General features: G+C 31.8%; 46 protein-coding genes, 1 pseudogene, 1 riboswitch and 2 other annotated features (1 of these 50 running past the window's edge). Of the genes and pseudogenes, 42 read left to right on the forward strand and 5 right to left on the reverse strand.

Annotation, left to right across the window (positions count from 1 at the left end):
- Positions 1 to 59: 59 nt before the first annotated feature.
- Complete coding sequence (locus tag HMPREF2576_RS10790; RefSeq protein ID WP_002494483.1) at positions 60 to 560, reverse strand: universal stress protein; 501 nt, start codon at positions 558 to 560, stop codon at positions 60 to 62.
- A gap of 147 nt (positions 561 to 707) precedes the next feature.
- On the opposite strand from HMPREF2576_RS10790, the gene ald reads away from it, so the two are divergent.
- A complete protein-coding gene (gene ald / locus HMPREF2576_RS10795; RefSeq protein ID WP_001830775.1) occupies positions 708 to 1,823 on the forward strand; it encodes an alanine dehydrogenase in 1,116 nt (371 codons plus the stop codon).
- A 63-nt stretch (positions 1,824 to 1,886) separates the two neighbouring features.
- Here the strand turns inward: ald and HMPREF2576_RS10800 are convergent, their stop codons facing one another.
- Entirely contained in the window at positions 1,887 to 2,942 is a 1,056-nt protein-coding gene (locus tag HMPREF2576_RS10800; RefSeq protein WP_001830888.1) for a M24 family metallopeptidase, read from the reverse strand.
- Positions 2,943 to 3,113: 171 nt separating this feature from the next.
- Here HMPREF2576_RS10800 and HMPREF2576_RS10805 point away from each other — a divergent pair, with 171 nt between their 5' ends.
- The gene (locus HMPREF2576_RS10805; RefSeq protein ID WP_070856255.1) at positions 3,114 to 3,803 is read left to right on the forward strand and encodes a metal-dependent hydrolase; all 690 of its coding nucleotides are present in this window, start codon (positions 3,114 to 3,116) and stop codon (positions 3,801 to 3,803) included.
- Between the two features lie 300 nt (positions 3,804 to 4,103).
- Here the strand turns inward: HMPREF2576_RS10805 and HMPREF2576_RS10810 are convergent, their stop codons facing one another.
- Positions 4,104 to 4,517 carry a universal stress protein gene (locus tag HMPREF2576_RS10810; protein ID WP_001830808.1) on the reverse strand — a complete coding sequence of 138 codons (414 nt, stop codon included), beginning with the start codon at positions 4,515 to 4,517 and terminating at the stop codon, positions 4,104 to 4,106.
- Between the two features lie 197 nt (positions 4,518 to 4,714).
- Here HMPREF2576_RS10810 and HMPREF2576_RS10815 point away from each other — a divergent pair, with 197 nt between their 5' ends.
- From HMPREF2576_RS10815 to pyk, 8 genes are all read left to right on the forward strand, one after another.
- Positions 4,715 to 6,013 carry a DRTGG domain-containing protein gene (locus HMPREF2576_RS10815; protein WP_001830890.1) on the forward strand — a complete coding sequence of 433 codons (1,299 nt, stop codon included), beginning with the start codon at positions 4,715 to 4,717 and terminating at the stop codon, positions 6,011 to 6,013.
- A gap of 33 nt (positions 6,014 to 6,046) precedes the next feature.
- Complete coding sequence (locus HMPREF2576_RS10820) at positions 6,047 to 6,985, forward strand: DHH family phosphoesterase (protein WP_002456462.1); 939 nt, start codon at positions 6,047 to 6,049, stop codon at positions 6,983 to 6,985.
- 23 nt (positions 6,986 to 7,008) lie between these two features.
- A complete protein-coding gene (locus HMPREF2576_RS10825) occupies positions 7,009 to 10,206 on the forward strand; it encodes a DNA polymerase III subunit alpha (protein WP_002487902.1) in 3,198 nt (1,065 codons plus the stop codon).
- A gap of 303 nt (positions 10,207 to 10,509) precedes the next feature.
- Positions 10,510 to 11,739, forward strand: coding sequence for an NADP-dependent malic enzyme (locus HMPREF2576_RS10830; protein WP_001830893.1), 1,230 nt, complete (start codon positions 10,510 to 10,512; stop codon positions 11,737 to 11,739).
- A gap of 98 nt (positions 11,740 to 11,837) precedes the next feature.
- On the forward strand, positions 11,838 to 12,695 hold the full coding sequence (gene accD / locus HMPREF2576_RS10835) for an acetyl-CoA carboxylase, carboxyltransferase subunit beta (protein ID WP_001832673.1): 858 nt from the start codon (positions 11,838 to 11,840) through the stop codon (positions 12,693 to 12,695).
- Positions 12,695 to 13,639 (forward strand): acetyl-CoA carboxylase carboxyltransferase subunit alpha, encoded by a 945-nt coding sequence (locus HMPREF2576_RS10840; protein WP_001832707.1) that lies wholly within the window; start codon positions 12,695 to 12,697, stop codon positions 13,637 to 13,639. Before accD ends, HMPREF2576_RS10840 begins: the two co-directional genes overlap by 1 nt.
- A gap of 177 nt (positions 13,640 to 13,816) precedes the next feature.
- Positions 13,817 to 14,785 (forward strand): 6-phosphofructokinase, encoded by a 969-nt coding sequence (pfkA, locus tag HMPREF2576_RS10845; protein WP_002440192.1) that lies wholly within the window; start codon positions 13,817 to 13,819, stop codon positions 14,783 to 14,785.
- 23 nt (positions 14,786 to 14,808) lie between these two features.
- On the forward strand, positions 14,809 to 16,566 hold the full coding sequence (gene pyk / locus HMPREF2576_RS10850) for a pyruvate kinase (protein ID WP_001830831.1): 1,758 nt from the start codon (positions 14,809 to 14,811) through the stop codon (positions 16,564 to 16,566).
- A gap of 380 nt (positions 16,567 to 16,946) precedes the next feature.
- On the opposite strand, the gene HMPREF2576_RS10855 is transcribed toward pyk, so the two are convergent.
- Positions 16,947 to 18,305 carry an amino acid permease gene (locus HMPREF2576_RS10855; protein ID WP_001830761.1) on the reverse strand — a complete coding sequence of 453 codons (1,359 nt, stop codon included), beginning with the start codon at positions 18,303 to 18,305 and terminating at the stop codon, positions 16,947 to 16,949.
- Positions 18,306 to 18,652: 347 nt separating this feature from the next.
- Between HMPREF2576_RS10855 and HMPREF2576_RS10860 the strand changes: the two genes are divergently transcribed.
- From HMPREF2576_RS10860 to HMPREF2576_RS10995, 29 genes and pseudogenes are all read left to right on the forward strand, one after another.
- Positions 18,653 to 19,774: a citrate synthase gene (locus HMPREF2576_RS10860; RefSeq protein ID WP_001830889.1), complete on the forward strand. Its 1,122-nt coding sequence runs from the start codon at positions 18,653 to 18,655 to the stop codon at positions 19,772 to 19,774.
- A 42-nt stretch (positions 19,775 to 19,816) separates the two neighbouring features.
- Positions 19,817 to 21,085: an NADP-dependent isocitrate dehydrogenase gene (gene icd / locus HMPREF2576_RS10865; RefSeq protein WP_001830826.1), complete on the forward strand. Its 1,269-nt coding sequence runs from the start codon at positions 19,817 to 19,819 to the stop codon at positions 21,083 to 21,085.
- Between the two features lie 315 nt (positions 21,086 to 21,400).
- Positions 21,401 to 22,111: a response regulator transcription factor gene (locus tag HMPREF2576_RS10870; protein WP_001830897.1), complete on the forward strand. Its 711-nt coding sequence runs from the start codon at positions 21,401 to 21,403 to the stop codon at positions 22,109 to 22,111.
- A complete protein-coding gene (pnpS, locus tag HMPREF2576_RS10875; RefSeq protein WP_001830867.1) occupies positions 22,111 to 23,808 on the forward strand; it encodes a two-component system histidine kinase PnpS in 1,698 nt (565 codons plus the stop codon). The genes HMPREF2576_RS10870 and pnpS overlap by 1 nt, the downstream gene beginning before the upstream one ends.
- A gap of 294 nt (positions 23,809 to 24,102) precedes the next feature.
- Entirely contained in the window at positions 24,103 to 26,733 is a 2,631-nt protein-coding gene (gene polA, locus HMPREF2576_RS10880; protein ID WP_070856253.1) for a DNA polymerase I, read from the forward strand.
- A 15-nt stretch (positions 26,734 to 26,748) separates the two neighbouring features.
- Positions 26,749 to 27,621, forward strand: a complete 873-nt coding sequence (mutM, locus tag HMPREF2576_RS10885; RefSeq protein WP_001830823.1) for a bifunctional DNA-formamidopyrimidine glycosylase/DNA-(apurinic or apyrimidinic site) lyase — start codon at positions 26,749 to 26,751, stop codon at positions 27,619 to 27,621.
- Positions 27,622 to 27,636: 15 nt separating this feature from the next.
- Complete coding sequence (gene coaE, locus HMPREF2576_RS10890) at positions 27,637 to 28,248, forward strand: dephospho-CoA kinase (RefSeq protein WP_001830774.1); 612 nt, start codon at positions 27,637 to 27,639, stop codon at positions 28,246 to 28,248.
- A 354-nt stretch (positions 28,249 to 28,602) separates the two neighbouring features.
- A pseudogene (locus HMPREF2576_RS12265) lies at positions 28,603 to 28,986 on the forward strand (transposase); the annotation flags it as partial.
- A 105-nt stretch (positions 28,987 to 29,091) separates the two neighbouring features.
- A complete protein-coding gene (gene gap / locus HMPREF2576_RS10895; RefSeq protein WP_002440179.1) occupies positions 29,092 to 30,117 on the forward strand; it encodes a type I glyceraldehyde-3-phosphate dehydrogenase in 1,026 nt (341 codons plus the stop codon).
- Positions 30,118 to 30,636: 519 nt separating this feature from the next.
- Positions 30,637 to 31,107, forward strand: coding sequence for a transcriptional regulator NrdR (gene nrdR, locus HMPREF2576_RS10900; protein WP_001830825.1), 471 nt, complete (start codon positions 30,637 to 30,639; stop codon positions 31,105 to 31,107).
- The gene (locus HMPREF2576_RS10905; protein ID WP_049376897.1) at positions 31,108 to 32,478 is read left to right on the forward strand and encodes a replication initiation and membrane attachment family protein; all 1,371 of its coding nucleotides are present in this window, start codon (positions 31,108 to 31,110) and stop codon (positions 32,476 to 32,478) included.
- Positions 32,478 to 33,398 (forward strand): primosomal protein DnaI, encoded by a 921-nt coding sequence (gene dnaI / locus HMPREF2576_RS10910; protein ID WP_001830772.1) that lies wholly within the window; start codon positions 32,478 to 32,480, stop codon positions 33,396 to 33,398. The genes HMPREF2576_RS10905 and dnaI overlap by 1 nt, the downstream gene beginning before the upstream one ends.
- A gap of 352 nt (positions 33,399 to 33,750) precedes the next feature.
- The gene (gene thrS, locus HMPREF2576_RS10915; protein ID WP_070856251.1) at positions 33,751 to 35,688 is read left to right on the forward strand and encodes a threonine--tRNA ligase; all 1,938 of its coding nucleotides are present in this window, start codon (positions 33,751 to 33,753) and stop codon (positions 35,686 to 35,688) included.
- A 47-nt stretch (positions 35,689 to 35,735) separates the two neighbouring features.
- A riboswitch (Lysine riboswitch) is annotated at positions 35,736 to 35,911 on the forward strand.
- Positions 35,912 to 36,116: 205 nt separating this feature from the next.
- Positions 36,117 to 37,619 (forward strand): amino acid permease, encoded by a 1,503-nt coding sequence (locus tag HMPREF2576_RS10920; RefSeq protein WP_070856249.1) that lies wholly within the window; start codon positions 36,117 to 36,119, stop codon positions 37,617 to 37,619.
- A 57-nt stretch (positions 37,620 to 37,676) separates the two neighbouring features.
- Positions 37,677 to 37,800, forward strand: a sequence feature (ribosomal protein L20 leader region).
- Positions 37,801 to 37,826: 26 nt separating this feature from the next.
- Complete coding sequence (infC, locus tag HMPREF2576_RS10925) at positions 37,827 to 38,354, forward strand: translation initiation factor IF-3 (protein ID WP_001830789.1); 528 nt, start codon at positions 37,827 to 37,829, stop codon at positions 38,352 to 38,354.
- A 27-nt stretch (positions 38,355 to 38,381) separates the two neighbouring features.
- On the forward strand, positions 38,382 to 38,582 hold the full coding sequence (gene rpmI, locus HMPREF2576_RS10930; protein WP_001830767.1) for a 50S ribosomal protein L35: 201 nt from the start codon (positions 38,382 to 38,384) through the stop codon (positions 38,580 to 38,582).
- Positions 38,583 to 38,633: 51 nt separating this feature from the next.
- Positions 38,634 to 38,990, forward strand: coding sequence for a 50S ribosomal protein L20 (gene rplT / locus HMPREF2576_RS10935; RefSeq protein ID WP_001830839.1), 357 nt, complete (start codon positions 38,634 to 38,636; stop codon positions 38,988 to 38,990).
- Positions 38,991 to 39,407: 417 nt separating this feature from the next.
- A complete protein-coding gene (locus HMPREF2576_RS10940) occupies positions 39,408 to 40,019 on the forward strand; it encodes an NUDIX domain-containing protein (RefSeq protein ID WP_001830874.1) in 612 nt (203 codons plus the stop codon).
- Between the two features lie 16 nt (positions 40,020 to 40,035).
- Positions 40,036 to 40,959, forward strand: coding sequence for a pseudouridine synthase family protein (locus tag HMPREF2576_RS10945; RefSeq protein WP_001830807.1), 924 nt, complete (start codon positions 40,036 to 40,038; stop codon positions 40,957 to 40,959).
- Between the two features lie 160 nt (positions 40,960 to 41,119).
- Positions 41,120 to 42,421, forward strand: a complete 1,302-nt coding sequence (tig, locus tag HMPREF2576_RS10950) for a trigger factor (protein WP_070856247.1) — start codon at positions 41,120 to 41,122, stop codon at positions 42,419 to 42,421.
- A 286-nt stretch (positions 42,422 to 42,707) separates the two neighbouring features.
- Entirely contained in the window at positions 42,708 to 43,970 is a 1,263-nt protein-coding gene (clpX, locus tag HMPREF2576_RS10955; protein WP_001830765.1) for an ATP-dependent Clp protease ATP-binding subunit ClpX, read from the forward strand.
- 111 nt (positions 43,971 to 44,081) lie between these two features.
- Positions 44,082 to 44,669, forward strand: coding sequence for a ribosome biogenesis GTP-binding protein YihA/YsxC (gene yihA, locus HMPREF2576_RS10960; RefSeq protein ID WP_001830838.1), 588 nt, complete (start codon positions 44,082 to 44,084; stop codon positions 44,667 to 44,669).
- A gap of 169 nt (positions 44,670 to 44,838) precedes the next feature.
- Complete coding sequence (gene hemA, locus HMPREF2576_RS10965) at positions 44,839 to 46,185, forward strand: glutamyl-tRNA reductase (protein WP_070856245.1); 1,347 nt, start codon at positions 44,839 to 44,841, stop codon at positions 46,183 to 46,185.
- A 21-nt stretch (positions 46,186 to 46,206) separates the two neighbouring features.
- Positions 46,207 to 47,019: a cytochrome c biogenesis protein gene (ccsA, locus tag HMPREF2576_RS10970; RefSeq protein WP_001832714.1), complete on the forward strand. Its 813-nt coding sequence runs from the start codon at positions 46,207 to 46,209 to the stop codon at positions 47,017 to 47,019.
- 53 nt (positions 47,020 to 47,072) lie between these two features.
- Positions 47,073 to 47,999: a hydroxymethylbilane synthase gene (hemC, locus tag HMPREF2576_RS10975; RefSeq protein ID WP_001830811.1), complete on the forward strand. Its 927-nt coding sequence runs from the start codon at positions 47,073 to 47,075 to the stop codon at positions 47,997 to 47,999.
- A 33-nt stretch (positions 48,000 to 48,032) separates the two neighbouring features.
- The gene (locus HMPREF2576_RS10980; protein ID WP_001832668.1) at positions 48,033 to 48,713 is read left to right on the forward strand and encodes a uroporphyrinogen-III synthase; all 681 of its coding nucleotides are present in this window, start codon (positions 48,033 to 48,035) and stop codon (positions 48,711 to 48,713) included.
- Positions 48,703 to 49,677: a porphobilinogen synthase gene (gene hemB, locus HMPREF2576_RS10985; protein WP_002440176.1), complete on the forward strand. Its 975-nt coding sequence runs from the start codon at positions 48,703 to 48,705 to the stop codon at positions 49,675 to 49,677. The genes HMPREF2576_RS10980 and hemB overlap by 11 nt, the downstream gene beginning before the upstream one ends.
- Positions 49,678 to 49,700: 23 nt before the next feature.
- Positions 49,701 to 50,984, forward strand: coding sequence for a glutamate-1-semialdehyde 2,1-aminomutase (hemL, locus tag HMPREF2576_RS10990; RefSeq protein ID WP_002456470.1), 1,284 nt, complete (start codon positions 49,701 to 49,703; stop codon positions 50,982 to 50,984).
- A gap of 348 nt (positions 50,985 to 51,332) precedes the next feature.
- Entirely contained in the window at positions 51,333 to 52,400 is a 1,068-nt protein-coding gene (locus tag HMPREF2576_RS10995) for an AbrB family transcriptional regulator (protein WP_001830878.1), read from the forward strand.
- A 166-nt stretch (positions 52,401 to 52,566) separates the two neighbouring features.
- Here HMPREF2576_RS10995 and HMPREF2576_RS11000 read toward each other — a convergent pair whose 3' ends face one another.
- Positions 52,567 to 53,127, reverse strand: a complete 561-nt coding sequence (locus HMPREF2576_RS11000) for a DNA-3-methyladenine glycosylase I (RefSeq protein WP_001830783.1) — start codon at positions 53,125 to 53,127, stop codon at positions 52,567 to 52,569.
- Between the two features lie 57 nt (positions 53,128 to 53,184).
- Positions 53,185 to 53,426 (forward strand) — a binding site (T-box leader).
- Positions 53,427 to 53,469: 43 nt separating this feature from the next.
- Between HMPREF2576_RS11000 and HMPREF2576_RS11005 the strand changes: the two genes are divergently transcribed.
- From HMPREF2576_RS11005 to HMPREF2576_RS11015, 3 genes are all read left to right on the forward strand, one after another.
- Entirely contained in the window at positions 53,470 to 56,100 is a 2,631-nt protein-coding gene (locus HMPREF2576_RS11005; RefSeq protein ID WP_001830862.1) for a valine--tRNA ligase, read from the forward strand.
- A 10-nt stretch (positions 56,101 to 56,110) separates the two neighbouring features.
- Complete coding sequence (locus HMPREF2576_RS11010; RefSeq protein WP_002440172.1) at positions 56,111 to 57,376, forward strand: bifunctional folylpolyglutamate synthase/dihydrofolate synthase; 1,266 nt, start codon at positions 56,111 to 56,113, stop codon at positions 57,374 to 57,376.
- 183 nt (positions 57,377 to 57,559) lie between these two features.
- On the forward strand, positions 57,560 to 57,671 hold the 5' end (the start) of the coding sequence (locus tag HMPREF2576_RS11015) for an A24 family peptidase (RefSeq protein ID WP_002440170.1). 599 nt of this gene lie beyond the right edge of the window; the window shows 112 of its 711 coding nt (coding positions 1–112); its start codon is at positions 57,560 to 57,562; its stop codon lies off the right edge, out of view.

The following is a 57,671-nucleotide window of genomic DNA, read 5'->3' on the forward strand; positions in this document are numbered from 1 at the left end:
CTGGCTATTTTGCTAGGAATTATGTCCCAGCCTCATTTTAATTTCATCTATAACAGTGACTAATCTTGATATTTTTCACGTAATTGAGGTGTTGCTACTTGAGGTTGGAAATCTTCAGGCATTTCTTCTGTACGCACAACTAATACGTCACAAGGTGCATGTCGAACAATCGCTTCTGATACAGAGCCAACAATAAAACGTTCTACCGCATTTAAACCTGATGTACCACTCATAATCAAATCAGCACCAACATCACGCGCTAATTTTTTAGGTATAATTGCTTTAGGTGAGCCGAATTCTAAACGTGTGTCCACATTTTTTACACCTGCATTTGTGGCTACTTCTTTATAACCTTTAAGTAATTCTTCGGAGAAATGCTTTGATTTTTCTGTGAATTGAGCATCGTATACTTCATAAGAAGAATACGTACGTGAGTCAATTACATTCACAATAGTTAATTGAGCATCGTTACGTTTAGCAACACCGACAGCTTTGTTAAAAGCCCATTCTGCTTCGTGAGATCCATCGACTGCGATTAATATGTTTTTATAAGAAATCATCATTATTGCCCCCTTTATCTTTCTTAATTCTATTTTAACATAATAAACAGAATATTTAATTAATAATAATTACAAAATTATGTCATTATATGTTATTGTTTGCCGTTTTAATAAGGACACGTTACGATAAGGTTGGAGGTAGATAATATGAAAATTGGGATTCCTAAAGAAATAAAGAATAATGAGAATCGAGTGGGGTTATCCCCAAGTGGTGTACATGCACTTGTAGACCAAGGACATGAAGTTTTAGTAGAAACAAATGCTGGTCTAGGATCTTACTTTGAAGATGGTGATTATCAAGAAGCCGGTGCCAAAATTGTTGATGAGCAGTCAAAAGCTTGGGATGTTGATATGGTCATCAAAGTTAAAGAACCACTTGAATCGGAATACAAATTCTTTAAAGAAGAGTTAATCTTATTTACTTATTTACACCTTGCGAATGAACAGAAATTAACTCAGGCACTTGTGGACAACAAGGTTATATCTATTGCCTATGAAACTGTACAATTACCAGACGGTTCTTTACCGTTATTAACACCAATGAGTGAAGTGGCTGGTAGAATGTCTACACAAGTGGGAGCTGAATTTTTACAAAGATTTAATGGAGGTATGGGTATCTTACTAGGTGGCATACCTGGAGTACCTAAAGGCAAAGTCACTATCATTGGTGGTGGTCAAGCAGGTACAAATGCAGCTAAGATAGCTTTAGGATTGGGAGCTGAAGTGACAATACTAGATGTTAATCCTAAACGTTTAGAAGAATTAGAGGACTTATTTGATGGCAGAGTAAGAACAATTATGTCTAATCCATTAAATATAGAAATGTATGTGAAAGAAAGCGATTTAGTGATTGGAGCAGTCCTTATTCCAGGTGCTAAAGCTCCAAACTTAGTGACTGAAGATATGATAAAAGAAATGAAAGATGGATCAGTGATTGTAGATATTGCGATAGATCAAGGTGGAATTTTTGAAACAACTGATAAGATTACTACTCATGATAATCCGACTTACACTAAACATGGTGTCGTGCATTATGCTGTAGCTAATATGCCAGGTGCCGTTCCACGTACATCTACAATTGGATTGAACAATGCAACATTACCTTATGCGCAATTATTGGCTAATAAAGGTTATCGTGAAGCATTTAAAGTAAATCATCCATTATCTCTAGGTCTGAATACATTTAATGGACATGTGACTAATAAGAATGTAGCTGATACATTTAATTTTGAATACACTTCAATTGAAGATGCATTGAAATAATGCGTGAAATTTACCCCAAGACTTCATTCATGTGAATGGAGCTTGGGGTTTTTTGTTGTTTTGTTATTTTTCGTATTGAGTTAATATTTCATAACCATTTTCAGTTACTAAAATATCATCTTCAATTCTAACACCAGCCACATGAGGGACATATATGCCAGGCTCTATAGTAATCACCATGCCTGCTTCAAGTTGATTATTATTTACACTTGATATATCTTGATATTCGTGTTCTTCAAGACCTAATCCATGACCTAGTCTATGTGGGAAGTAATCACCATAACCTGCTTCTTCGATGATATCTCTAGCAATTTTATCAATATCTTTGATGGTAACTCCTGGTTTAATAGATTTAATTGCTTCTGTTTCTGCTTTTAAAACAATGTTATATATATTTTGTGCTTCCTTATTAGGTGTGCCAAAATGAATTGTGCGTGTCATATCACTGCAATAATGATGGTATACAACACCTAAATCAAATAGTACAAACTCATTTTGCTGTAATTTTCTGTCACCGGGTGTTCCATGTGGTGAAGCAGCATGGTCACCGAAGAGTACCATCGTGTCGAAACTCATTTCATTAACACCATATTTTTTTATTTCGTTTTCGATATGGTTGACAACTTCTCTTTCTTCAACACCTTCTTTAAGAAAGGATTTACCAATTTCAATACATTTATCAGCTAACGCAGCTGCTTTTTTTATATTGATAATTTCATCTTCTGATTTGATATTGCGTAAGTCCTTGATTGATTGATCAACATCTTGATAGTGTTCTATATTAAAGGCTTTTGTTAGTTCTCTTTGACGTTTAACTGTAAGATGTTCACTTTCAATGAGCATTTTAGAGAAAGTTTTAGAGTATTTGTCGAATGGGTTTTCAGTATCTAAATAACCGATGATTTTACCTTTAAACGGTGATTGTTTTACTTCTTCAACTTCCATTTTTGGACAAAATAAAACAGGCTCTTCATTTGATGGAATAAGCAAAGCGAAGAGTCTTTCATGTGGCTCACTTCGATACCCAGTAAAGTAAAAGATGTTTAAGGGTGTCGTAATCCATGCTGCATCAGCATCTTCTTGTTGTAAAACTTTTTTGATTTCTTTTATTTTAGTCATATAATGAACCTCCATCATGTGATGATATATTAATTCTATGCTAATAAGATATAGTTTTCAAAAAGTAAGAGTTATTGATTGAACTTAACAAGCTAAATAGCTCACTAGTGTTATAAATGTGACTGGTAGGGTATACTATTAAAAGATATTACTTTTAGGAGGGTAACTCTTATGAAACTTTCATTTCATGGTCAATCAACAATTTATTTTGAAGGTAACAGCAAGAAAGTTATAGTTGATCCATTTATCTCTGGCAACGATAAATGTGACCTAGATGAACAAACGTTAGAGGTAGATTACATTATCTTAACACATGGTCACGCTGACCATTTTGGTGATGTAGTTGAATTGGCTAATCGTAATCATGCAACTGTGATTGGTTCGGCAGAATTACAAGGATATTTATCTACTTATCACGGAGTCGAAAATGTTCATGGCATGAACATTGGTGGGAAGGCTAAATTTGATTTTGGAACAGTCAAATTTGTTCAAGCATTCCATAGTTCTAGCTTTACACATGACAATGGTGTGCCTGTATATTTAGGTATGCCTATGGGAATTATTGTCGAAGCTGAAGGCAAGACTATCTATCATACTGGGGATACAGGATTATTTAGTGATATGAAACTGATAGCAGATAGACACCCAGTTGATGTATGTTTTGTTCCTATTGGAGATAACTTTACTATGGGAATAGAAGATGCTAGTTACGCTATTAATGAATTTATTAAGCCTACAATCAGTGTTCCTATTCATTACAATACATTCCCGTTAATTGAACAAGATCCAGAGCAATTTAAGGATGCAGTTCAGGTAGGGGAAGTACAAATTCTTAAACCGGGTGAATCAGTGGAATTTTAATTGTTTGTCTAAATGACAAATAGCTTTTGATTTTTAAGTCATTTTCTAAAAGTACAACGATAATTAAAATTTAACAGTAGTAAGTTGTTATTTTGAATTTATGAAATATAAATAAGAGCCTGAGACACACTTAATGTCTCAGGCTTCCTAATGTTGTGGCAAGTCGATTGCTGAATAAAAAATTGAAATTATATCAAGCTTTTTAATACAAATGCCAGGTATTTAATTAGGAACAAGAATTCATTACAAATTCTAGCTCATTTATTATAGTTTTGGTATTTTAGGTTACTAGTATGTCGTTTATTTAACAATTAAAACAGGAATAGTAGCACGTTTAGCTACTTTATGACTTACGCTACCTAAAACAAATTTCTTATTGTCTTCAGCTTTTCGGTTACTTAGAACAATAATTTCATATTTACCACTATTTGCAAATTTTAATAGCTCATCCTTAGCATTGCCTCTTACAATAACTTCATCATAATCAATGCCGTAGTCTTCTAGAGTTTTAAGTGTACTTTCTAAACCTTTAGAACGCTTTTCGGTTAGCTTATCTAAATGTACGCCAGCTCTGATTGACGCTTGAGCATCTTGCTCATTAATGGCATTTAAAACTGTGACGATAGTTCCTTCACCAGCTAAACGAGACACCTCTTTAAGAGCTTTCTCATTTTTAATTTGAGTGTCTACCCCAAGTAGAATATGTTTATACATAAATCATCCCTCCTCAACTTTATTTTAGTAAAGTTTTAGTGTAATTTCCATTAATATTTAAATATTTTGAATATAAACTTTAACGGTAATTTATATTGATTAATATTTAGTATTTTACAATGATTGAACAATGATTTTTTGTACATTAAAAGTTATAATGATAAAAAGACTGTTATAAAGAAATAAGAGGTAACGGGATGACAAAGAATGAACAAATAATTAAACATATCGAATCTTTATCAATTGGCTCTAAAATCTCTGTACGAAAGATTGCTAAAGATCTTAATGTGTCTGAAGGTACTGCGTATAGAGCAATTAAAGATGCGAGTCAACTTGGAATTGTAGCAACTATTGACAGAGTTGGTACTGTTAGAATCGAGAAACGAAGTAGGGAAAATTTAGATAACTTAACGTTTAATGAAATTGCAAATATTGTCGAGGGCCAAATACTTGCCGGTAGAGCTGGACTTAATAAATCAGTTTCAAAATTTGCGATAGGAGCAATGCAATTTGATGATATTCTGAAATATATAGGCAAACACACATTATTAATTGTTGGAAATAGAGAAAATGTACAGATTGAAGCTTTAAAACGTGAAACTTCAATACTCATCACAGGTGGTTTTCGTCCAAGTGCTGAAATTATACGTTATGCAGATGAGCATGAATTACCAATTATTTCTTCAAGTTATGATACATTCTTAGTTGCTAATATCATCAATAAAGCAATGTTTAATCAAAAAATACGCAAAGAAATACTTGTGGTTGAGGATATAGTTAAACCAATCAATGAACTATCAGTGTTATTTGATTCAATGACAATACATGATTACAAAAAAATAGCGAATGAAACCGGCCATACAAGGTTTCCTATAGTAAACGAAGAATTTAAATTAGTAGGTATAGTAACTAGTAGAGAAATCATTAATATGAACGAAGAAGACCTATTAGGTAAAGTTATGACTAAAAATCCATTGAGTGTTAAATTAACAAATACGGTTGCTAGTTGTGCCCATTTATTAATTTGGGAAGGGATTGAATTATTACCAGTAACTGATAATAATAAAAAAGCTGTCGGTGTGATTAACAGACAGGATGTTTTAAAATCAATGCAATTATTAGGTAGACAACCTCAAATTGGTGAAACAGTCAATGATCAAATTGCCAAACATATTTCAATACATCAACAAGGAATAAATGTCGACGTATCTCCACTCATTACAAATCATTACGGTACACTAAGTAAAGCAGTATTTGTTGGAATTATTGAGGAAACGATTCGGCACGAAATGAGAAAGTATAAAAAAGGTAATGTCATGATAGAAAGTATGAGTATTATCTATATTAAGACTGTACCAATTGAATCTACTATTGAAGTACATTATGAAATGTTAGATGTTGGCCGATATTTTGCTAAATTAGAAGTTACTATGATTAATAATGGTGAAAAAGTTGCTAATGCATTAGTAATTTGTCAAATGTTTGATGGATTTTAAATAATATTTAGAAGTTTAAAGGGAGTAATTAATATGGAAGTAAAAATGAATGAAATAATGGAAGCATTAGAACAAAGTGAATTAATTATTATTCACAGACATCTAAGACCCGATCCAGACGCATATGGTTCGCAATTAGGTTTGAAATATTACTTACAAAAGAAGTTTCCAAACAAACAAATTTATGCAGTAGGAGCTAATGAAGATTCTTTGAAATTCATAGGTTTGATGGACGAAATTGACGATGATATGTACAAGAAAGCGACTGTAGTTGTATGTGATACGGCAAATGCGCCAAGAATAGATGACCAACGTTATGATACAGGTACCAAACTTTTAAAAATTGATCATCATCCTGCTACTGATCAGTATGGAGATATTAACTATGTTAATACCAAAGCTTCTTCCACTAGTGAAATAATTTACGAATTCATTTTACATTTCAACGATGAACATATCATTGATGAACAAGTTGCTAGAGTATTATATCTTGGCATCGTCGGTGATACTGGACGTTTTTTATTTAATAATACAACGCCACGAACAATGCAAATTGCTGGAAAATTACTTACATATCCTTTTGATCACAACCAAGAATTAAACAAAATGTCTGAAAAGGATCCAAAACTATTACCATTTCAAGGATATATATTGCAAAATTTTGATTTAAATGATAAAGGATTTTGCAAAGTTAAAATAACTAAAGACATACTTGAAAAATTTCAAATACAACCTAATGAAGCGTCTTTATTTGTAAATACAATCGCAGATATTCGAGGATTAAAAATATGGATGTTTGGCGTTGATGAAGGAGATCAAATTAGATGTCGGTTGCGTTCTAAAGGTCATATTATTATTAATGATGTCGCTAATACATTTGGTGGTGGTGGACATCCAAATGCATCTGGAGTTTCAGTAAATAGTTGGGAGCAATTCGAGCAACTCGCCGAAGCTTTAAACGACAAGTTATAATTTTTAAAAGGAGGTAAGAGACCATGGTAGCACATTTAAATATTCATACTTCTTTTGACCTGTTAGATTCTAGTTTAAGAATTGATGCATTAATAGATAAAGCTAAAAAAGAAGGATATCGTGCGCTTGCAATAACCGATACAAATGTATTGTACGGTTATCCAAAGTTTTATGATGCTTGTATTGCAGCTCACATACATCCAATCTTTGGTATGACTATATATTTAACGGATGGTCTCTATATTATTGAAACGGTTGTTTTAGCAAAAAATAATCAAGGACTCAAGTCATTATATCAAATTTCTTCTGCTATAATGATGAGAAATAAAGAAGAAGTGCCAATTGAATGGCTAAAAAGATACGAAGAACATTTAATTATCATATTTAAAGAGGCTGAGTTGTCTCATAAGCAAATTATTGATGCTTTTGAAGGTAAGAAAGAATTATATTTAAATCACAATAGTAATAATACATTGACTGGCAAACGTGTATGGATGCAATCTGCAAGATACTTAAATGAAGATGATGCTGAAACCATTCCAGCGTTACATGCCATAAGAGATAATACTAAGTTAGATTTAATACATGAGAAAGAAACACTTGATGAACATTTTCCTAGTATAGAAGAACTTCAAACACTAAATCTTAGTGAAGATATGATTACTAACGCGAATGAAATTGAAGAATTATGCCAAGCAGAAATTGCATACCATCAATCCCTGTTGCCACAATTTGTGACACCTAATGGTGAAACTTCGAAAGATTATCTTTGGACGATACTTATACATAGGTTACGAGAATGGGAACTTAATGATAAAACTTATTTCAATCGGTTGAAACATGAATATAAAATTATTACTGATATGGGTTTCGAGGATTATTTTCTTATTGTAAGTGATTTGATTCATTTTGCTAAAACACATGAAGTGATGGTTGGGCCAGGTCGTGGTTCATCAGCAGGGTCATTAGTAAGTTATTTATTAGGTATTACTACTATAGACCCGTTAAAATATAATCTTTTATTTGAAAGATTTCTTAATCCTGAACGCGTAACTATGCCAGATATTGATATTGATTTTGAAGACACGAGACGTGAAAAAGTAATTAAGTATGTACAAGATAAATATGGTGAACATCATGTATCAGGTATTGTGACATTTGGGCATCTGTTAGCTCGTGCTGTTGCTAGAGATGTAGGAAGAATAATGGGATTTGATGAAACGAGTTTAAATGAGATTTCAAAACTTATTCCACATAAATTAGGTATAACTCTTGAAGAAGCATACCAAAAGCCAGAGTTTAAAGCATTTGTTCATCGTAATCATAGAAATGAACGTTGGTTTGAAGTGAGTAAAAAGTTAGAGGGATTACCAAGACATACGTCTACGCATGCTGCAGGTATCATTATCAATGATCAACCATTATTCAAATTTGCCCCATTAACAACTGGTGATACAGGATTATTAACGCAGTGGACTATGACAGAAGCGGAACGTATAGGATTATTAAAAATTGATTTCTTGGGATTACGCAATCTATCAATTATTCATCAAATTATTTTACAAGTTAAAAAGGATTTAAATATAAATATTGATATAGAAGCTATACCTTATGATGATAAAAAAGTTTTTGATTTATTATCAAACGGTGACACTACAGGTATATTTCAATTGGAATCAGACGGTGTTAGAAGCGTATTAAAAAGATTGCAACCCGAACATTTTGAAGATATCGTAGCTGTCACATCATTATATAGACCAGGACCAATGGAAGAAATACCAACTTATATAACCCGTAGACATAATCCTAACCAAGTTACTTATTTACATCCAGATTTAGAACCAATCTTAAAAAACACATATGGTGTTATCATTTATCAAGAACAAATAATGCTAATAGCAAGTCAAGTTGCTGGTTTTAGTTATGGTGAAGCAGATATTTTAAGAAGGGCAATGAGTAAAAAGAATCGTGCAATCTTAGAAAGTGAGCGTCAACATTTCATTGATGGTGCAAAAAATAACGGTTACGGTGAACAGATAAGTAAGCAAATTTTTGATTTAATACTTAAGTTTGCAGATTATGGGTTCCCACGTGCCCATGCTGTTAGTTACTCAAAAATTGCATACATTATGAGCTATTTAAAAGTGCACTATCCTCATTATTTTTATGCAAATATCTTGAGTAATGTAATAGGAAGTGAAAAAAAGACTGCAGCTATGATTGACGAAGCTAAGCATCAAAGAATTAGCATCTTGCCTCCCAATATTAATCAAAGTCATTGGTATTATAAGGCAAGTAATAAAGGAATATATCTGTCTTTAGGTACAATTAAAGGAATTGGATATCAAAGCGTTAAATTAATTATTGATGAACGTCAGCAGAATGGACCTTATAGAGATTTCTTTGATTTTTCAAGACGTATACCAAAAAGGGTGAAAAATAGAAAATTACTTGAGTCTCTTATCTTAGTAGGCGCATTCGACACTTTTGGCAAAACTAGAGCGACATTATTACAAGCAATTGATCAAGTATTAGATTTGAATTCTGATGTTGAGCAAGATGAAATGCTTTTCGATCTTTTAACTCCTAAACAATCGTATGAAGAAAAAGAGGAACTACCTGATCAATTATTAAGTGATTATGAAAAAGAATACCTAGGATTCTATATTAGTAAACATCCAGTTGAAAAGAAATTTGAAAAGAAACAATATTTAGGCATATTTCAATTGTCTAATGGAAGTCACTACCAACCTATACTTGTTCAATTTGACCATATCAAACAAATAAGAACGAAGAATGGTCAAAATATGGCATTTGTAACGATGAATGATGGAAGAACGATGATGGATGGAGTGATTTTCCCAGATAAGTTTAAAAAATTCGAAACTTCTATTTCAAAGGAACAGATGTATATCGTATTAGGTAAATTTGAAAAGCGTAACCAACAAATGCAACTTATCATCAATCAACTTTTTGAAGTTGAAGCGTATGAGCAAACAAAATTGTCTAATTCGAAAAAAGTTATTTTACGTAATGTAACACATCTAGAACCACAATTTGAACATTCAAAAGTAGAATCTAATGAACAACATGCATTAAATATTTATGGTTTTGACGAAAGTGCAAATAAGATGACAATGTTGGGACAAATTGAACGTCAACGTCAAAATTTTGATCTATTAATACAAACTTATTCGCCAGCTGATATTAGATTTATTTAACTTTTAACGATTTTTAAATTATGATATAGTTAACTGATGATTATTTCTTAATCATCAGTTTTTCTTTTATAATTATTTTTTGTTCTGATTTAACACACTAAATCTGTTTTATCAGCAGAAGAAATAATTTGAATTGCAACATCTAAAAATTAATTTACTTTCAATGATTGTACTATTGTTCTACATATTTACTAGTAAATCGTGTATATTTAAAATGATTCAGTTTTCTTTTCATGGATTGACTTATGTATTGAATATATATAGTTCAATGACTTCTCACAAAATAAAATAGGGGTTGATTAAATGTCTTTAAGAGATGACGCTTTAGAAATGCATAGAGAGAACCAAGGTAAACTAGAAATTACACCAAATGTTAAAGTGACAAATAAGCAACAATTAAGCCTAGCATACTCACCTGGCGTTGCAGAACCTTGTAAAGAAATCCATGAAGATTCAAGAAAAGTATATGAGTACACTATTAAAGGAAATACAGTTGCTGTTGTAACGGATGGAACAGCTGTTCTCGGTTTAGGGAATATTGGAGCAGAAGCAAGTATTCCAGTAATGGAAGGAAAGGCAGCACTGTTCAAAAGTTTTGCGGGTATTAATGGTGTGCCAATAGCTCTAGATACAACTGACACTCAAGAAATCATAAAAACAGTAAAACTTATTGCACCAAACTATGGTGGAATTAATCTTGAAGATATATCAGCTCCCCGCTGTTTTGAAATTGAAGAAACCTTAAAGAAAGAGACCAATATACCTATTTTCCACGACGATCAACATGGTACAGCTATTGTTACTATGGCTGGGTTAATCAACGCTTTAAAAATTGTAGATAAAGAGTTAACGAATATAAAAGTTGTATTAAATGGTTCAGGTGCAGCAGGTATCGCTATAGTGAAGTTACTTCATGCTTATGGTGTGAATAATATGATTATGTGCGATTCAAAAGGTGCTATTTATTCTGGCAGAAATTTTGGTATGAATGATACAAAAACATATGTAGCTAAGTGGACGAATAAAGATAAAGTTGAAGGTTCACTTGAAGAAGTGATTAAAGATGCAGATGTTTTTCTAGGTGTATCTGTAGCGGATATATTAACTCAAGATATGGTGAAGACAATGGCTGATGATCCAATTATTTTTGCTATGGCTAATCCTAATCCTGAAATCAATCCCAATGAAGCCAAACAGGCAGGTGCAAAGGTTGTGGGTACAGGTCGATCTGATTTTCCAAACCAAATTAATAATGTATTAGCATTTCCAGGTCTTTTTAGAGGTGCATTGGATGTTGAAGCCACTCATATTAACGAAGATATGAAAAAGGCAGCTGTAGAAGCTATCGTTCATTTAATAGACGAAAATGAGTTACATCCTGATTACTGTATACCAGGACCGTTTGATAAAAGAGTAGCTCCATCAGTAGCCAAAAATGTAGCTAAAGCTGCTATGGAATCCGGTGTAGCAAGAATTAAAATTGATACACAAGAAATATTTGATAAAACTATGAAACTTACTGACTTAAAATAGATTAAACGAATAGCTATATTGTTAGTACTATTATGATTTATACAAAATATATAAAGTCTTTTTAAATGAAGTAACAGAGGATATTTGGAGGTTTACCAATGTTTAAAGATTTTTTTAATCGAAGTAAGAAAAAGAAATATTTAACAGTTCAAGATTCTAAACAAAATGATGTACCTGCTGGTATAATGACAAAATGTCCTAAATGCAAAAAAATAATGTATACAAAAGAATTGAATGAAAATTTAAATGTATGCTTTAATTGTGATCATCATATAGCTTTAACCGCATATAAAAGAATAGAAGCAATTTCAGACGAAGGATCATTTATAGAATTTGATAGAGGTATGACATCTGCTAACCCATTAGACTTTCCTGGGTATGAAGAAAAAATTGAAAAAGATCAGCAGAAGACTGGACTTAATGAAGCGTTAGTGTCTGGTACTGCGAAATTAGACGGAATACAATATGGTGTCGCAGTTATGGATGCTCGTTTTAGAATGGGAAGCATGGGCTCTGTAGTTGGTGAAAAAATATGTAGAATTATTGATTATTGTACAGAACATCGTTTGCCATTTATTCTGTTTTCTGCGAGTGGTGGAGCTAGAATGCAAGAGGGAATTATTTCTTTAATGCAAATGGGGAAAACAAGTGTTTCTTTAAAAAGACATTCTGATGCAGGACTATTATATATTTCTTACATAACTAATCCCACTACTGGAGGGGTTTCTGCAAGTTTTGCTTCGGTTGGAGATATTAATTTAAGTGAACCTAAAGCACTAATCGGATTTGCTGGTAGACGTGTTATAGAACAAACAATTAATGAAAAGTTACCTGATGATTTCCAAACTGCTGAGTTTTTATTAGAGCATGGTCAACTTGATAAAGTCATTCATCGAAAAGATATGCGTGAGACTTTATCAAATATTTTAAAAATCCATCAAGAGGTGAGTAACTAATGTTAGATTTTGAAAAACCACTTTTTGAAATTAGAAATAAAATTGATTCTTTAAAAGAATCCCAAGAAAAAAACGAAGTTGATCTTCAAGATGAAATAGATATGCTGGAAGCATCATTAAAAAGAGAAACTACAAAAGTGTACACTAATCTAAAACCTTGGGATCGTGTTCAAATCGCTCGTTTACCAGAAAGACCAACCACATTAGATTATATTCCCTATATTTTTGATTCATTTATTGAGTTACATGGCGATAGAAGTTTTAGGGATGATCCAGCAATGATTGGTGGAATTGGTTACTTAGATGGTAAGTCAGTAACAGTTATAGGCCAACAACGTGGTAAAGACACGAAAGATAATATTTATCGTAATTTTGGTATGGCTCACCCAGAAGGGTATAGAAAAGCTTTGCGTTTAATGAAACAAGCAGAGAAATTTAATCGTCCAATATTTACTTTTATAGATACTAAAGGTGCTTATCCGGGTAAAGCAGCTGAAGAAAGAGGTCAAAGTGAATCAATTGCAAAAAATTTGATGGAAATGGCTTCATTAACGGTACCAGTTATTGCTGTTGTTATTGGTGAAGGCGGAAGTGGCGGCGCTTTAGGAATTGGAATCTCAAATCGTGTTCTGATGCTTGAAAATAGTACTTATTCAGTTATTTCACCTGAAGGAGCAGCTGCACTTTTATGGAAAGATAGTAACTTAGCTCAAATTGCCGCTGAAACTATGAAAATCACTGCGCTTGATTTACTAGATTTAGGTATTATAGATGAAGTGATTAATGAGCCACTTGGTGGTGCACAAAAAGATGAAGAAGTACAAGCTTTATCAATTAAGAAAATGTTCCTTAAACATTTAAATGAATTAAAGCAACTCACACCTGAAGAATTAGCAAATGATCGTTTTGAAAAATTTAGAAAAATTGGTTCAGTTGTGGAGTAATTTTGTATAGCTATTAGTCTAATTGTTAGGCTTTTAGCTCTTTTTTTTATGTTGTAATAAAAATTACATTTTTAAAACGTTTACATCTATGAATTGTCTTTCTTTTAATGGAACGTTAAAAAAATTTATGGTAATTTAGAGTTGAAGATAAATCTAGTTAAGGAAAGGTATGTCGTCATGAAGAAGATTGCAGTTTTAACTAGCGGAGGAGATTCTCCGGGTATGAACGCTGCTGTTCGTGCAGTGACTCGGACAGCAATTTACAATAATATTGAAGTTTATGGTGTTTATCAAGGTTACCAAGGTTTACTTGATGATGATATTCATAAGCTTGAATTGGGTTCAGTAGGGGATACAATTCAACGAGGAGGAACTTTCCTTTTTTCCGCAAGGTGCCCTCAGTTCAAAGAAGAGGATGTACGTAAGAAAGCTATTGAGAATTTACGTAAACGTGGTATCGAAGGTTTAGTTGTTATTGGAGGAGATGGCAGCTATAGAGGGGCACAACGAATTAGTGAGGAATGTAAAGAAATTCAAACAATTGGTATTCCTGGTACAATTGATAATGATATTAATGGTACAGATTTTACAATTGGTTTTGATACTGCATTAAACACTATTATTGAATCAGTCGATAAGATTAGAGATACGGCATCAAGTCACGCAAGAACGTTTATTGTTGAAGTTATGGGGCGTGATTGTGGAGATTTAGCTTTATGGGCTGGATTATCTGTAGGTGCTGAAACGATTGTTTTACCAGAAGTCAATACAGATATTAAGGATGTAGCTGAAAAGATTGAACAGGGTATTAAAAGAGGAAAAAAACATTCTATCGTTATGGTTGCAGAAGGTTGTATGAGCGGCCAAGAATGTGCAGATGAGTTAACGAAGTATATTAACATTGATACACGAGTATCAGTGTTAGGTCACATTCAACGTGGCGGTAGCCCATCTGGTGCTGATCGAGTATTAGCTTCTCGACTTGGTGGATATGCTGTTGAACTATTAAAACAAGGCGAGACAGCTAAAGGTGTTGGCATTAGAAATAATCAATTAACTTCTACGCCGTTTGATGAAATTTTTGCTGAAAGTGATCGCAAATTTAATAGTCAAATGTATGAATTAGCAAAAGAATTATCAATTTAAATTTATTTGGGAGGATTATAAAAATGAGAAAGACTAAAATTGTATGTACAATAGGACCAGCTTCAGAATCAGAGGAAATGCTCGAAAAACTAATGAATGCAGGAATGAACGTTGCGCGTTTAAATTTCTCACATGGTAGTCATGAAGAACATAAAGCAAGAATTGATACAATTCGTAAAGTTGCTAAACGTTTAAATAAAACAATTGGCTTGTTATTGGATACTAAAGGGCCAGAAATTCGTACTCACAATATGAAAGATGGACTTATTGTTTTAGAAAAAGGCAAAGAAGTCATTGTAAGCATGAATGAAGTTGAAGGAACACCTGAAAAATTCTCTGTAACATATGAAAATCTAATCAATGATGTCAATATTGGATCATATATACTATTAGATGATGGTTTAGTTGAACTTCAAGTCAAAGAAATTAACAAAGATAAAGGCGAAGTTAAATGTGATATCTTAAATACTGGTGAATTAAAAAATAAAAAAGGTGTTAACTTACCTGGTGTTAAAGTTAATTTACCTGGTATCACTGATAAAGATGCCGATGATATCAGATTTGGTATAAAGGAAAATGTAGACTTTATAGCTGCAAGTTTTGTAAGACGTCCAAGTGATGTTTTAGATATCCGTCAAATTCTTGAAGAAGAAAAAGCAGAAATAACAATTTTCCCTAAAATTGAAAACCAAGAAGGTATCGATAATATTGAAGAAATTCTTGAAGTATCTGATGGATTAATGGTAGCACGTGGTGATATGGGTGTTGAAATTCCGCCAGAAAGCGTACCAATGGTTCAAAAAGATTTAATTAGAAAATGTAATAAATTAGGAAAACCTGTAATTACTGCGACTCAAATGCTTGATTCTATGCAACGTAATCCACGTGCGACACGTGCAGAAGCAAGTGACGTAGCTAATGCAATATACGATGGTACTGACGCGGTAATGTTATCAGGTGAAACTGCAGCAGGTCAATATCCTGAAGAAGCTGTTAAAACTATGCGTAATATTGCAGTTTCTGCTGAAGCAGCGCAAGACTATAAAAAATTATTAAGTGATCGTACTAAATTAGTTGAAACTTCATTAGTAAATGCAATTGGTGTTTCTGTTGCACATACTGCCTTAAACTTAAATGTAAAAGCTATTGTAGCAGCAACTGAAAGTGGTTCAACAGCACGTACGATTTCTAAATATCGTCCACATTCAGATATCATTGCTGTAACACCTAGCGAAAAAACTGCTAGACAATGTGCAATTGTATGGGGAGTAAATCCGGTCGTTAAAGAAGGACGTAAAACAACTGATGCTTTACTAAATAATGCTGTAGCAACAGCAGTAGAAACTGGTAGAGTTTCAAACGGAGATTTAATTATTATTACTGCTGGTGTACCTACTGGAGAAAAAGGAACTACAAATATGATGAAAATCCACTTAGTAGGTGATGAGATTGCTAAAGGTCAAGGTGTTGGTAGAGGATCTGTTGTAGGCCATGCAATTGTCGCAGATAGTGCTAGTGATTTAGAAGGTAAAGATTTATCTGATAAAGTTATTATTACAAATTCTGTTGATGAAACATTAGTACCATATGTTGAAAAAGCTATAGGTCTAATTACAGAAGAAAATGGTATTACTTCACCAAGCGCAATTATAGGTTTAGAAAAAGGCATACCTACTGTTGTTGGTGTAGAACAAGCAACCAAAGAAATTAAAAATGATATGTTAGTGACTTTAGATGCGTCACAAGGTAAAGTGTTTGAAGGTTATGCTAACGTCCTTTAATTTAACAAATGATAAATTAAAAAAGAAGATTTGATAATCACAAAGCTTTAAAGCTATTCATAAGAGAGCCTGGAACATTGATTTATGTTCCAGGCTCTTATTATTTAGGGGAGTTGATTATTGAAATTAAAAATGATTAAATCAACCTTTTATAACACTAATTATTGATTTTAAAGTAGAACACCAAATGTCATCTTTATTTGAATAATAAAAGTAATAAAAGAATGATTGATTGAAAGATAATGATTGTAGAAATTGACATGATAAGGTTAGAGGCTTCTAGATGACGTTAATCAGTAGAAAGTAAGGAAAGTATATCACTCAGATGAATTAAAAAATCGACACTAGTAATGAGAAATTACTAAGTGTCGATGTAAATTTTATCGTGATTCTTTATCAGCTTTTTTGTATCTTAAGTACATTAAACCTAATAAAATAAACCAAATAGGCGTGCAGTAAATCGCTCTTCTTGTATCAACATTTATAAATAACAAGGCAAATACAAAAACAAAGAAAATAAGTATAAGGTATCCCATGTATTGACCGCCTGGTAGTTTATATGTCGCTTTCTTATGAAGTTCTGGATTTTTACGACTATAGTTAATATAAGCAATAATAATTAATGCCCAAACCACAACAAATAATACTGTAGAAATCGTAGTAACATAAGTAAATACAAGTGTTGCATCAGGGAATATGTAATTCAGTAGTGCTGCAATTAACAATAAAGCTGATGATGCAATGATTGCTTTATGTGGCACACCATGTTTATTAGTACTAGCAAATGTTGGTGGTGCTTGATTTTGGTTTGAAAGTCCATAAAGCATTCTGCTGTTTGAGAAAATACCGCTGTTACATGAAGAGGCAGCAGCTGTTAAAACAACGAAATTAATTATTCCTGCTGCAAACGGTATACCAATTAATGCAAACAATCTAACGAATGGACTATTATCTGGATCTACTTTATCCCATGGAATAATGGACATGATGACTGCTAATGCACCAACATAAAAGATTAAAATTCTAATAGGTACACTATTGATAGCTTTAGGTATAGTTTTTTCTGGATCTTTTGTCTCTCCTGCAGTAACACCAATCATTTCAATACCAACAAATGAGAACAATGCCATTTGGAATGACATAAAGAATCCAGAAGCTCCTTTTGGAAAAATTCCATGTTGATACAAATGAGTTAAACTTGTGTTACCAAATGGTGTCTTGAATGCGAATAAAATCATGATTACACCTATAACGATTAAAGCAATGATTGTAACTATTTTAATGATTGCGAACCAGAATTCAAGCTCACCAAACAACTTTGCACTTAATAAATTGAAAGACATTAGAATAAGTACACAGAATAAAGCACTAATCCAATTAGGTATGTCTGGGAACCAAAAACTTATATATTTGGCAACTGCAGTCACTTCAGCCATACCAGTAATAATCCAACATAGCCAGTAAGTCCAACCCGTTACAAATCCTGCGAACGGTCCTATATATGTGTTGGTCACGTCAGCAAAAGATTTGAAATTCGTATTTTGAATAATAATTTCTCCCAATCCACGCATGAACATAAATAACATGAACCCTATAATAATATAAGTAAGTAATATTGAGGGACCAGTCATTGCGATAGTTTGTCCGGCACCTAGGAACAGACCAGTTCCTATAGCACCTCCGATGGCAATTAATTGAACATGTCTATTGCTCAATTCTCTTTGTAAATTCTCAGCCATAAGACAACTCCCTTACTATAAGATATATATATTATGCACTTATAATGCAATTTATACAATTCTTTTCGAAAAAAAGTGTGAAAATTCACCATAATCATTATTAATATTTATTAATCATTCTTGATAACTAAACGAAAAGACATAAAGAATTGTGATTTCTTAGACGAGATAAGTATTGTAAAACCAGAGTTGTTAAGGGTTTTAGAAGGAAAATATTATAAGTAGCGACTAGACATTTTTCTCGTACTGATATGAGAATGTTTTTAATGTTTCACAAATTGTTTGAATTTAGCTATAATATTTATTGAAAGCCATTTCATAAAGAAACAGTAAAGGGGAAATTTATCATGGCAGAATTAAAAAGAGGTTTAGAAGGGGTTATTGCAGCTGAAACTAAAATTAGCTCGATAATTGACAGTCAGTTAACATATGCGGGCTATGATATTGACGATCTCGCAGAAAACGCGCAATTTGAAGAAATAATTTTTTTACTATGGAATTATAGACTTCCTAATGAAAATGAGTTAAGTGAATTAAAAGAAAAATTATTTGATTATATGACTCTTAATAATAGAGTATACAAGCACTTTGAGGAGTATGTGACGGATCATGTACATCCAATGACTGCTCTACGTACATCAGTATCATATGTAGCTCATTTTGATCCAGAAGCGGAAAATGAATCTGATGAGAATAAATATGATAGAGCTATTCGTATTCAAGCTAAAATCGCTTCTTTAGTAACGGCTTTCGCTAGAGTTAGAGACGGTAAAGAACCTGTCAAACCTAATTCTGAACTTAGTTATGCAGCAAATTTCTTATATATGTTAAGGGGAGAACTACCAACAGAAGTTGAAGTTGAAGCATTTAATAAGGCATTAATTTTACATGCTGATCATGAACTTAACGCATCTGCATTTACGGCACGTTGCGCAGTATCTTCATTATCAGATATGTATTCAGGTGTTGTTGCAGCTATTGGTTCATTAAAAGGACCATTACATGGTGGTGCAAATGAACGAGTGATGTCAATGCTTAAAGAAATAGGAAGCATTGATAATGTAGATCACTATTTAGATGAAAGATTTGCAAATAAAGATAAAATTATGGGCTTTGGTCATCGTGTTTATAAAGATGGTGATCCAAGAGCTAAATATTTAAGAGAAATGAGCCGTAAAATCACTGAAGAAACAGGGCAAAGTGAACTGTTTGAAATGTCATTAGCCATTGAGAAGAGAATGAAAGAAGAAAAAGGACTTATTCCTAATGTCGATTTCTTTAGTGCTACAGTCTATCATAGTATGAATATTCCACATGACTTATTCACACCAATATTTGCAGTAAGTCGTACTTCTGGCTGGATTGCTCATATTTTAGAGCAATATCGAGACAATAGAATTATGCGACCAAGAGCTAAATATATAGGTGAACAAAATCGTAAATATGTGCCTATTGAAGAAAGACCATAAAATAAATTAGTATTATAACTTTAAAATATGGAGGTTAATTGTATGTCTGCAGAAAAAATAACACAGAGTAAAGATGGTTTAAATGTACCTAATGAACCTATTATTCCGTTTATTATTGGTGATGGTATTGGACCAGATATTTGGAAAGCAGCTAGCCGAGTAATCGATGCTGCTGTTGAAAAAGCGTATAATGGAGAAAAACGTATAGAATGGAAAGAAGTCTTAGCAGGTCAAAAAGCTTATGATGAAACTGGAGAATGGTTGCCGCAAGAAACGTTAGAAACAATCAAAGAATATTTAATTGCTGTTAAAGGTCCTTTAACAACTCCAATTGGTGGTGGAATTCGTTCATTAAACGTAGCACTGAGACAAGAGTTAGATTTATTCACTTGTTTACGTCCGGTACGTTGGTTCAAAGGCGTTCCTTCACCAGTTAAGCGACCTGAAGATGTTGATATGGTTATTTTCCGTGAAAATACCGAAGATATATATGCAGGGATAGAATTTAAACAAGGTACATCAGAAGTAAAAAAAGTTATAGATTTCTTACAAAATGAAATGGGAGCAACTAATATTCGTTTCCCTGAAACTTCTGGTATTGGTATAAAGCCAGTATCTAAAGAAGGTACAGAACGTCTAGTAAGAGCAGCTATTCAATATGCACTTGATAATAATCGTAAATCAGTAACTTTAGTTCATAAAGGTAATATTATGAAATTTACTGAAGGTTCATTTAAGCAGTGGGGCTATGATTTAGCTCATAATGAATTTGGTGATAAAGTGTTTACATGGCAACAATATGATGAAATTGTTGAACAAAAGGGTAAAGATGCTGCGAATGAAGCACAAAGTAAAGCTGAACAAGAAGGTAAAATTATTATTAAAGACTCTATTGCTGATATCTTCTTACAACAAATATTAACTCGTCCAGCTGAACATGATGTTGTGGCAACTATGAATTTAAATGGTGACTATATCTCTGATGCTCTTGCAGCTCAAGTTGGAGGCATTGGTATTGCGCCTGGTGCTAACATTAACTATGAAACTGGACATGCTATTTTTGAAGCAACACATGGTACTGCACCTAAATATGCTGGTTTAAATAAGGTTAATCCGTCATCAGAAATTTTAAGTTCAGTTTTAATGCTTGAACATTTAGGTTGGCAAGAAGCCGCAGATAAAATCACTGACTCTATTGAAGCAACAATTGCTTCAAAAATCGTAACATATGATTTTGCGCGTCTTATGGATGGTGCAAAAGAAGTTTCAACATCTGATTTTGCTGATGAACTAATTAAGAATATTAGATAATTTTTTAATAACTTTTTATAAAAATTTCAAAGAACCTGAGACATAAAATATTAGTGTCTCAGGTTTTTTTATTAACAATAAATTTAAAATAAACCTATTTCTATCTTATCTTGAACATTCACTCTGCTTAAATTTCATATTTCTTTTATTAAAGTTTCCTTTAAGAAAATATATGTTGAAGTTACTATTTCGTATAATTGTTAAGGGTAAATTTATAACTTTTATTAAGATTATGTAAATTTGATGTGTAGCTATATTATTTCTATTTGAATATCAGTTATAATATAAATGTATAAAAAGATTAGGAGGCACACTATGTCACAAAAAATATTAGTGGTTGATGATGAGCAATCCATCGTGACCTTACTAAAATATAATTTAGAAACAGCAGGGTATATAGTCGAAGTCGCTTATGATGGTGAAGAGGCATTGAAAAAAGTTGAAACAGAACAACCGGAACTAATTGTATTAGACGTTATGTTGCCAAAAAAAGATGGTATAGAAGTATGTAAAACAATCAGGTCTGATAAAAATTTAGTACCGATTTTAATGTTGACAGCAAAGGACGATGAATTTGATCGAGTTTTAGGGCTTGAACTAGGTGCTGATGACTATATGACAAAACCATTTTCACCTAGAGAGGTAGTTGCCAGAGTTAAAGCAATATTAAGACGTTCTCAATTTGTAAATGAAATTGAGAAGGAAGATGTTGATGATGAAGATATTATCATTGGTTCAATTAGAATTCGACCTGAATTCTTTGAAGTCTATAAAGAAGATGAATTATTAGAATTGACGCCAAAAGAATTTGAATTGTTATTATATTTAATTGAAAGACAAGGAAGAGTTATTACTCGAGAACATATGTTGAATTCAGTGTGGAATTATGAATTCGCTGGAGATTCTCGAATTGTTGATGTACATATAAGCCACTTAAGAGATAAATTGGAAGAAAATCCTAAGCAACCTAAATTGATAAAGACTGTACGTGGTTTAGGTTATAAACTGGAGAGACCTAAAGCTTAATGTTGAAGTTCCATTTGCGTTTATTACTATTAATTAGTACTATTACAATCATTAGTTTTATTGGTTTAGGCGCTATCATTCACAACACAATTTATCAAACATTAACTAGTAATCAAATTAAAAGCTTAGATAGTGAAGCCCGTAATTATGTTAATCTCTTTAATAATAATAAAGAGAAAGAAATCACTAATATAGCTCATAATGAAAAAAATATCATATTAATAAAAGAAAAAGATAAAGATAAAATTATTTACTCAAGTGGAAATATTAAAGATATTGACCATAGAATTGATAATGAAGCTAATCCTTCGAAATTAATCAATAAAAACACAAAACTCGGTATGCGTTACACCTATAAGAATACAATAGATGATAAAACAATATACATAAGTGGAATTAATAATGAAATTATTGATTTACAAAAGGATTTATGGAAATACTTGTCTATTGTTGGAGTCATTGTATTATTTACGGTCTATTTAGCAAGTAGAAGTATCAATCGAACATATATTAGACCTATCAATGAAGTAACTTATGCTACATCACTTCTAGCAGATGGATATTACCATGTTCGTGTTCCAGAAAGTAATGTGAAGGAAACTAGGGCATTATTTGTGACTACAAATGACTTAGCACGACGATTGCAAAAATTAAACAATAGTCAAAAAATTCAATCCAATAGATTAAAAACTACCTTAGAAAATATACCGAGTTCAGTACTGATGATTGATAAACATGGAGAAATTGTAGTTGCTAATCATGCTTATTATCAGGTGTTTAACCCTGATCAAATGGTAGAAAATAAAAGTTACATTGGTTTCATAGATGATAGTATTGAAAAATTAATTATTGAAAGTTTTAGAACTGAAAAAGTTATCTATGAACAATTAGAAGTTGCTATTAATAACGTACATACTAAATATTTCGATGTATCTTGTATCCCCATTTTAACTAAATCTAAAAAAAATTTACAAGGTATGGTGGTTGTGCTTCATGACATTACTAATTTGCAGAAATTAGAAAACCTTAGAAGGGAATTTGTTGCAAATGTGTCACATGAACTAAAAACACCGATTACTTCAATCAAAGGTTTTGCAGAAACTCTGATTGAAGGTGCTAAAAATGATGAACAATCGCTTGATATGTTTTTAAATATTATTTTAAAAGAATCTAATAGAATAGAGTCATTGGTTACAGACTTATTAGATTTATCACATATAGAACAGCAAAAAGAACTTGAAATAAATTACATGAATTTATCTGAATTAGCTATTAATATAATAGATAATTTGCAAACACAAGCATACAATAAGAGAATCAAAATACAATCTGAAATTGAAAAAGATGTCATCATTGAGGCACATGAAAATAAAATAGCGCAAGTTATTACTAATTTGCTATCAAATGCTATAAATTATTCTTCAGAAGATAATAAGGTAATAGTAAGAGTATATAGAAATGACAATAAAGTTTATTTAGAGATTCAAGATTATGGTATTGGTATAAGTGAAACAGATCAAAAGCGTATATTTGAACGTTTCTATCGTGTAGATAAAGCGAGAAGTAGAGATTCAGGTGGTACAGGACTTGGTCTGTCTATAACAAAACATATTGTTGAAGCACATAATGGTAGAATAGACGTGAAAAGTGCACCTGGCAAAGGTTCGATATTCAAAGTTCTATTTAATGATAATTAAATTTGAGGGCACTACATTGTCGGTACAGACAATGTGGTGTCCTTTGTTGTAGTGATTATTTAGAAATATAATGTTAAGACTTATGCTATTAATTAAAATCAAAATACATCTTGTCATTGACAGACATAAGATGAGTGGAAATTTTTTAAGAAACATTTAACTTAATATTTCTTTAGCATTTATAAGTTAAATATTAGTAATAGCTAATGCGTAGTGAATACTAAACTCGCTTACTCGTTATGTATTTGTATATATGCTAAAATATATGTAAATCTGTTCTGGAGGTTACGTATTTTGAATAAATTAGTATTAATAGATGGTAATAGTCTAAGCTTTAGAGCGTTTTATGCTCTCCCTTTACTTTCAAACCATGCAGGTATTCATACAAATGCAGTTTACGGCTTTGCTATGCTCTTAGAAAAAATAATTAAAGAAGAAAAACCGAATCATTTTTTAGTTGCATTTGATGCAGGTAAAACGACTTTCAGACATTCTAAGTACAGTGAATATAAAGGTGGTCGTCAAAAGACTCCACCTGAATTAAGTGAGCAATTTCCATATATTCGTCAACTTTTAGATGCGTATCATATTAAAAGATATGAACTTGATAATTATGAAGCTGATGACATTATAGGAACATTAAGTAGACAAGCTGATGAAGAAGATTTTGAAACCATTATCATTACAGGTGATAGAGACTTAACTCAATTAGCCAATGATAATGTTACAATATATTATACAAAAAAAGGTGTTACCGACGTTGATCATTATACACCTAAATTTATAGCAGAGAAATATAATGGTTTAGTGCCGAAACAAATTATCGATATGAAAGGTCTAATGGGGGATACCTCTGACAATATTCCTGGCGTTGCTGGTGTCGGCGAAAAGACGGCTATTAAATTACTTAATCAATTTGAGTCAGTAGAAGGGGTCTATGAACATATTGAGGAGGTCACTGCAAAAAAATTAAAAGAAAAACTCATCAATAGTAAAGATGATGCCTTAATGAGTAAAGATTTAGCAACAATCAATGTTCACAGTCCGATTGAAGTATCATTAGAAGATACAAAATTAACTCTACAAGACGACACTACAGAAAAAATTGAACTATTTAAAAAGCTAGAATTTAAACAACTATTAGCAGATATAGACACATCCTCTACGAATGAAGAAGTCATAGATAAAACTTTTGAAATTGAGCAAGACTTTCAAAATGTAGATTTGAATGATTTAAACGAAGCGGTAATACATTTTGAACTCGAAGGCACTAATTATCTTAAAGACACTATTCTCAAGTTTGGTTTTTATACAAATCATCAACATGTAGTGATAAATGCTGAGGATGTAAAGGATTATAAACATTTAGTTCAATGGCTTGAAGATAAAAATACAACTAAAATTGTCTATGATGCAAAAAAAACTTATGTATCTGCTCATCGATTAGGGATTAATATAGAAAATATTGAATTTGATGTTATGTTAGCAAGCTATATTATTGACCCATCACGTTCTATTGATGACGTTAAATCTGTGGTAAGTTTATATGGACAAAATTATGTAAAAGATAATATTACAATATTTGGGAAAGGTAAGAAACATCATATACCTGAAGAACCAATTCTAAACGAACACATTGCCTCTGTGACAGAAGCTATAGCAGCTGTAACTCCAACCATGAAATCACAGTTAGAAGATTATAATCAAATTGAACTGTTGAAAGATTTAGAATTACCATTAGCAAGAATTTTAAGTGAAATGGAAGAAATTGGTATATATACCGATATCAATGATTTGAAAGAAATGGAATTCGAAATTCAAAAAAAATTGGATGTATTAATATCCAATATTCATGAGTCGGCTGGTGAAGCGTTTAATATCAATTCTCCTAAGCAATTAGGTGTTGTTTTATTTGAAACATTACAATTGCCTGTCATTAAGAAGACCAAAACGGGCTATTCAACAGCTGTAGACGTATTAGAAAAACTACAAGGTGAGCATCCTATTATAGATGATATTTTAGAATATAGACAACTTGCTAAGTTGCAATCTACGTATGTAGAGGGATTACAAAAAGTAATAAGCAAAGATCATAGAATTCACACACGTTTTAATCAAACGCTTGCTCAAACTGGTAGATTATCAAGTATAGATCCTAATTTACAAAATATACCTATACGATTAGAAGAAGGAAGAAAGATTAGAAAGGCCTTTAAACCAACTTCTAAAGATAGTGTGATTTTATCTGCTGATTATTCACAAATTGAGTTACGTGTACTTGCTCATATTACGCAAGATGAAAGTTTAAAACATGCATTTATAAACGGACATGATATTCACACTGCAACAGCAATGAAAGTATTTAATGTTGAATCTGACCAGGTTGATAGTTTAATGAGACGTCAAGCAAAAGCTGTTAACTTTGGTATTGTATATGGTATCAGCGATTATGGATTGAGTCAGAGCTTGGGTATTACTAGAAAACAAGCAAAAGCATTTATTGATGATTATTTAGCTAGTTTTCCAGGTGTAAAACAATATATGTCAGACATTGTTAAAGATGCAAAAGCACAAGGTTATGTGGAAACACTACTTCATCGTCGTCGATACATTCCTGATATAACAAGTAGAAACTTTAATTTAAGAAGTTTTGCAGAAAGAACAGCAATGAATACACCCATACAAGGTAGTGCAGCTGACATAATAAAATTAGCAATGGTTAAATTCAGTGAAAAGATTAAAGAAACTAAATATCATGCTAAGTTATTATTACAAGTTCATGATGAACTCATATTTGAAATACCAAAATCAGAAGTAGAAGATTTTAGTAAATTTGTAGAAGAAATTATGGAACAAGCATTAGTGCTCGATGTACCTTTAAAAGTAGATTCGAATTATGGTGCAACATGGTACGATGCTAAATAAAGAAAGGATAATATCATGCCTGAACTACCTGAAGTTGAACATGTTAAAAGAGGTATTGAGCCATTTATAAAAAGTGCAAAAATAGAGAAAGTAACTTTTGCTAAAAATGTAATTAACGGTAAGAATAATAACCGTGAGACGATTATAAAAGGTATGGAATTAGATACTTTTAAAAAACTTACTGAAGGTTATGTTATAAAAAAAGTTGAAAGAAGAAGTAAGTACATTATTTTTTATATAGCGGATCATGACGATGATAGAATCTTAGTTAGTCATTTAGGTATGGCAGGCGGATTCTTTGTTGTTAATAACCTTGATGAGATAAGTACACCGAATTATCGAAAGCATTGGCAAGTCATTTTCGATTTGGATAATAAACAAAAATTAGTCTATTCTGATATCAGACGGTTTGGAGAAATTAGAAATATAGTCAATTTTGATAGTTATCCATCTTTATTAGAAATCGCTCCAGAACCATTTGAAGAGGTGGCATTTGAACACTATTTAGAATGTTTGACAATGAAAAAATATAAGAATAAACCAATAAAACAAACGATTCTTGATCATCGTGTTATAGCAGGAGCTGGAAATATCTATGCCTGTGAAGCTTTATTCAGAGCTGGTATTACTCCGGATAAAATTACTAATTCACTCACTAAACAAGAAAGAAAATCCCTCTTTTATTATGTTCGAGAAGTTTTAGAAGAGGGTATAAAATATGGAGGTACTAGTATTTCAGATTATAGGCATGCAGATGGTAAAACTGGACAAATGCAATTACATTTAAATGTATATAAACAAAAAAAGTGCAAGGTTTGTGGTCATTCGATTGAAACAAAAGTGATAGCTGGTAGAAATAGTCATTTTTGCCCAAACTGTCAGAGATAAAGGAAGAGTGAAATAATGTCTAAAGTGATTGGGATAACTGGTGGTATTGCCACTGGAAAATCAACAGTTTCAGAATTATTAACAGCATATGGGTTTAAAATCGTAGATGCTGATATTGCTTCACGCGAAGCAGTTAAAAAAGGCTCTAAGGGTCTTGAACAAGTTAAAGAGATTTTTGGGGAAGAAGCAATTGACGAAAATGGTGAGATGAATCGTCAATATGTAGGAGAGATAGTTTTTAATCATCCTGACTTACGCGAGGCTCTTAATGAAATAGTTCATCCTATTGTAAGAGAGATAATGGAACAAGAGAAAAACAATTATCTAGAACATGGATATCATGTAATTATGGATATCCCATTGTTGTACGAAAATGAACTACAAGATACTGTAGATGAAGTTTGGGTGGTTTATACATCTGAAAGTATTCAAATCGATCGTTTAATGGAGAGGAATAATTTATCATTAGAAGATGCTAAAGCACGTGTTTATAGTCAAATATCTATAGATAAAAAAAGTAGGATGGCAGATCATGTGATAGATAATCTAGGTGATAAATTAGAACTTAAACAGAATTTACAAAAATTACTTGAAGAAGAAGGGTATATTCAATCGGAGAGTGAATAGTAAATATAATGAAAATTGTATAGAATGCTTTTATTTTGTTATCACAAAGTGTATGTATTATAAATAATTACATATTAAACGCTAATTAGAGGCAAAAAAGCTGGGACATAATTCCTAGCAAAATAGCCAGTAAATGAGTTTTCTATAAATTCATTTACTGGCTTCTTTATTTATAATACTTCGTATTGTTTTTTCGCTTTCTTAGTTGACAGATTCAGCTTGTAGTCTTCAGCTTATTCTGCGTCTTCAAGAGTCTCGTCATAACACTTTGCCTTTACATTGAAATACTTTTAAAAATAAGGCTTTTTCGTATAATTTAACAAATACCACTAAATTAAATTAACGAGGTACCTTATGCATAAAGATTATAATATGACTCAACTTACTTTACCAAAGGAAACTTCAGTACATATTCCCACACATGATATGTCACAATATGTGAATGATATTGTAAAAAATTCCAGGTACTGAATTCAGACAGCATTGTTGCGCAACATTATAGCATCCCAATATGATGTTGAAAGTAGTGTTATATGCTTACACACAATCAGTATTTTCTGGTAGAAAAAATTTCTTAATGATACTATTCGAATGATGTGGTTTTCACAAATTCTAAACCCTTCTTATAAAATGATTAATCGATATAGAGTAAATCCAAAAGTAGATGTTTTATTAGAATCCTTATTTATTCAATTCCATAGTCAATGTTTGAATCAAAATCTTATAAATGATAAAGCTTAATTTATATTTATAGATAAATTTATCGGTAAACGCTTTCATTTAAAAATTAATATGTTATACTATTTCCATAAAGTATAACATATAAAACAAGGGGTGCTTTGAATGGCAACGAATATTGCAATTAACGGTATGGGTAGAATAGGTAGAATGGTGTTACGAATAGCACTAAATAATAAAAATTTAAATGTTAAAGCGATTAACGCTAGTTATCCACCTGAAACAATTGCACATTTACTTAATTATGATACGACGCATGGAGTTTATGATAAAAAAGTTGAACCGATTGAAAGTGGTATTAAAGTGAATGGACATGAAATTAAATTACTTTCTGATCGCAATCCAGAAAATTTACCATGGAATGAGATGGATATTGATGTTGTTATAGAAGCGACAGGTAAATTTAATCACGGAGATAAAGCAGTTGCTCATATTAATGCAGGTGCTAAAAAGGTATTACTCACTGGACCGTCTAAAGGTGGAGACGTTCAAATGATTGTTAAAGGAGTCAATGATAATCAACTTGATATTGATACATACGATATTTTTAGTAATGCATCTTGTACTACTAATTGTATCGGACCAGTTGCAAAAGTCCTCAATGATAAATTTGGAATCATAAATGGTCTGATGACAACTGTTCATGCAATAACAAATGATCAAAAAAATATTGATAATCCACACAAAGATTTAAGAAGAGCACGTTCTTGTAATGAAAGTATTATTCCAACGTCAACAGGTGCTGCTAAAGCACTTAAAGAAGTATTGCCTGAAGTTGAAGGTAAACTTCATGGAATGGCTTTAAGAGTACCAACAAAAAATGTCTCTCTCGTTGATTTAGTTGTTGATTTAGAACAGAATGTTACAGTTACACAAGTTAATGATGCATTTAAAAATGCCGATTTATCAGGTGTTCTTGATGTTGAAGAAGCTCCTTTAGTTTCTGTAGACTTTAACACAAATCCTCATTCAGCAATTATTGATTCTCAATCTACGATGGTTATGGGACAAAATAAGGTGAAAGTTATCGCTTGGTATGATAATGAATGGGGTTATTCGAATAGAGTTGTTGAAGTAGCTGACAAAATTGGACAATTAATTGATGATAAAGCAATGGTAAAAGCCATTTAATTAAATATTTATACTTACACTAAACCTGAGATAGCCATATTATCTCAGGTTTATTTATATACAAATAGCCCTAAACAAAGTTGAAGCACCATTGATGTTATTATAGATAACCAATTAGCTTTAGACATATTTCTAGATACTTTCTTTATAAAAAAATGATCCATAGTCATTATTTATTAATCAAGTTGAGATGATTTTGAAATGAGGTGATTTTAACGAATCATCTTTCAAATTATAATTTAATAATGGTACTTTTGGTCGTATTTATAAAATTGTGTAGTACATTTAAATGGTTGAAATTCATTTAATATGGTTAATCACGTTAAAATGTATTATTTTTAATAAATAACATAGCATTCTAAAACCTTTATTTATAAGACAATTTTTCCTTTTTTACACATAGTGGTATTAACAATGTATCATTACATTCTTTCGTTTATAGTTGCAATTGACCTTTCTTTTTTACATAGTACTTTTATAGTATAATGTACGGTGATCAAACTTGGGAGGGTGACATATATGAAATGCCCAAAATGTAATTCTACACATTCCAGAGTGGTTGATTCAAGACATGCAGATGAGGCCAATGCGATTAGACGTAGAAGAGAATGTGAAAATTGCGGAACGCGTTTTACAACATTTGAACATATTGAAGTTAGTCCATTAATAGTAGTGAAGAAAGATGGGACTAGAGAACAATTTTTAAGAGAAAAAATATTAAATGGTTTAGTAAGATCTTGCGAGAAACGACCAGTACGTTATCAACAACTTGAAGACATAACTAATAAAGTGGAGTGGCAACTTAGAGATGAGGGACAAACTGAAATTTCTTCTAGAGAAATTGGAGAGCATGTTATGAATTTGTTAATGCATGTTGACCAAGTTTCCTATGTAAGATTTGCATCTGTATATAAAGAATTCAAAGATGTTGATCAACTCTTAGAGTCAATGCAAGGTATCTTGAGTGATAATAAACGGAGTGATAAATAGATGGGGTTACAAACCTATGAATATGGTCTAAAACCACAAGATGGATTTGAGGTGATTACACATTTCGAATTCACCTCACAACATTTAGATATTTTAAATCGACTATTCACCCCTTTAATCGGAGTTGAATCAATTGGACTCTATCATTTTATGAGTCAATTCATAGATGAAAGTCAACAACTCGGGTTAACGCATTATATATTCATGAATGAACTAAAAATTAACTTATTAGATTTCAGGGAGCAAATGGACAATTTAGAGGCTATTGGATTGATTAAAACATTTGTAAGGCATGAAGAAAAGTACTCTCACTTTGTTTATGAGTTAATTCAGCCTCCAACAGCCTATCAATTTTTTAATGATCCTATGTTATCAGTATTTTTATTTAGTGAGGTTGATAAAAAACGTTATCAAGCACTTAAATCTTATTTCGAAAAAGATGAGAAAGATTTAAGCAAATATCAACAGACAACTAGAAAATTTACAGAAGTATTCAACGTACCTAAAAAGGTCAATGTTTCTGATCAAATTAATTTAAAGCAAATCAAACACTATGATGGTATAGATTTATCTAATGAAACTTTTGATTTTGAAATGTTGAGACAGATGTTGAACCATCATTTTATTAGTAATGAAATTATCGATAAAGAAGCTAAGAATTTGATTATACAACTTGCGACACTTTATGGAATTACTGAAGATGGTATGAAAAATGTTATATTAAGTTCCATTACCAGTGCACAACAATTATCTTTTGAAGAAATGCGTAAGAAAGCTAGAACTTATTACCTGATTGAACATGATAATCAATTACCAAAATTAGAGCATCAAACAAATAAAATTAACGATGAAAAAAAAGATCGACAAGCGGAAGATACAACAAATGATTGGTTACAACTGCTAGATGAAACAAGTCCGATTGATATGTTAGCAAGTTGGTCTGATTCAGAACCTACACAGTCGCAAAAAAGTATGATAGAAGAATTGATTAACCGTGAAAAAATGAATTTTGGTGTAATCAATATACTTTTACAGTTTGTTATGTTAAAAGAAGATATGAAGTTGCCAAAATCTTATATTTTTGAAATTGCTTCCAACTGGAAGAAAATTGGTATTTCAAATGCCAAACAAGCATATGAATATGCATTACAAGTTAATCAACCTAAAAATTACGAAACACATTCTAATGATAAACGACAGAACCATCGTGGAAGACAAAATCAATTTTTATCCAAAGAAAAGACACCTAAATGGCTTCAAAATAGGGACGATCAAGAAGAAAATAAAGATATAAATGATGACACTCTCGAAGAAGATCGACAAGCATTTCTTGAAAAGTTAAATCAAAAGTGGAAGGAGGAAGATAACTAATGAAAAGTTTCAGAAATATCATGGGCGATTCTCAAAATCTAGATAAACGTATACAAAAAATAAAACAAAATGTAATCAATGATACTGACGTTAAACATTTTCTTGAGAAAAATCGTAGTAATATAACTAATGAGATGATAGACGAAGATTTAAATGTTCTTCAAGAGTATAAAGATCAACAAAAAGTCTATGATGGACATCGCTATGATGATTGTCCGAATTTTGTAAAAGGACATGTTCCTGAACTATATATTGAAAATGAAAGAATCAAAATTAGATATCTACCTTGCCCGTGTAAAATTAAACATGATGAGGAACGATTTGATTCACAACTTATTACATCTCACCATATGCAAAGAGATACACTTCATGCAAAGCTCAAAGATATTTATATGAATAATCGAGAGAGACTTGATGTAGCAATGGCAGCTGATCAAATCTGTACAGCAATTACTAACGATGAAAAAGTAAAGGGGTTATATTTATATGGTCCTTTTGGTACAGGAAAATCATTCATATTGGGTGCTATTGCAAATCAACTTAAATCGCAAAAGATTTCATCAACAATTGTATATTTACCAGAATTTATTCGCACTTTAAAAGGTGGCTTTAAAGACGGTAGTTTTGAGAAAAAATTACAACGTGTGCGAGAAGCTAATATTTTGATGTTAGATGATATTGGCGCAGAAGAAGTCACACCGTGGGTAAGAGATGAAGTGATTGGTCCTTTATTACATTATAGAATGGTACATGAACTTCCTACATTTTTTAGTTCTAACTTTAATTATAGTGAGCTTGAGCATCATCTTTCAATAACTAGAGATGGCACTGAAAAGACTAAAGCAGCACGAATTATTGAAAGAATTAAGACTTTATCGACACCTTATTATTTGACTGGTAAAAATTTTAGAAACAATTGAATTTTATAGTATGTGGTGTATAATAGAGATAAATCTTAATCGTTGAAACTATTGAAGATACGATAATTTAATCTCTGTTACACAGAAAGTCATTAATTGATGAGAATATGGCTAACACATTAAATTATTACTACTTCGTTAATATTGATATTTGTAATGAATATCCGGCTCAAGACCGTTATCTTATGTAAAGTATAGTATATGACTGGTCACGTATGCTTTTCATATACTTAACTAGGGTGGTACCACGACAAACTCGTCCCTTGCTAGGGACGAGTTTTTTTATGCTCAGTAAAGTTAATTTATTCAATAAGCCAACGATCAGATGTTTTATTAAATAGGAGGAAAAAATATGAATCAAATTAATATTCAATTTCCAGATGGTAATACAAAAGAATTTGATAAAGGGACTACTACAGAAGACATCGCTCAATCAATTAGTCCAGGATTAAGAAAAAAAGCAGTTGCGGGAAAATTCAATGGTCAACTTGTAGATTTAACACGCCCTTTAGAACAAGATGGAGCTATTGAAATTATTACTCCTGGGAGTGAAGAAGCGTTAGAAGTACTTCGTCATTCAACAGCTCATTTAATGGCACAAGCATTAAAACGTTTATACGGAGACGTTAAATTTGGAGTTGGACCTGTAATAGAAGGCGGATTCTATTATGATTTTGATATGGATGATAAGGTTTCATCGGATGATTTTGATAAAATTGAGAAAACAATGAAACAAATTGTGAACGAAAATCATAAAATTGTAAGAGAAGTAGTTAGTAAAGAAAAAGCAAAAGGCTTCTTCAAGGATGACCCTTATAAATTAGAACTTATTGATGCAATTCCTGAAGATGAGAGTGTAACACTTTATACTCAAGGTGAATTTACTGATTTATGTCGAGGTGTACACGTACCTTCTACTTCTAAAATTAAAGAGTTCAAACTATTATCTACAGCTGGTGCTTATTGGCGTGGAAATAGTGATAATAAAATGTTACAACGAATTTATGGTACAGCATTCTTTGACAAAAAAGATTTGAAAGCACATCTAAAAATGTTGGAAGAACGTCGTGAGCGTGATCATCGTAAAATTGGTAAAGATTTAGAATTGTTTACAAACAATCAACTCGTTGGTGCTGGTTTACCATTATGGTTACCAAATGGTGCTACAATACGTAGGGAAATAGAACGTTATATTGTCGATAAAGAAGTAAGTATGGGATACGATCATGTTTACACACCAGTATTAGCCAATGTTGATTTATATAAAACATCTGGTCACTGGGATCATTATCAAGAAGATATGTTCCCAGCAATGAAGTTAGATGAAGACGAAGCAATGGTCTTAAGACCAATGAACTGTCCACATCATATGATGATTTATAAAAACAAACCTCATTCTTATCGCGAATTACCTATACGTATTGCTGAATTGGGTACTATGCATCGTTACGAAGCAAGTGGTGCAGTATCAGGTTTACAACGTGTTCGAGGAATGACATTGAATGATTCCCATATTTTCGTTAGACCTGATCAAATTAAAGAAGAATTTAAACGTGTAGTTAATATGATTCAAGATGTGTACAAAGATTTTGGTTTTGAAGATTATCGCTTCAGATTGAGTTATAGAGATCCTGAAGATAAGCATAAGTACTTTGATGATGATGAAATGTGGGAAAAAGCTGAATCCATGCTTAAAGAAGCATCAGATGAATTAGGTTTAACTTATGAAGAAGCTATTGGTGAGGCAGCATTCTATGGACCTAAGTTAGATGTTCAAGTAAAAACAGCTATGGGAAAAGAAGAAACTCTATCAACAGCACAACTTGATTTTCTTTTACCAGAACGTTTTGACTTAACGTACATTGGTCAAGATGGAGAACAACATCGTCCTGTAGTTATACACCGTGGTGTAGTTTCTACTATGGAACGTTTTGTTGCATTTTTAACAGAAGAAACAAAAGGTGCATTTCCAACTTGGTTGGCGCCTATGCAAGTTGAAATTATTCCTGTAAATATAGATTTACATTATGATTATGCAAGACTTTTACAAGATGAACTAAAATCGCAAGGTGTCCGCGTTGAAATTGATGACCGTAATGAAAAAATGGGATATAAAATTCGTGAAGCTCAAATGAAAAAAATACCTTATCAGATTGTTGTAGGTGACCAAGAAGTAGAGAATCAAGAAGTAAATGTAAGAAAATATGGTTCTGAAAAACAAGAATCAGTTGAAAAAGATGAATTTATTTGGAATGTTATTGATGAAATCCGTTTGAAAAAGCATAGATAAACTTGAAAATATAAAGTATATCATGTATATTACAAATTAATATAATAAATAGAGTTAGAGGTTGCATTATTAATGACTAACTTATCAGAAGTCGTATGGGACATGTGTTGAATAAGTGAAAGGTAATAATGCCGAAATGATGTTATTTCCATAAATTAGCATTGTTGGGACAACTTTCGAATAGAAGTTGTACTGTCACTTTATGTGATGTGCTACCTTATATAGATAAACATTAGTGGTTGCATATCTTAAAGGTATGTAACCACTTTTTACATTATTGATACAGATATAAAGACAAGTGATATAAAAGTAAAATGATATTAATATTATTTTACTTTTATATCATCTATACCAAATTTATCTACAACAATGATATGCATTGATGTGGTAACAAGTTAGCCTCTACTTATGAAGGAAAGGGAGCTTCTATGAAAAAGAATATTAAACAAAATGACGGTGTTCAAAGAGAATTAAAAGATAGACATATTTCAATGATTGCCATTGGGGGATGTATAGGAACTGGTCTATTCATGACTTCTGGTGGAGCTATACATGACGCAGGTGCATTGGGTGCTTTGATTGCCTATGCAGTTATTGGAGCGATGGTGTTCTTTCTAATGACGTCGTTAGGGGAGATGGCGACATATTTGCCTGTGTCAGGTTCATTTAGTACTTATGCTACACGCTTTGTCGATCCTTCACTAGGTTTTGCTTTAGGATGGAATTATTGGTTCAACTGGGTGATAACAGTAGCAGCTGATGTTACTATTGCAGCGCAAGTTATACAATATTGGTCCCCTATGCAAGGTATACCAGCTTGGGTCTGGAGTTGTATTTTCCTTATTATTATTTTCGCGCTTAATTCTTTATCCGTTAGAGTATATGGAGAGAGTGAATATTGGTTCGCACTTATCAAAGTAGTTACAGTCATCATATTTATAGGAATTGGTATCTTAACTATTTTAGGGATTATGGGTGGAGAATTTGTAGGATTTGATACGTTTACAAAAGGAGATGGGCCAATACTAGGTGGGAATTTAGGAGGTAGCTTGCTATCAATTCTTGGTGTATTTCTAGTCGCAGGCTTCTCATTCCAAGGAACTGAACTTATTGGTATTACAGCAGGTGAATCTGAAAATCCAGAAAGAGCAGTTCCAAAAGCGATTAAACAAGTATTTTGGCGTATACTTTTATTTTACATTCTAGCTATTTTCATTATTGGTATGTTGATTCCATATGATAGTAAGGCATTAATGGGCGGTGGTGATAGTATAGCTACTTCACCTTTTACATTAGTATTTAAGAATGCTGGATTAGCTTTTGCTGCTTCATTTATGAATGCTGTTATATTAACAAGTGTATTATCAGCAGGTAACTCAGGAATGTATGCTTCAACAAGAATGTTATATTCGATGAGTAAAGATAAATTAGCTTATAATTCTTTTGGAAAAACAAATAAAAGTGGCGTACCTTATGTATCTCTAATTGCAACTGGAGTACTAGTCATTCTTATTTTCGCATTGCAACATTTAAGTGGAGATGCATATGAATACATTGTAGCTGCTAGCGGAATGACTGGTTTTATTGCTTGGGTTGGTATAGCAATCAGTCACTTTAGATTTAGACGCGCATTTGATAAACAAAATTATGATAAATCAAAATTAAAATATAAAGCGAAGTTATTCCCATTTGGTCCGATTTTTGCAGGTATTTTATGTGTAATAGTTATCATTGGACAAGATGTAGATTTTATTAAAACAGGTAACTTTGATATGAATAGATTTTTTATAACTTACATGGGAATACCTGTATTCTTAATTTTCTTCTTTTATCATAAATTTAGATATAAAACTAAAAAGATTCCTCTAAACAAAGTTGACTTAAGGCAAGATGTTTCGATGGAAGAAGTAAGACACCATAAAAATAATTAAAAAATAGTTTGACTTAAACAATAAATATTGATATGATTATTAACGTTGAATACGAAACGAACCAAGTAGAAGCACCCGCTTCTCACCTGTGGCGACGCTGAAGCAGTTGGCAGGTCAATCATGTTACACATTTATTGTGTCTAAGAAGAGCGGGTAGTTATACTCGCTCTTCTTTTTGCTTGGAACAATTTCGTAAAATTCTGGGAGGTGTCAACCATAGCAAAAGATCAAACTCAAATTAATGAGAAAATTCGTGCAAAAGAACTACGCTTAATAGGCCAAGATGGTGAACAAATTGGTGTTAAATCTAAACGTGAAGCTTTAGAAATGGCTGAACGTGTGGATTTAGATTTAGTTGTTGTAGCACCAAATGCAAAACCACCTGTTGCGAGAATAATGGATTATGGTAAATATAAATTCGAACAGCAGAAAAAAGAAAAAGAAATGAAGAAGAAACAAAAAGTCATTAACGTTAAAGAATTACGTTTAAGCCCAACTATTGAAGAACATGATTTCCAAACTAAGTTGAAAAATGGACGCAAGTTCTTATCTAAAGGCGATAAATGTAAAGTTTCAATTCGTTTCAGAGGTCGTGCGATTACACATAAAGAAATTGGTCAGCGTGTGTTAGAAAAATTTGCAGATGAATGTAAAGATATTGCAACTGTTGAACAAAAGCCTAAAATGGAAGGGCGTCAAATGTTTATTATGTTAGCGCCTATCAACGAAAAATAAACGTTAAATTATAGGAGGAAATGAATCATGCCTAAAATGAAAACTCACCGTGGAGCAGCTAAACGTGTTAAAAGAACTGGTTCAGGTCAATTAAAACGTTCTAGAGCTTTCACATCTCACTTATTCGCAAATAAAAATACTAAACAAAAACGTCAATTACGTAAAGCTAAGTTAGTTTCTAAAAGTGATATGAAACGTGTTAAACAATTATTAGCATACAAAAAATAAGATTTTAAACGAATATATATACGATAGAGATCATCTAAGGAGGAATTTATTATGCCACGAGTTAAAGGTGGAACAGTAACAAGAGCACGTCGTAAAAAAACGATTAAATTAGCTAAAGGTTACTTTGGTTCAAAACATACATTATATAAAGTAGCTAAACAACAAGTAATGAAATCAGGTCAATATGCTTTCCGTGACCGTCGTCAACGCAAACGTGATTTCCGTAAATTATGGATTACACGTATTAATGCGGCTGCACGTCAACATGACATTAGCTACTCACGTTTAATGAACGGCTTGAAAAAAGCTGAGATTGATATCAATCGTAAAATGTTATCAGAAATTGCAATCTCAGATGACAAAGCTTTCGCTGAATTAGTATCAAAAGCTAAAGAAGCTTTAAAATAATATTTATACAAGACCTGGGACAATAATCTTTGTCTCAGGTCTTTTTATATGCTTGTTGTTAATATATTATTTAAAAGCATTTAAAAATTGAGTACAATACCCTGATGTAATAGCGGACATATCTTATTTTTTTGTCATTTCATAATACTAGATTGTTTCAAATCATGCTTTGAAACAATCAATATCTACGAAGTCAATAACTAAAAAAAGATAAATTTGCAATCATGTTATGACAGTAAGGTATATAATGTGGCTTTGTTAAAAGTTTTATAATATCAACAATGTAAGATTATGTCTTATTTTAATTATAAATATAATGGTGCTTTTATCGTTTTACATATACATATATTCAATCGCAAAAAATGATAATTTTTGCTAAAATGACTGATAGTATACTATATCTAAAAGGAGATAATCATGTCTAAATTTGATGAACAAATAATTGTTGTAAACAGAGATATTTTATTTAACAAAGATAAGAATGCTTTTAATGGTTTTTTACATAAAAATAATTTCAAAGGAAAAGAAATTTTTAGTGCGTTAAGTAAATATGAAGTGAAAAGACGTGGTGATATGGAAGATGATCCATCGTTTAAACAATTAATATCATATTGCCTACTAGAAAATGAGAAGGGTGAAATCCTTATTTACGAACGTCTTTCTGGTGGTGGAGAAGAACGGTTACATGGTCAGTCATCAATCGGTGTTGGTGGTCATATGAACGATGTTGTTGGAGCTGATTCTATTAATGAAGTTTTAAGAGTTAATGCTCAAAGAGAATTAGAAGAAGAAGTAGGATTAAGTAATAATAAATCTCAAAATATGGAATATTTAGGTTTTATAAATGATGATGACAATGATGTGGGTAAAGTTCATATGGGCGTCGTATTTAAAATCACTGTGCATTCAAACGATGTTGAAGCTAAAGAAACTGATACGCTAAAAATTAAATGGATAGAACAAGGCGACATTCAATCCTATGAGGATTTTGAAACATGGAGTGCATTAATTCTTCAAGATATATCATGATTGGAGTGCTAAATTAATGGCTGATATTATACCTTTTCCACAGTCTAAAAGTAAAATGATTAAGCAAATAAATGATGCAGAAAGAAATGCAGATTTTGAAAAGATGTATCAATTGTTTAATGTATATGAACAGCATTTCGACCTTAACGAGGAGATTGCACTAAAGAAATGCCAGATGCTTTTACAATTGAATGCTTATTTAGAGTTACGAGAAGAGGCAATTATTTTGTTAAAACGTGGATTCAACTGTTATGACGAATTGATGATATATTATATTAAAAGTCTGAATGGCTTAGGTCAATTTAATGAAGCAGTTGAAGTAATTAATCAAATTATCGATGAAGTTAAAAATCATAAAACCAGAATGGAACTTTTTCCACTTAAAGAATATGCGATATCGAGACTTGATGAAGATAGAAAGGCATTGTCCTCATCTTTATCAGATTTCGGTTCGCTTAACACACGTGAACAAACTTCTTTAATATTACAACTTATTGATAATGGACATTATAATTTTAAAGAATCAGTAGCGAATATACTAATTTCTATGGATTTACCAAAAAATTTAGTGAGCTTAATGTTGGAATATTTAAGATTTGCTGAATATTCTCATACAATTACAATCCATAAATATGGTGAAACTATCAATGTAAACCCTAATCATTTAAGTGGCATTGAGCATACGACGATAAAAGACAAGGTCATTCCTGTCGTAATGAATAGATTAGAAGATGGAGCGTTGCATATTTTAAAAGAAGCACAACATATTATGAATAATCATTCTATACTCATGTATCCTATAGATATAGAGTCGTTATACACTATTGATAATTGGATAGATGCATATGATGTTTACTTCAAACAATTAATTGGTATAGATATAAATGGCTGTAACAATGATACTTTACAATTCATTAAATCATTAGATAATGAAATGTAAAATTTAATTTGTTGCAAATTGAGAAAAAGAATTTTAATATAGAAATCGTTGAAAATAAACTTGAATAACCCATCGTTTTCAAAGTTTGTTAACGCTAAAAACCTATGCTATAATAGGGAAGTTGAAAAAATAAATTAGTCAATCATGGAGGTATTTATACATGACAGCAACTTGGGAAAAAAAGGAAGGTAATGAAGGCGTTTTAACTGTTACTGTTCCTGCAGAGAAAGTAAATAAAGCATTAGATCAAGCATTTAAAAAAGTGGTCAAACAGATTAATGTGCCTGGATTCCGTAAAGGTAAAGTGCCTCGTTCAATTTTTGAGCAACGTTTTGGTGTAGAAGCACTTTATCAAGATGCAGTGGATATTTTATTACCTGAAGCTTATGGTGAAGCAATTGAAGAAACAGAAATTAATCCAGTTGCACAACCAGAAGTTAATGTAACTCAAATCGAAAAAGGTAAAGATTTCATTTTTGAAGCTACAGTTACAGTTGAACCTGAAGTTAAATTAGGTGATTACAAAGGATTAGAAATTGAAAAGCAAGAAACTGACCTTTCTGATGAAGAATTACAAGAATCAATCGACCATAGCTTAAGTCACCTTGCTGAAATGGTTGTTAAAGAAGATGGTGCTGTTGAAAACGGTGACACAGTAAACATTGATTTCTCAGGTTCAGTTGATGGTGAAGAATTTGATGGTGGACAAGCTGAAGGTTATGACCTAGAAATTGGTTCTGGATCATTCATTCCTGGCTTTGAAGAACAAATAGAAGGAATGAAAACTGGCGATGAAAAAGATGTAGTTGTAACATTCCCAGAAGAATACCACGCTGAAGAATTAGCTGGTAAAGAAGCTACATTTAAAACAAAAGTCAACGAAATTAAATTCAAAGATGTACCAGAATTAAATGATGAGATTGCTAACGAATTAGATTCTGATGCTGAAAACGTGGACGAATATAAAGAAAATCTTCGCAAACGTTTAAGTGAACAGAAAGCAACTGAAGCTGAAAATACTGAAAAAGAAGAAGCTATTAATAAAGCAACAGAAAATGCTTCAATTGATATTCCTGAAGCAATGATTAATACTGAATTAGATCGTATGATTCAAGAATTTGGTCAAAGAATCCAACAACAAGGCTTAGATTTGCAAACATATTATCAAATCTCTGGTCAAAACGAAGAGCAACTAAGAGACCAAATGAAAGACGATGCAGAACAACGCGTTAAAACAAACTTAACGTTAACTGCGATTGCTGATGAAGAAAATATTGAAGTATCTGATGAAGATATTGATAAAGAATTAGAAAAAATGAGCGAGCAATTTAACATTTCTGTAGAAGATATTAAATCTACTTTAGGTAATACAGATATTGTTAAAAATGATGTACGCATTCAAAAAGTTATTGATTTATTAAGAGATAACGCGAAATATGTTGAAGCTACTAAAGAAGACTAGTATCGTTCATTAAATGAATGCATAATATTGAATTAGTCAATTGTCTATAAGTTAAATTAAATATAGACAGTGTCAATTGTATAGATTGACAACTTAATATAGCATCATTATGATTTATAATTGTTGATGTTAAATGAAATTTAGGGGCGGGACAATGAAATCATTCATTAAGAATAAGATTTCTGTCCCGCTCCAAGTTATTTAAGCATCTTGATTGTAAATATGTTAAGTTGCATTGTAGAATGCTTTTTAGTATAGTCTTTATGGAATAGGGGTGTAAAAAAGAATGTTCAAATTCAATGAAGATGAAGAAAATTTAAAATGTTCTTTCTGTGGTAAAGATCAAGATCAAGTAAAAAAATTAGTCGCAGGAAGTGGCGTTTATATTTGTAATGAATGTATTGAATTGTGCTCAGAAATCGTTGAAGAAGAATTAGCACAAAATACATCTGAAGGATTTACGGAGTTACCAACTCCTAAAGAAATTATGGATCACCTCAATGAATATGTCATTGGTCAGGAAAAAGCCAAAAAATCATTAGCAGTTGCTGTATATAATCACTATAAGCGTATTCAACAATTGGGTCCGAATGAAGATGATGTTGAATTACAAAAAAGTAATATCGCATTAATTGGGCCAACTGGTAGCGGTAAAACATTATTAGCTCAAACACTAGCTAAAACACTAAATGTACCATTTGCAATTGCTGATGCTACAAGTTTAACAGAAGCAGGTTATGTAGGTGATGACGTAGAAAACATCTTATTACGTCTTATTCAAGCTGCTGATTTCGACATTGATAAAGCTGAAAAAGGTATTATATATGTCGATGAAATTGATAAAATTGCGCGTAAATCTGAAAACACTTCAATCACGCGTGACGTGTCTGGTGAAGGTGTACAACAAGCATTGCTTAAAATTTTAGAAGGTACAACTGCTAGTGTACCGCCTCAAGGTGGTCGAAAGCATCCAAACCAAGAATTAATCCAAATTGATACGACAAACATCTTATTTATCTTAGGTGGAGCTTTTGATGGTATCGATGAAGTCATTAAGAGACGCTTAGGAGAAAAAGTGATAGGATTTGCTAGTAATGAAGCAGATAAATATGATGAAGAAGCTTTACTGGAACAAATTCGTCCAGAGGATCTCCAATCATATGGCTTAATTCCAGAATTTATTGGTCGTGTACCTATAGTTGCTAATCTTGAAACTTTAGATGTTGCTGCACTTAAAAATATTTTAACTCAACCTAAAAATGCGCTAGTTAAACAATACACTAAAATGCTAGAGTTAGATAATGTAGAATTAGAGTTTTCTGAAGAGGCTCTATCTGCTATAAGTGAAAAAGCAATCGAACGTAAAACAGGAGCGCGTGGATTACGTTCAATTATAGAAGAAGCATTAATTGACATCATGTATGATGTACCTTCTTCTGAAAATGTAAGTAAAGTAGTCATTACTGAACAAACAATTAATGAAGAAATTGAGCCTGAATTATATGATGATGAAGGAAATCTAATTAATAAGAACAAGACATCTGCTTAAAATATTTGATTTAAGACTGAGTCACGTGAATTGTGACTCGGTTTTTTTATATGTAAATATAGAAAAAAATGTTAAAGTTAATTATACAATAGTATAAGAAAGAGGAAGTCTATGAATATAAATTTTAATAATATTAACTTAATTATAAGTGCTGTAAAAAAAGCACAGTATCCTGACACTGGATTAACAGAAGTAGCGTTAAGTGGACGCTCAAATGTAGGGAAATCTACATTTATTAATAGTATGATTGGGCGTAAAAATATGGCGAGAACGTCACAACAACCTGGTAAGACACAGACATTGAATTTCTATAATATAGATGAACAACTTATTTTTGTTGATGTACCAGGATATGGATACGCTAAAGTAAGTAAAGTTCAACGAGAAAAATTTGGTAAAATGATTGAAGAATATATTACACAACGAGAGAATTTAAAACTTGTTATTCAACTTGTCGATTTAAGACATCAACCTACTGAAGATGATGTGCTTATGTACAATTATCTTAAACATTTTGATATACCAACACTTGTAATATGTACTAAAGAAGATAAAATTGCCAAAGGAAAAGTACAAAAGCATATCAAAAGAATAAAAGACAAATTAGAATTAGAATCTGGAGATAATATTATAAGTTATTCTTCAATTAAAAATAGTAAACAGCAAGAAATTTGGAACTTTATTGAAACATATATATAAATTTTTTCAATTAGAGAAATGTATTTTAACCACAATTAAAAAATGTCGGTATTTTGGCAAAAAATTGAATGTAGATTATAATCTTTCTAATTTATTTAAGCATTCCACTTAAACATCTTTTTAAATGTGTTATACTTGTTTTATTGTTAGTATATGGAGGGCGTTATAAATGCATTTTGTTGCAATTAGCATAAATCATCGAACAGCTGATGTAACATTAAGAGAGCAAGTTGCTTTTAGAGATGATGCCTTACGATTAGCACATGAAGATTTATATGAAACTAAAGCAATTTTAGAAAATGTCATTTTATCTACATGTAATCGTACTGAAGTATACGCTATTGTTGATCAAGTTCATACAGGACGTTATTATATACAAAGATTTTTAGCGCGCTCTTTTGGATTTGAGGTAGATGATATTAAAGATATGTCGGAAGTTAAAGTGGGGGACGATACAGTTGAACATTTATTGCGTGTCACTTCTGGCTTAGATTCAATTGTGCTTGGTGAAACACAAATTTTAGGACAAATGCGCGATGCATTTTTCTTAGCGCAAAATACTGGTACAACTGGAACGATTTTTAATCATTTATTTAAACAAGCGATTACTTTTGCTAAAAAAGCACACAGTGAAACAGACATTGCAGATAATGCTGTGAGTGTTTCTTATGCTGCTGTTGAATTAGCTAAAAAGGTATTTGGAAAATTAAAAAGTAAACATGCTGTCGTTATTGGAGCAGGGGAAATGGGTGAATTATCACTCTTAAATCTTTTAGGTTCTGGAATTTCAAATGTAACAATTGTTAATCGGACATTATCTAAAGCTAAAATTTTAGCCGAAAAACACAATGTTTCATATGATTCACTTTCAGCATTACCATCTTTATTAGAAACAACGGACATAGTAATTAGTTCTACAAGTGCTGAAGACTATATCATCACTAATTCTATGGTGAAAACAATTTCAGAAACTAGAAAACTGGATTCATTAGTTCTGATTGATATTGCGGTTCCACGAGACATTGAACCAGGGATTGATGCAATTACAAATATTTTTAATTATGATGTTGATGATTTGAAAGATTTGGTAGATGCCAATTTAAGAGAACGTCAATTAGCTGCTGAAACTATTGCAGGACAAATACCTGAGGAGATTGATTCACACAACGAATGGGTTAATATGCTTGGTGTTGTACCTGTAATCAGAGCTTTACGTGAAAAAGCTATGAATATCCAAGCAGAAACTATGGAAAGTATTGATCGTAAATTGCCAGATCTCTCTGAAAGAGAACGTAAAGTCATTTCGAAACATACAAAAAGTATTATCAATCAAATGTTAAAAGATCCTATCAAACAGGCTAAGGAATTAAGTACTGATAAAAAAAGTAATGAAAAATTAGAGCTATTTCAAAACATATTTGATATTGAAGCCGAAGATCCTCGTGAAAAAGCAAAGTTAGAAAAAGAGAGTAGAGCAAAGGAAATCTTAGCGCATCGAATATTTAGTTTTGAATAAGCATATTAATTTGGTGATGATATGCAAGAAACCCTGTTAATTCGATTTCATGAAATCATATTAATGATTTATCTGTTTAGTATTATATGTTACTTTGTTGATTTCATTAATAAAAATTATAAGACTAGAACTGTAGGTTTTTATTCATTAGGGATTGTTTGGGTTTTACAAACAATCTCTTTGTCTATTTTTTTTATTCATACTAAACAAGTGCCACTAGGTTCTATATTTGACGTTTTTTTCTCTTTAACTTGGATTATTATATCAATTTCGTTGATATTGAATTTGATTAAAGTAATGAATTTTTCTGTTTTTTTCCTTAATTTGATTGGATTTATCCTAATGAGTTTAAATACTTTTCAGCCTGAACATTATCAAACGCAAATTCAACAAATTGCAGTAATTAATGAATTATTACTTGTTCATATAGCACTTGCAGTATTAAGTTATGCATTTTTTGCAATCGCATTTGTAAATTCATTACTCTACATTATTCAATATCGAAATTTAAAGGAGAAAAATTTCGATCAAAATTACTTTAGAATTGGTAGTGTTGCTACTTTAGAAACCATCGTTTTCTATTCAACACTTGTTGCATGGATTATCCTTATATTAAGTACGATTTTAGGTGCACAATGGGGTATCTTTGCAGTCGGTAAACAAATATTTATAGATCCAAAAGTAATATTTTCAACAATTATTACTTTATTATATGGTGTTTATATTTTCATTAGAATAAAAAAATGGATATCACAAAGAAATCTTATCTACTTTAACATTATATTATTTTGTTTGTGTATGATTAATTTATTCTTTTTAACTCATTTTAGATAAGAAATAACCTGTTTTTCATATAAAAAAACCGGTATCGAGGAGGCATTTAACGTATGCGTAAATTAATTGTTGGGTCGCGAAGAAGTAAATTAGCGCTAACACAAAGTCAACAATTTATAGATAAATTAAAATTTATCGATCCGTCTTTGGATATTGAAATAAAAGAAATTGTAACTAAAGGCGACAAAATTGTAGATAAACAATTATCCAAAGTTGGAGGTAAAGGACTTTTTGTTAAGGAAATCCAAAATGAATTATTTAATAAAGAGATAGATATGGCGATTCATTCTCTAAAAGATGTACCAAGTATGATTCCTGACGGTCTTACCTTAGGATGTATTCCTGACAGAGAAATTCCTTTTGATGCCTATATAGCAAAAAATCATATACCATTACAAGAATTGTCTGAGGGCAGCATTGTAGGTACAAGTTCTTTACGTCGTGGCGCTCAAATTTTATCAAAATACCCACATTTAAAAATTAAGTGGATTCGTGGAAACATTGATACTCGATTAAAAAAATTAGAGACTGAAGATTATGATGCTATTATATTAGCTGCTGCTGGATTAAAACGCATGGGTTGGTCAGATAATATTGTTACGACTTATCTTGATCGAGATATATTACTGCCAGCTATAGGGCAGGGTGCACTTGGTATTGAGTGTAGGAGTGATGACAAAGAACTTTTAGATTTACTATCTAAAGTACACAATCATGATGTAGCACAATGTGTGACTGCTGAACGTACTTTTCTATCAGAAATGGATGGCAGTTGTCAGGTTCCTATAGGTGGATATGCAACAATTGCTCAAGATAACCAAATTGAATTTACAGGACTGATTATGTCTCCAGATGGTAAGGAAAGATATGAGCATACAGCATTGGGTACTGATCCTGTAAAATTGGGTATAGAAGTGAGTCAAGTACTTAAAAAACAAGGTGCTTATGACATAATTAAAAAATTAAACGAAGCAGAATAATACTAAACTCTATTATAGAGGTGAAATAAATTTATGAAACCAGTTATAGTTATGACGCAGACGAATGAAGTTCATAGTCATTTAGTTGATATTATCCATAAGCCTTTTATCCAACTAAAACAACTTCATTTTAATGAAAAATTGCTTGATCATAGCTACGACTGGCTTATTTTTTCGTCTAAAAACGCAGTAAAATACTTTTATCCTTATTTAAAAAACGTTAAAGTTAAAAAGGTAGCTGTTATAGGTGATAAGACAGCTCAGTATTGTAATGAATTAGGTATTAGTGTCGACTTTGTGCCACGTGATTTTTCTCAAGAAGGCTTTTTGGACGAGTTTAAGATTAGCGAACAACATTTATTGTTGCCCTCAAGTGAAAAAGCACGTCCTAAATTAGTTCAACAATTGAGCAAATATAATGAAGTCGTTAAAATTGATTTATATAGACCAGTACCGAATTTTAAAAATATAAGTCAAGTTAAGTCTCTTGTTAGAAAACATCAAATAGACGCAGTGACTTTTTCTAGTTCCTCTGCAGTTGAATTTTATTTCAAAGAGGACAATGTGCCTGAATTTGATCATTATTTTGCTATCGGTAAGCAAACTGCTAGGACCATTTTAAAATTCAATACATCTGTAAAAGTGGCAAATAAACAAACATTAGATTCACTTATTGATAAAATAATAGAAAGTAGGGAACAAAATGAAATTTGATAGACATAGAAGATTGCGTTCATCTAAGACAATGCGTGATTTAGTAAGAGAAACTCATGTTAGAAAAGAAGATTTAATATATCCAATATTTGTAGTTGAGCAAGATGATATAAAAAGTGAAATTAAATCACTACCAGGCATATACCAAATTAGTTTAAATTTATTGCATGAAGAGATTAAAGAGGCATATGATTTAGGTATTAGAGCAATCATGTTCTTCGGTGTGCCAAATGACAAAGACGACATTGGATCTGGTGCATATGATCATAATGGAGTTGTTCAAGAAGCGACACGAATATCTAAGAATTTATATAAGGATTTACTTATTGTTGCAGATACTTGTCTTTGTGAATACACAGACCACGGACACTGTGGCGTTATTGACGATCATACGCATGATGTAGACAATGATAAATCACTTCCATTACTTGTAAAAACAGCTATTTCTCAAGTTGAAGCTGGAGCTGACATCATTGCTCCAAGTAATATGATGGATGGTTTTGTTGCTGAAATTCGTGAAGGCCTTGATCAAGCGGGATATCAAAATATTCCTATCATGAGTTATGGTATTAAATATGCATCAAGCTTTTTCGGTCCATTCAGAGATGCTGCAGATTCAGCACCTTCTTTTGGGGATAGAAAAACCTATCAAATGGATCCTGCAAACCGTTTAGAGGCATTAAGAGAATTGGAAAGTGATCTTAAAGAAGGTTGCGATATGATGATAGTTAAACCATCTTTAAGTTATCTAGATATTATTAGAGATGTAAAAAATAATACGAACGTGCCAGTCGTAGCATACAACGTTAGTGGAGAATATAGTATGACAAAAGCAGCAGCGTTAAATGGTTGGATAGATGAAGAGAAAATTGTTATGGAACAAATGATATCTATGAAACGTGCAGGTGCTGATTTAATAATTACTTATTTTGCAAAAGATATCTGTCGTTATTTAGATAAATAGATGATAATTGAGGAGGTCATATGATGAGTTTTGAAAAATCTATTAAAGCAATGGAGCAAGCTGAGAAATTAATGCCTGGCGGTGTTAACAGTCCCGTAAGAGCATTTAAATCAGTAGACACACCAGCTATTTTTATGGATCATGGTGAAGGATCTAAAATATATGATATTGATGGAAATGAATACATTGATTATGTGCTAAGTTGGGGCCCATTAATTCTGGGACATAAAAATCAACAAGTTATATCCAAATTACATGAAGCAGTAGATAAAGGTACAAGCTTCGGCGCTTCAACACTTCAAGAAAATAAACTTGCTGAACTTGTGATTGACCGTGTACCTTCAATTGAAAAAGTAAGAATGGTTTCCTCAGGAACTGAAGCTACTTTAGACACACTTCGTTTAGCTAGGGGTTATACAGGACGTAATAAAATTATAAAATTTGAAGGGTGTTATCATGGACACAGTGATTCTTTATTGATTAAAGCAGGATCAGGTGTTGCAACACTAGGTTTACCTGATTCACCAGGCGTCCCTGAAGGTATTGCTAAAAACACTATCACGGTGCCATATAATGATTTAGATTCACTTAAATTAGCGTTCGAAAAATATGGCGATGATATTGCTGGTGTTATTGTTGAACCGGTTGCTGGAAATATGGGTGTAGTGCCTCCAGTGAATGGATTTCTACAAGGTTTAAGAGATATTACTAATGAATATGGAGCATTACTTATATTTGATGAAGTGATGACTGGTTTCCGTGTAGGTTATAATTGTGCGCAAGGATACTTTGGTGTAACACCTGATTTAACTTGCTTAGGAAAAGTGATAGGTGGAGGTTTACCCGTTGGAGCTTTTGGTGGTAAAAAAGAAATTATGGATTACATTGCTCCTGTTGGGACTATTTATCAAGCTGGCACACTTTCAGGTAATCCTTTAGCAATGACTAGTGGTTATGAAACATTGAGTCAACTTACTCCTGAATCTTATGAGTATTTTAATTCTCTAGGAGATATACTTGAAAAAGGATTAAAAGAGGTATTTGCTAAGCATAATGTTCCAATCACAGTAAATCGCGCTGGTTCAATGATTGGTTACTTCTTAAATGAGGGGCCTGTAACAAATTTTGAGGAAGCAAATAAAAGTGATTTAAAATTATTTAGTAATATGTATAGAGAAATGGCTAAGGAAGGTGTTTTCCTACCACCTTCACAATTTGAAGGAACATTTTTATCAACTGCACATACTAAAGATGATATTGAGAAAACTATCCAAGCATTTGATAATGCATTAAGTCGTATTGTGTGATAATTTTAAAATATAATTATTTAAATTAATTGAGTCTAGGGCAAAAGTCAATGTCCTAGACTTTCTTAACTTATAAGTAGTTTATAACTGAATTAAAAATGCACTTATATCAACTTTTAAAGCTATGTTATGTCATCAATACAGTAAATTCCACTTAGAAATTCAACAGACAAGGCGAGTTGGGGTTTGGGGCCCTAACAAAAAGAATTTCACTGAGAAATTCAACAGACAGGGCAAGTTGGGGTTCGATGGTGGACTAGGAATTTAAGATGCATTTTGTTCTACTCTTTGAATTTAAATAAAGTTAGAAATTTTGTGACTTACTTTTAACGAAAGTAGAGTGGTATTTTGAAGCGGAATTTTATTAATAATTTAATCATATTATTAATTGCTATTATGTTAAGTCTGTTATTAAAAATGTTACATGTGATTTTGCCATTTATGTTTGGACCAATATTAGCGGCGTTATTATGTGTAAAAGTATTAAAATTAAAAATACGATGGCCATTTTGGTTGAGTCAAATTGGTTTAATACTACTTGGAGTTCAAATTGGCTCTACCTTCACACAACAAGTGATTAAAGACATAAGTAAAAATTGGCTAACTATCGTTTTTGTCACTATCCTACTAATTTTATTAGCTTTGATAATTGCATTCTTTTTTAAGAAAATTGCACAAGTAAATTTAGAAACTGCAATTTTAAGTGTTATACCAGGTGCGCTAAGCCAAATGTTAGTGATGGCAGAAGAAAATAAGAAAGCAAATATATTAGTTGTGAGTTTAACACAGACATCACGTGTAATATTTGTTGTTATTTTAGTACCACTTATTTCGTATTTTTTTCAGGATAACCATCATGAAATGAATCATACTACAATGGAAGTACCCACACTTTCTCAGACTTTAAATATATGGCAAATAATCATCTTATTCTCAATGGTGGGAATCATCTATATAGGAATGTCAAAAATTAACTTCCCCACTAAACAATTATTAGCACCTATAATAGTTTTAATTATATGGAATATGACAACACATTTAACATTTTCACTAGATCATTGGTTGTTAGCCACAGCGCAACTTATTTATATGATACGTATTGGATTACAGATTGCCAACTTAATGAGTGATTTAAAGGGAAGAATTGCAATAGCAATAGCCTTTCAAAATATAATGCTCATAGTCACAACGTTTATAATGATAATAGGAATACATTTGATTACTAATGAATCCATCAATGAATTGTTTTTAGGAGCAGCACCAGGAGGTATGAGTCAAATAGTTTTAGTGGCTATGGCTACTGGAGCTGATGTAGCGATGATTTCAAGCTATCACATTTTTAGAATATTTTTTATATTATTTGTCATTGCGCCACTAATTGGTTATTTTATTAATGTTAAATTAAATAATAAATGATTTTAATGACTTAAGTTATACATTTTTAAATAAAACTTCGAAAATATTTGCGAGTAATTGTAATTACTTAAAAGTAAAATCTAGATAAATTAAACGTTGTAAACTTTTAGTATGCGTGAAAAACTCATATTGTTTGAATATCCGCAGCGCAACTTATGTCTATGCTTCACTCATGATTTGGTTTGAAAGGACATCCTTCAAGGTGTGAGTCATACAATCCAGCAGCTTCTAAGAATGAGAACACGGTTACTGGACCTAAAAATTTAAAACCATATGCTTTTAAATCTTTTGATAATTGAGTAGCTCTTTGATCAACTTTTTTACGATCTCTAGGTTTTTTATAACCCATATTTATGGGTTGATGATTTACATAAGACCATAAAAATTTACTAAAACTACCATAGTCTTTTTCAATTTTTAAATATCCCTTCGCTTGGCTCACAATTGCTTCTAACTTTTTACGATTATGAATAATGTTTGGGAATTTCATTAAATAATCAATATCCTGTTCAGTCATATGTGCGATAAATTGAGGTTCAAAGTTGTAAAATGCCTGTTCATACGATTCTTTTTTCTTTAATATTGTCAACCATGATAATCCTGCATGTTGTGATTCAAGAGCCATTAGCTTAAATAATTCTTTGCTATCATAGATTGGTTGTCCCCAATAATAATCATGATACTCTATATAGATAGGATCAGTTGTGTTAAAAGCACATTCATTCATAATTTCATCTCCAATACATTGACTTATTTTAATATCCATTATAATATAAATGAGTAAAAGAATATATTATTTGGGAAGAGTAAGTTTATATCATTTTAAAGAGAGCATATGGTGGCTGTGAATATGTAAATGATTAAGTCTGAAGGTAGCCCTATTTTATAACTTCTATTGAAACATAGACGACATGTAGGTAGAAGCGTGTATGAGCGTTAATCAGAGACTTAAGTGCTTGAAGAAAAGAATGAATTATTTCTTCTTGAATATAGGTGGTACCACGGAACAGAACATCCGTCCTATTTTTTATAGGATGGATGTTCTTTTTATTTTTTAGGAGGTAGACATATGGAAATGAAACCAAAATATGATCCAAGAGAAGTTGAAAAGGGTCGTTATGAGGAATGGGTAAGTAATGGTTACTTTAAACCATCTGAAGATAAATCTAAAGAGGCATATACAATTGTAATTCCGCCCCCTAATGTAACAGGTAAATTACATTTAGGTCATGCATGGGATACTACTTTACAAGATATAATAACTAGAATGAAAAGAATGCAAGGATACGATACTTTATATCTGCCTGGTATGGATCATGCTGGTATAGCAACTCAAGCAAAGGTTGAAGCAAAACTTAATGAACAAGGTATATCTAGACACGACTTAGGAAGAGAAAAATTTTTACAGCAAGCATGGGATTGGAAAGAAGAGTATGCAACATTTATTAGACAACAATGGGCTAAACTTGGCTTAGGGTTAGATTATAGTAGAGAACGCTTTACGTTAGATGATGGTTTAAGTAAAGCTGTAAGAAAAGTATTTGTTGATTTATATAATAAAGGTATTATTTATCGTGGTGAAAGAATTATTAACTGGGACCCTAAAGCTAGAACAGCTTTATCAGATATTGAAGTCATTCATGAAGATGTCCAAGGTGCTTTTTATCATTTTAAATATCCTTATGCTGATGGGAATGGATATATAGAAATAGCTACTACACGTCCTGAGACTATGTTAGGTGACACTGCTATTGTTGTAAATCCAAATGACGAAAGGTATAAAGATGTGATTGGTAAAACAGTTATATTACCTATTGTAGGAAGAGAGTTACCTATTTTAGCTGATGAATACGTTGATATTGAATTTGGTTCAGGAGCAATGAAAGTTACTCCGGCACATGATCCTAATGACTTTGAAATTGGTCAAAGACATCAATTAGAAAATATTATAGTCATGGATGAATATGGTAAGATGAACGATAAAGCTGATAAATACAAAGGGATGGATAGATTTGATTGTAGAAATCAGCTTGTTAAAGACTTAAAAGAACAAGATCTTGTTATAAAAATTGAAGAACATACACATTCAGTAGGACATTCTGAACGTTCTGGTGCAATAGTAGAACCTTATTTGTCTACACAATGGTTTGTAAAAATGAAACCTTTGGCACAAAGAGCTTTGGATAATCAAAATACAAAAGATAGAATTGACTTTTTCCCAGGTAGATTTGAAAATACATTCAATCGCTGGATGGAAGAAATTAGAGATTGGACGATTTCGCGTCAACTATGGTGGGGCCACCAAATACCTGCTTGGTATCATAAAGATACAGGTGAAGTCTTTGTTGGTGAAGAAGCACCTGAAGACATCGAGAATTGGATACAAGATGAGGATGTATTAGATACATGGTTCTCAAGTGCACTTTGGCCGTTTTCAACATTAGGATGGCCTGATACAAATGCTGATGATTTTAAACGTTATTATCCGACAAATGCATTAGTTACTGGTTATGATATCATTTTCTTCTGGGTAGCCCGTATGATTTTCCAAGGATTAGAATTTACTGATAGAAGACCATTTAATGATGTATTACTCCACGGTTTAGTCAGAGCTGAAGATGGGCGTAAAATGAGTAAATCATTAGGTAATGGCGTTGATCCTATGGATGTTATTGACGAGTATGGCGCTGATAGTCTACGTTACTTTTTAGCAACAGGATCTTCACCAGGTCATGACTTGAGATATTCTACTGAAAAAGTTGAATCAGTTTGGAATTTTATTAATAAAATATGGAATGCTGCCCGCTTTAGTTTAATGAATATTGGTGAAGATTTTAAAGTCGAAGATATAGACCTAAGTGGTAATTTGTCATTAGCAGATCAATGGATATTGACTAGATTAAATGAAACGATATCTACAGTAACCGAATTAAGTGATAAATACGAATTTGGTGAAGTAGGTCGTGCGCTTTATAATTTCATTTGGGATGAGTTCTGCGATTGGTATATTGAAATGAGCAAGATACCTATGAATGGCGAGGACGAATCTCAAAAGCAAACGACGCGATCAGTACTTAGTTATGTTTTAGATAAAATAATGAAAATGTTACATCCATTTATGCCTTTTGTGACAGAAACAATTTGGCAAAGTCTTCCACATCATGGAGAAACAATTGTAAAAGCTAACTGGCCAACTGTTGATCAAGCATTAATCTTTAATGAAAGTAAACAAACAATGGAACAATTAGTTGAAATTATTAAATCTGTCCGTCAATCAAGAGTTGAAGTTAACACACCGTTATCTAAAGCAATACCGATTTTAATTCAAACTAAAGATGAAAAGATTAAACATACACTTATGGATAACATAAGTTACCTACACAAATTCTGTAATCCAAGTCAATTGACTATTGATACTGAGATTGAAATTCCAGAAAAAGCTATGACAACTGTAGTAGTTGCTGGTAAGGTAGTTTTGCCATTAGAAGGTCTTATTGATATGGACAAAGAAATTGCTCGACTTGAAAAAGAATTAGATAAATTACAAAGCGAGTTAGATAGAGTAGATAAAAAGTTATCCAACGAGAATTTTGTAAATAAAGCACCAGAAAAAATAATTAATGAAGAAAAAGAAAAACAACAACATTATCAAGAAAAATATAATGGTGTTAAATCTAGAATTGAACAATTAAAGGCATAGGAGCATGATCATGAATTACCTAGACAGCTTGTATTGGATACACGAAAGATCTAAATTTGGTATCAAACCTGGCGTCAAACGTATGGAATGGATGCTAGAACAATTAAATAATCCCCAACATAAAATTAGAGGTATTCATGTGGGTGGAACAAATGGTAAAGGTTCAACTGTTGCATACTTGAGAACCGCATTAATTGAGAACGATTACTCAGTTGGAACATTTACCTCACCATTTATTGAAAGTTTCAATGAACGTATTAGTTTAAACGGTGTACCAATTATGAACGATGAAATTGTTCAATTAGTTGAACGAGTTAAACCTGTTAGTGAAGCCTTAGAGATAGAAACAGATTTAGGTGGGGCTACTGAATTTGAGATTATAACAACAATGATGTTCCTTTATTTTGGTGAGATAAATCCTGTTGATTTTGTGATAATTGAAGCAGGTTTAGGAATTAAAAATGATTCGACGAATGTTTTTAAACCTGTGCTATCCATACTCACAAGTATAGGACTTGACCATACAGATATCTTAGGAACAACTTATTTAGATATTGCAAAAGATAAGGCAGCTATAATTAAACCACATATACCGATTGTTTATGCTGTAAAAAATGACGATGCTTTAAAGTATGTGAGAGATTATGCGCTTGAACAGAACGCAAAACCAATTGAATTGGATCGGGAGATTACCGTTGTCTCCCAAGATGATGAGTTCACATATCGGTATAAAGATTATGAATTAGAAACTATCATTCTTAATATGTTAGGGGAACATCAAAAGGAAAATGCAGCACTTGCTATTACTGCTCTCATTGAATTAAATGAAAGACAAATCATAGAATTAGATTTTAATAAAATGATAGACGGTATAGAATCTGTGAATTGGACAGGTAGAATAGAACAAGTAAAAGAACAACCATTAATGGTTATTGATGGTGCTCATAATAATGAAAGTATTGATGCGTTAGTAGACACAATAAGACATTATTATGGAAGAGATAAAATTGATATTTTATTTTCTGCAATTAAAGGAAAGCCAATTCATAGTATGATTAACAAATTAAATGATATTGCATCAAAATTCTATATAGCAGATTTTGAGTTTCCAAAAGCATTAGCTAAAGAAGAAATTGCCGAAGAATTGAAATTAGATAATTTACATTTAATTGATGATTATGTTGATTTTATTGAAAATTACGAAGGTGATGGGCTGATTATTACTGGAAGTTTATACTTCATCAGCGAGGTAAAAGCAAAAATTAATTTTAATTAAATTCAAAAGAGTGACAACTGCAGTTAAAACTGTAAGTTTCACTCTTTCTTTGTATAATCTTCTTTAATAATTTATGTTTATAAAAGTCTAGAAAGAAGACATACTCATGAACGAATTGTAAAATTCTTCTCATATTTACTTTTGTTTAAGACTGTTTATAATAAATGTTGAGGAGTGTGATATATGCTATTACTTGCCTATACTTGTAGCATTATATTTAGTTTTCTTTATCAATTTTGCAATCAAAATATATTAAAACTTCAATATCTTTATTCTAGGTCTCACTGTGATTTTT

It is taken from the genome of Staphylococcus sp. HMSC063F05, assembly GCF_001837075.1.
GTDB lineage: Bacteria > Bacillota > Bacilli > Staphylococcales > Staphylococcaceae > Staphylococcus > Staphylococcus epidermidis.

Bases quoted from the DNA above. Each gene is read 5' to 3' on its own strand.
- HMPREF2576_RS10790 (WP_002494483.1), bottom strand. From the start codon at position 560: ATGATTTCTTATAAAAACATATTAATCGCAGTCGATGGATCTCACGAA.
- ald (WP_001830775.1), top strand. From the start codon at position 708: ATGAAAATTGGGATTCCTAAAGAAATAAAGAATAATGAGAATCGAGTG.
- HMPREF2576_RS10800 (WP_001830888.1), bottom strand. From the start codon at position 2,942: ATGACTAAAATAAAAGAAATCAAAAAAGTTTTACAACAAGAAGATGCT.
- HMPREF2576_RS10805 (WP_070856255.1), top strand. From the start codon at position 3,114: ATGAAACTTTCATTTCATGGTCAATCAACAATTTATTTTGAAGGTAAC.
- HMPREF2576_RS10810 (WP_001830808.1), bottom strand. From the start codon at position 4,517: ATGTATAAACATATTCTACTTGGGGTAGACACTCAAATTAAAAATGAG.
- HMPREF2576_RS10815 (WP_001830890.1), top strand. From the start codon at position 4,715: ATGACAAAGAATGAACAAATAATTAAACATATCGAATCTTTATCAATT.
- HMPREF2576_RS10820 (WP_002456462.1), top strand. From the start codon at position 6,047: ATGGAAGTAAAAATGAATGAAATAATGGAAGCATTAGAACAAAGTGAA.
- HMPREF2576_RS10825 (WP_002487902.1), top strand. From the start codon at position 7,009: ATGGTAGCACATTTAAATATTCATACTTCTTTTGACCTGTTAGATTCT.
- HMPREF2576_RS10830 (WP_001830893.1), top strand. From the start codon at position 10,510: ATGTCTTTAAGAGATGACGCTTTAGAAATGCATAGAGAGAACCAAGGT.
- accD (WP_001832673.1), top strand. From the start codon at position 11,838: ATGTTTAAAGATTTTTTTAATCGAAGTAAGAAAAAGAAATATTTAACA.
- HMPREF2576_RS10840 (WP_001832707.1), top strand. From the start codon at position 12,695: ATGTTAGATTTTGAAAAACCACTTTTTGAAATTAGAAATAAAATTGAT.
- pfkA (WP_002440192.1), top strand. From the start codon at position 13,817: ATGAAGAAGATTGCAGTTTTAACTAGCGGAGGAGATTCTCCGGGTATG.
- pyk (WP_001830831.1), top strand. From the start codon at position 14,809: ATGAGAAAGACTAAAATTGTATGTACAATAGGACCAGCTTCAGAATCA.
- HMPREF2576_RS10855 (WP_001830761.1), bottom strand. From the start codon at position 18,305: ATGGCTGAGAATTTACAAAGAGAATTGAGCAATAGACATGTTCAATTA.
- HMPREF2576_RS10860 (WP_001830889.1), top strand. From the start codon at position 18,653: ATGGCAGAATTAAAAAGAGGTTTAGAAGGGGTTATTGCAGCTGAAACT.
- icd (WP_001830826.1), top strand. From the start codon at position 19,817: ATGTCTGCAGAAAAAATAACACAGAGTAAAGATGGTTTAAATGTACCT.
- HMPREF2576_RS10870 (WP_001830897.1), top strand. From the start codon at position 21,401: ATGTCACAAAAAATATTAGTGGTTGATGATGAGCAATCCATCGTGACC.
- pnpS (WP_001830867.1), top strand. From the start codon at position 22,111: ATGTTGAAGTTCCATTTGCGTTTATTACTATTAATTAGTACTATTACA.
- mutM (WP_001830823.1), top strand. From the start codon at position 26,749: ATGCCTGAACTACCTGAAGTTGAACATGTTAAAAGAGGTATTGAGCCA.
- coaE (WP_001830774.1), top strand. From the start codon at position 27,637: ATGTCTAAAGTGATTGGGATAACTGGTGGTATTGCCACTGGAAAATCA.
- gap (WP_002440179.1), top strand. From the start codon at position 29,092: ATGGCAACGAATATTGCAATTAACGGTATGGGTAGAATAGGTAGAATG.
- nrdR (WP_001830825.1), top strand. From the start codon at position 30,637: ATGAAATGCCCAAAATGTAATTCTACACATTCCAGAGTGGTTGATTCA.
- HMPREF2576_RS10905 (WP_049376897.1), top strand. From the start codon at position 31,108: ATGGGGTTACAAACCTATGAATATGGTCTAAAACCACAAGATGGATTT.
- dnaI (WP_001830772.1), top strand. From the start codon at position 32,478: ATGAAAAGTTTCAGAAATATCATGGGCGATTCTCAAAATCTAGATAAA.
- thrS (WP_070856251.1), top strand. From the start codon at position 33,751: ATGAATCAAATTAATATTCAATTTCCAGATGGTAATACAAAAGAATTT.
- HMPREF2576_RS10920 (WP_070856249.1), top strand. From the start codon at position 36,117: ATGAAAAAGAATATTAAACAAAATGACGGTGTTCAAAGAGAATTAAAA.
- rpmI (WP_001830767.1), top strand. From the start codon at position 38,382: ATGCCTAAAATGAAAACTCACCGTGGAGCAGCTAAACGTGTTAAAAGA.
- rplT (WP_001830839.1), top strand. From the start codon at position 38,634: ATGCCACGAGTTAAAGGTGGAACAGTAACAAGAGCACGTCGTAAAAAA.
- HMPREF2576_RS10940 (WP_001830874.1), top strand. From the start codon at position 39,408: ATGTCTAAATTTGATGAACAAATAATTGTTGTAAACAGAGATATTTTA.
- HMPREF2576_RS10945 (WP_001830807.1), top strand. From the start codon at position 40,036: ATGGCTGATATTATACCTTTTCCACAGTCTAAAAGTAAAATGATTAAG.
- tig (WP_070856247.1), top strand. From the start codon at position 41,120: ATGACAGCAACTTGGGAAAAAAAGGAAGGTAATGAAGGCGTTTTAACT.
- clpX (WP_001830765.1), top strand. From the start codon at position 42,708: ATGTTCAAATTCAATGAAGATGAAGAAAATTTAAAATGTTCTTTCTGT.
- yihA (WP_001830838.1), top strand. From the start codon at position 44,082: ATGAATATAAATTTTAATAATATTAACTTAATTATAAGTGCTGTAAAA.
- hemA (WP_070856245.1), top strand. From the start codon at position 44,839: ATGCATTTTGTTGCAATTAGCATAAATCATCGAACAGCTGATGTAACA.
- ccsA (WP_001832714.1), top strand. From the start codon at position 46,207: ATGCAAGAAACCCTGTTAATTCGATTTCATGAAATCATATTAATGATT.
- hemC (WP_001830811.1), top strand. From the start codon at position 47,073: ATGCGTAAATTAATTGTTGGGTCGCGAAGAAGTAAATTAGCGCTAACA.
- HMPREF2576_RS10980 (WP_001832668.1), top strand. From the start codon at position 48,033: ATGAAACCAGTTATAGTTATGACGCAGACGAATGAAGTTCATAGTCAT.
- hemB (WP_002440176.1), top strand. From the start codon at position 48,703: ATGAAATTTGATAGACATAGAAGATTGCGTTCATCTAAGACAATGCGT.
- hemL (WP_002456470.1), top strand. From the start codon at position 49,701: ATGAGTTTTGAAAAATCTATTAAAGCAATGGAGCAAGCTGAGAAATTA.
- HMPREF2576_RS11000 (WP_001830783.1), bottom strand. From the start codon at position 53,127: ATGAATGAATGTGCTTTTAACACAACTGATCCTATCTATATAGAGTAT.
- HMPREF2576_RS11005 (WP_001830862.1), top strand. From the start codon at position 53,470: ATGGAAATGAAACCAAAATATGATCCAAGAGAAGTTGAAAAGGGTCGT.
- HMPREF2576_RS11010 (WP_002440172.1), top strand. From the start codon at position 56,111: ATGAATTACCTAGACAGCTTGTATTGGATACACGAAAGATCTAAATTT.